The organism is Enterobacter cloacae complex sp. SHL012, from assembly GCF_049237505.1.
Lineage (GTDB): Bacteria > Pseudomonadota > Gammaproteobacteria > Enterobacterales > Enterobacteriaceae > Enterobacter > Enterobacter kobei.
Map to the genome: position 1 here is coordinate 654,894 of NZ_JBMKIZ010000003.1, position 56,054 is coordinate 710,947.

Sequence of the window (56,054 nt, forward strand, 5' to 3'; positions counted from 1 at the left end):
GGGTGGCATTTATGGCATATGCTCCCGCTTCAGGTATTCCTCGCTCTGCATCTCCTGCAGGCGCGACAGGCAGCGCTGGAACTCAAACTTAAGCCGCTCGCCCTGGTAGATCTCATATAAAGGTACCTCGGCGCTGACCACCAGCTTAACGTGGCGCTCATAAAACTCGTCCACCAGGGCAATGAAGCGTCGCGCTTCACTTTCCATCAGTTTCGTCATCACCGGCACATCCAGTACCATCACGGTGTGGAAGAGACGCGAAAGCGCAATGTAGTCGTGCTGACTACGGGCATCCACGCAGAGCGTCGTAAAGGAGACCGCCAGCGTTTGGTTTTCGACGCCGAGCGTTGGCAGCGGGCGATGGTTTATCTCCAGCGTCGGTGCATGTTCACGTTTTGTGCCCGCCAGCGCCAGCCACAGTTTATCCATCTCGCGGGTAGTCTGCGCATTGAGCGGTGAAAGCCACAAATGGGCCTGGGTCAGCGTGCGTAACCGGTAATCTACCCCGGCATCCACGTTCATGATGTCGCAGTGTTGCTTAATAGCATCAATAGCGGGCAAGAAGCGCGCCCGTTGCAGGCCGTTGCGATAGAGCTCGTCCGGCGGAATATTCGAAGTCGCCACCAGCGTGATCCCTCGGGCGAACAGGGCTTTCATCAGGCCACCTAGCAGCATGGCGTCGGTGATGTCAGACACAAAAAACTCATCGAAGCAGAGCACGTCTGTTTCCGCCTTGAATCTGTCGGCCACAATCTCCAGCGGATCGCTTTTGCCCTGCAGCGCGGTCAGTTCCTCATGCACCCGCAGCATAAAACGGTGAAAGTGCAGACGCTGCTTACGTGCGCCAGGCAGGCTGAGATAGAACAGGTCCATCAGCCAGGTTTTTCCGCGCCCGACCCCGCCCCACATATATAAACCACGCACCGGAGCCTGAGTCTGTGGCGTTTTTTTACCGAGCAATCGTCCAAATGCCGCTTTTAGCCCACTGCTCTGATCAACGTCAGCGGGTTTTGCCGTGAGTTCCTGATAAATCATCTCCAGGCGGTTTACCGCCTCACGTTGAACATCATCTGGTTGGTGCGTGCCCTCGTTAAGGGCCTGTTGATATCGCGACGCAGGGGACAGGTTTTGCATAATCTTATTGTTATTCCTTCAATTAACGCTCACCAGCAGGCGTGACTGATGAAAAAAAGGCCGTTCTACACTACGCGATGATACGTCAGGATTCCACTTCTGCGGAAATAGCGGTTATAGTGGCATTATCAGGCACAGGCAGGAGCCGAGCCAACACCCTACGGAACAACAAGACAACGGGAGAAGTTCATGACCTGGGAATATGCGCTAATCGGTTTAGTCGTCGGCATCGTGATCGGTGCTGTGGCCATGCGTTTCGGTAACCGCAAATTGCGTCAGCAGCAGTCACTGCAGTACGAACTGGAAAAGAACAAAGCAGAGCTGGAAGAGTATCGCGAAGAGCTGGTTAGCCACTTTGCCCGTAGCGCTGAGCTGCTGGACAATATGGCAACCGACTACCGTCAGCTGTATCAGCATATGGCGAAGAGCTCCAGCAGCCTGCTGCCGGAAATGACCGCGGAAACGAACCCGTTCCGCAACCGTCTGGCAGACTCGGAGGCCGGTAACGATCAGGCTCCAGTTCAGATGCCTCGTGACTATTCTGACGGCGCATCCGGTCTGCTACGCGGTGGCGCAAAACGCGATTAATCGCACAACCTGAATATATTTTACGGGCGCATCCCTTGCGCCCGTCCTTTCTTCCCGTCCCCAGCTATTATTTAGTCAAACGCCTCATTGTTCAGCGGTATAAAATTCAATAACATCATTATGATTTTGGGCCGTTCTTCTTTCATTCCAGGATACGAGAGTCAGCATCAATGAAGAAAAAAAACCAGCTGTTGAGCGCTTTAGCGTTAAGTGTCGGGTTATCCCTCTCGGCGTCCTTCCCTGCCAGTGCGGCGTTGCCCTCACAGGTGCCGGGACAAGCAGCCATTCCAAGCCTCGCGCCGATGCTGGAAAAAGTGTTGCCTGCGGTTGTCAGCGTGCAGGTTGAAGGCACGGCAGTACAAAGCCAGCGCGTACCGGAAGAACTGAAAAAATATTTTGGCGATGAGGGCCCTGACCAGCAGGCACAACCCTTTGAAGGTCTGGGTTCCGGCGTCATTATTGATGCGGCCAAAGGCTATATCCTGACCAACAATCATGTCATCAGCCAGGCCGATAAAATCAGCGTACAGCTGAACGATGGTCGCGAATTTGACGCCAAACTGATTGGCGGCGATGACCAGAGTGACATCGCACTGCTGCAGGTACAAAACCCGAGCAACCTGACCCAGATTGCCATTGCGGATTCCGACAAACTTCGCGTCGGTGATTTTGCCGTTGCCGTGGGCAACCCCTTTGGTTTAGGACAAACCGCCACCTCCGGCATTATCTCTGCGCTGGGGCGTAGCGGCCTGAATCTGGAAGGTCTGGAAAACTTTATCCAGACCGATGCCTCGATCAACCGCGGGAACTCCGGCGGGGCGTTGCTCAACCTTAACGGTGAGCTGATTGGGATTAACACAGCGATACTGGCGCCGGGCGGCGGCAGTATCGGGATCGGCTTTGCTATCCCGAGCAATATGGCCAAAACGCTGGCACAGCAGCTTATCCAGTTTGGCGAAGTCAAACGCGGGCTGTTGGGTATCAAAGGCATGGAGATGAGTGCGGATATTGCGAAAGCGTTCAATATTAACGTGCAGCGTGGTGCTTTTGTCAGTGAAGTGCTGCCAAACTCCGGCTCGGCAAAAGCAGGCATCAAATCAGGCGATGTAATCGTCAGCCTCAACGATAAGCCATTGAGCAGCTTTGCTGAATTGCGCTCGCGTATTGCCACGACTGAGCCCGGTGCGAAGGTGAAACTCGGTCTGATCCGTGACGGTAAGCCGTTGAACGTCGAAGTGACGCTGGATAAGAGTACCTCGTCATCGGCCAGCGCGGAGCTTATCGCCCCTGCGCTGCAAGGGGCAACGTTGAGCGACGGGCAACTGAAAGACGGTACGAAAGGCATTCGCATCGACACCGTTGAGAAGAGCAGCCCTGCCGCGCAGGCCGGATTGCATCAGGAAGACGTCATCATTGGCGTAAACCGTAATCGCGTGCAATCCATCGCTGAACTTCGCAAAGTGCTGGAGAGCAAGCCGGCGGTCATTGCCCTGCAGGTGATGCGCGGCAATGAGTCCATCTACATTCTGTTGCGCTAAGCATTTGCTATCCCGGACATCACCGCTGCGTGTGATGTCCGGATAACTCATGTTATGCTGCAAATCGTTCCTTTTATCACGACACGCGCATCATGCTTTCAAAGCTCTTACGTTCCATTGTTATCGGTTTGATTGTCGCTGGCCTGCTGCTGCTGGCGATGCCGTCTTTGCGTCAGTTCAATAAACTGTCCGCTCCCCAGTTCGACAGCGCGGATGAAACGCCAGCAACCTATAATACGGCCGTTCGCCGTGCCGCCCCTGCCGTGGTTAACGTTTATAACCGCGGCCTCAATAGCTCGGCCCATAACCAGCTTGAGATCCGCACGCTGGGCTCCGGGGTGATTATGGACGAGCGCGGCTACATTATTACCAACAAACATGTGATCAATGATGCCGACCAAATCATCGTTGCCCTGCAGGATGGCCGCGTGTTTGAAGCATTGCTGGTGGGTTCTGACAGCCTGACCGACCTTGCCGTGCTCAAAATCAATGCCACCGGGGGTTTGCCGGTCATTCCGATTAACCGCAAACGCACGCCACACATTGGCGATGTGGTCCTGGCTATCGGTAACCCTTACAACCTCGGCCAGACGATCACGCAGGGGATTATCAGCGCAACCGGTCGAATTGGCCTTAACCCGTCAGGGCGGCAGAATTTCCTGCAAACCGATGCGTCAATCAACCACGGTAACTCGGGTGGCGCGCTGGTTAACTCGCTGGGCGAACTGATGGGCATCAATACCCTCTCGTTCGATAAGAGCAACGACGGCGAGACGCCGGAGGGGATCGGCTTTGCTATTCCCTTCCAGCTGGCGACCAAGATTATGGATAAGCTGATTCGCGACGGGCGCGTCATCCGCGGCTATATCGGCATTGGCGGGCGCGAAATTGCACCGATGCATACCCAGGGCGGCGGTATCGATCAGATTCAGGGCATTGTGGTCAACGAGGTATCGCCTGGCGGTCCGGCGGCTAACGCGGGGATTCAGGTAAATGATGTCATTGTCTCGGTTAACGGCACACCGGCCGTGTCTGCCCTGGAGACGATGGACCAGGTGGCAGAAATTCGTCCGGGTTCGATCATCCCTGTTGAAGTCATGCGTAACGATAAAAAACTGACGCTGCATGTGACGGTTCAGGAATATCCGGCAACAAACTGACAGCCATAAAAAAACCGAAGCCAGTCAGTGCTTCGGTTTGTTTTTGCCGGGTGGCGCTAACGCTTACCCGGCCTACGGCAGTTGGCTCGTTTTACTTATTAACGAACTCTTCGCCCAGCGTGATATCTTTCTTCAGCGTATCCAGCATGCCTTCCATCGCGTTTTGCTCAAACGCGCTCAGCGTACCGATAGACTTACGTTCTTCAATACCATTTTTACCCAGCAGCAGCGGCTGAGAGAAGAAGCGGGCATGTTCGCCATCGCCTTCAACGTAAGCGCATTCAACAACGCCTTTTTCGCCCTGCAGAGCGCGAACCAGTGACAGACCGAAACGTGCCGCCGCCTGGCCCATAGACAGCGTTGCAGAACCGCCACCCGCCTTCGCTTCCACCACTTCGGTGCCCGCGTTCTGGATACGTTTGGTCAGGTCAGCCACTTCCTGCTCGGTAAAGCTCACGCCTGGGATCTGCGACAGCAGAGGCAGAATGGTGACACCAGAGTGACCGCCAATGACAGGCACTTCCACTTCTGTTGGCTGTTTGCCTTTCAGCTCAGCAACAAAGGTGTTGGAACGGATGATATCCAGCGTGGTCACGCCGAACAGTTTGTTTTTATCGTAAACACCTGCTTTCTTCAGCACTTCTGCCGCGATTGCGACGGTGGTGTTCACTGGGTTAGTGATGATGCCGATGCACGCTTTCGGGCAGACTTCAGCGATCTGCTGCACCAGGTTTTTCACGATGCCCGCGTTGACGTTGAACAGGTCTGAACGATCCATGCCTGGCTTACGCGCCACGCCTGCAGAAATCAGCACCACGTCAGCACCCTGCAGTGCAGGACGTGCATCTTCACCGGAGAAGCCTTTGATTTTTACAGCTGTCGGGATGTGGCTTAGGTCAACCGCCACACCTGGGGTTACCGGAGCAATATCGTACAGGGAGAGTTCTGAGCCTGAAGGCAGTTGGGTTTTCAGTAGTAGGGCAAGCGCCTGGCCGATACCACCAGCAGCGCCGAGGACTGCGACTTTCATCCTAAACTCCTTATTATGGTTAACTTAAGTATCTGTAAATCCGTTGCCGCGACCTTAATTCAGCACGTCTTTAATTACAATTTTCGAAGCTAAAGAATTTGAGGTCACGCGTCTTTATCTCTCATCAGAAGGCTATCTGACGACAGAAGGCAACGCATTAAGAGGGGGTTACAATACACCCTGCCCCGCTACCAAAACAACATCATTTTGATAACATTTAATTTACTTTTAAGCTTATTTGCGTGGCGTGACCCAGGCATGTTTTCTGATAACGAAATCTGATAAAATCACTCCCTTTCATAACATTATTTCAGCCTTGCGCTGAGTAGATAATTTGCATAAAAATTCATCCACACGCATAATAATGTTGTTTCTTTCGTCATATTCCGGGTGACTTATGCGAAGCTCGTCTAAGCAAGAAGAATTAGTAAAGGCGTTTAAAGCGCTACTCAAAGAAGAGAAATTCAGTTCTCAGGGAGAAATTGTTCAGGCGCTGCAGGAACAAGGTTTCGATAACATCAATCAGTCGAAAGTCTCCCGCATGTTAACTAAGTTTGGCGCGGTACGTACCCGTAACGCGAAGATGGAGATGGTCTATTGCCTGCCGGCTGAACTTGGCGTGCCGACCACTTCCAGCCCCCTCAAAAATCTGGTTCTGGATATCGACTATAACGACGCCGTGGTGGTGATCCACACAAGCCCTGGTGCCGCACAGCTGATTGCCCGCATGCTGGACTCGTTAGGTAAAACGGAGGGCATCCTGGGTACCATCGCAGGCGACGACACCATTTTTACCACCCCGGCCAGCGGTTTCTCCGTAAAAGATCTCCACGAAGCGATTCTGGTTCTGTTCGAACAGGAACTGTAATCCTCTCTCCCCGTAGCGCTGCTACGGGGAACATCCTGCTCCAGCCTCGTTTTCCCCTGCATTCCACTGCCTCTGGTTTTAACAAATAGTGCTTTTTACCACCTATTAACATTCATCTGGTGAATGATAAATCAAAAAATCGCACAAAAAATCAAAAGCAGATATCCATATGATTTTCTTAGATTTAAACACACTTGATGCTCAAAAATCACTCAATATTATGCGTTTTGGTTATAAAAAACGGTATGTTTAACACGTAATAACACAGGAAACCATTAGTCTGGTATTAATTTTTGCCGTTATTAGTGTATACTTGATTTTGTGATGAGGGTCACGAAACAAGACCCCACTAAAAAATTCGACGAGGTAAGAATCATGAAAATCAAAACCACTGTAGCGGCGCTAAGCGTCCTGTCTGTCCTGTCCTTCGGTGCTTTCGCGGCTGACGCTATTAATGCTGACCAGGCACAATCCCGTGAAGCAATCGGTACGGTTTCGGTCGGTGCAGTCGGCACGTCGCCAATGGACATGCATGAAATGCTGAACAAAAAAGCGGAAGAAAAAGGTGCATCATCTTATCGCATCATCGAAGCGCGTTCCGGTGACCACTGGCACGCAACCGCAGAACTGTACAAATAAGTTTTAGTTATCACTGAAGATGTAATTCTCCACTCAACGGCACCAGGCATAAAAATAGCGGTTCAACCCTTCTCGCCGTTGAGCAAAAAACCTTTTCCAGGAGTAAAGACTATGAAAACCAAATTGATCATCGCAACCCTCGGTCTGGCATCCGTTCTCTCTTTCGGCGCGAGCGCAGCCGTACAGCAAGTGAATGCCGACCAGGCACAAAATCTGCAGCGTATGGGCAGCGTATCCGTCACGTCGGTCACCGGCTCACCGATGGATATCCGTCAGGAACTTGCCGCCAAAGCTGAAAAAGCAGGCGCCAGCAGCTATCGCGTCACCGAACTGAATCAGGGTGACCACTGGCATGCCACGGCAGAACTGTATAAATAAACCCTCGTCGTATCTCATCATACGACTTGCCCCTGGCCTGATGGTCAGGGGCTTTTTTATGGCTTGCTCAGTGGCGAGCATTGAAACGCAGTTGTCCTTCCAGCTCTTCTTCCGCTTCATCGAACAGTAATATCAGCGCCCCGAAACGTCTGCGCAGCTTATCGGGCAGATGGATAAACTCTATTTCCAGCGGTAGCGGCAACAGACTGCCGGTTACCACATCCCACAGCGTATCCAGGTTCGTCACGCTTTGTTGTTCAAGATCAAACACCCGTGTAAATTCCCGGTAGAAGTCTTCCTGACTGTCTATCTCATCAAAATCAAAGGTATAGGTTTTCATTACCAGCCACCAGTCCAGGCGAGCGGCAGATGCCGCTCCATCTATTATAATCCCCCGATATGCAGGGTTTTAACTTCCAGATACTCTTCCAGCCCCAGCACCGATCCCTCACGCCCCAGGCCGGATTCTTTCACGCCGCCAAAGGGCCCCAGTTCTGTGGAGACGGCGCACTCATTAATCCCAATCATTCCGCTTTCAATTGCCTGTGAAACGCGGAAGACCCGCGAGAGATTCTGGGTATAGAAGTACGCCGCCAGACCATAAGGCGTGTTGTTGGCACGCTGGATGACTTCATCTTCTGAGGTGAAACGGAAGCACGCCGCGACCGGGCCAAACGTCTCCTCTTCTGCCAGCTTCATCCCTTCATGACAGTCCCCCAGTACGGTCGGCATCCAGAAATTGCCGCCAAGGGAATGAGGTTTACCGCCCACCAGCACGGTCGCGCCACGCGCAACAGCGTCGTCAACATGTTCACGTACCTTGTGGACCGCTGCGCCTTCAATCAACGGCCCGACGACGACGCCGTCCTCAAGACCATTTCCCACCTTCAGCGCCTTCACCGCATCAGCGAGTTTATTCACAAATTTGTCGTAGACGGTTTCCTGAATATAGAAGCGGTTCACGCTGACGCAGACCTGCCCGGCATTGCGAAACTTATTGGCGATCGCGCCTTTCACAGCCGCGTCGATGTCTGCATCCTCAAAGACGATGTACGGAGCATTTCCCCCCAGCTCCATCGAGACTTTTTTCATGGTTTCTGCGGCGTTACGCACCAGCGTTTTGCCAACCGATGTCGAGCCGGTGAAGGAGATTTTTCGCACGTCCCGGCTGGCCATAATCGCGTCGCTGATTTCGTGCGTATTCCCGGCGACCGCGTTGAGTACCCCATCCGGTACGCCGGCCTGTTTTGCCAGCGTCAGCAGCGCAAAAGCGCTGAGCGGCGTGTTATTGGCCGGTTTGATTACCCCGGTGCATCCGGCTGCCAGCGCCGGGCCTAACTTGCGGGTGAGCATCGCCATCGGGAAGTTCCACGGCGTGATAGCCGCGACAACACCGATCGGTTCACGGGTCGCCAGAATGCGCGAGCCGGGTTTGATCGGCGGAATAATTTCACCGTTCGCACGCTTGGCCTCTTCGGCAAACCACTGGATAAAGCTGGCGGCGTACTCCACTTCACCTTCCGCTTCTTTCAGGGGCTTACCCTGTTCGGTGGTCATTAGCCGTCCGAGCCAGCTTTTATTCTCAATAATCAGTTCGTACCAGCGGTAAAGAATGGCCGAACGCTCTTTCGCGGTTTTGGCGCGCCATGCAGGGAAAGCCTGGGTGGCGGCAGCAATTGCGGCTTCGGTCTCTGCTTTGCCGGCTTTCGCGACGCGGGCGATGACTTCCCCGGTAGCCGGGTTAAGCACATCAAACGTCGTATCCAGCGGTTTCCAGAGGCCGTTAACCAGATAGCCGGTCTGAAAAAGGGTATTGTCCTGAAGCGCCTGGGTCGTCATGTGTCCTCCCTTTCTGAATGTAAGAACGTGCTGGAATAAGTATAGCCACAAAAAAACCGACGCTTTTGGCGTCGGTTTTTTTACTTCAGTCAGTTATCGGTGAGGGCATTTTGATAGCGACGCAGCATCAGCGCCAGCCGCCCTACCGGTTCGGTGACCTGAAGCGGTGCATCCCAGTGCTTAAGTTTTTCCTGATAGATATCGAGCTCTTCAAGCAGCTGCGTAAAGTAACGGCGACGTTTGTCATCACTGCTGGCGGAAAGCACATGGTCCGCGGTACGACGCAGCTGACGGTGCCAGGCGGAGAGATCGTCGTTGATCGGCACCGGTGCACTGCGCAGACGCTGGTGCGCGATAATCATGGTTAACGCCAGGCGGAACTTCGCGATGTCGCCCGGAAACTTGTTCAGCAGTAAAAACAGCTGCTGATAGAGCGCCGGGAGGTGGTTCTCTTTACGACGCGCGGTATTGGTGGTCATCGACGACACGGCGGCAGAAACAAACTGATTCAATAACACACGCCCCGTCCGCGCCTGTGAGTTATCTCGCACCAGCAGAATGACCATCATCGCCAGGAAACAGCCCACCAGCTGGCCCAGCGCGCTGTCGAGGAACTGGCTGAAATGGAAAGTCATCGGGTTATCGAGCACGATGATGTTAATCGTACTCGCCAGCGCCCCCAGCGATCCCAGGCGACGCTTTTGCACTTCAATGCCGATAAAGAACGCCATCACCGCCAGGCTAATACAGAGCAGCAACATGCTTTGTTGCGTCGACGGGATGATGACCAGGAAATAGAGCGCCCCTATCGGCAGGGCGGCAATGGTACCGTAGAGGAAATCAACGGCAACCATACGCGGGTTAGGCAGACGCATCGCCAGTGCGGTCACAACGGCAATCATCACCATCGCGCCGCTGCCAGACGTCCAGCCTGTCCACAACCAGAACAGCGTACCGAGCATACAGGCAAGCGTGGTACGCCAGAAGTTGACCATCGCGTGGTGACGTTCGGCAGATTCGGCCTTGATGACCACTTCACCCTGGAGGACTTCTTCTTCCGCCGCGCTAATTTTGGTGTTGCCGATCACGCCACGTTTCAGCAGCAGATAGCGCGTCGCGGCCCCGACCCAGGTGTAGATGGTCACCGGCGTGTCGCGCTCACCGGTCCAGGCGATCACCCGACGCATACGCTTAAGCTGTTTATGCACGTCCTGCACGGTTTCCACCGGCTCGGCAAACAGCTCACGGAACGTATCGGTGACCGCTTCCGGACGGGTGTTCTGGATGAGATACGTTTCACACGCCTGGGTAATCAGCGTCAGGGAGACAGTATTGAGGGCTTTCAGGCGGCGGTTCGCACGGGCCCAGCGCGAGGACTCCATGTTGAGGTTGCTACGCATCCCCTCCAGCGCCTGCGTCCGGCGAACCAGCCCGCTCCAGGCGTTATCCACCTCTTCACTGTCGCCATGCTTAATGCACAGCTGCATCAGCTGGTACTGGGCAACGATCAGCGCGTCAAGTTCACGGTCGACTTCCTGTTTGATGGAGCGTGGAGAGAAAAGCAGGTCAGCGACAATCGCACTCACAATACCGATCACAATCTCGCTGCAGCGCTCCACGGCAAACTGCGGCGCGAGCAAAGGTTCAGACTGAATGGTGATGATAATAATCAGCGCGGTATAACCCGCCAGCCCCCAGGCGTAGGAGTTTTCCACTTTCACCAGAGACGAAATCCAGGTGCAGAAACCCGCCCAGATACAGCACACCATCAGCATCAGCAATGGCGTGCGGATCATCAGAATAATAATGGTGAGTGCCGCGAAACAGCCGATAAACGTCCCGATGATACGCAGCATCCCACGATAGCGGATCGCGCCAGAATAGGGTTCCCCGCCCGCGGCAAAGGCAGGACCCGCCGCAACTATTGCAGCCGTCAGGACCGCCCAGCGAGGGGTTTCAAGCTGGAAGTGAAAGCCAACAAACAGCGCCAGCACAATGGCACAGGCCAGCTTCACGGCGAAGCGAATGTGCTGGCTGGCGATGGAAAAGATACCCATGGCGATTAACCAAACTCGCGCAGGCGATGGGCAATTTTACGGAAGAAGGAGTCCTGGCTGGCATCCCGATCTTTTTCACCGGTGATCACAACCGTCGCCGTGGTCCCCGCAGGCCACAGGTTGCCCTGCTGTTCATCAAGGTGAATACGTACCGGCACACGCTGCGCCAGACGCACCCATTCCAGGTTGGAATCCACCGTCGCCATTCCTTTGGTATCGTTAGAGCTGCTGGAGTTGGTCACCCCTGCAGCGACACTGTCGACGGTACCTTTGAAGACGCGGTTACTGCCCAGCGGCGTGATTTCCGCACGATAACCCGGACGCACGCCTTCCAGCTTGGTCTCTTCCATATAGGCGAGCACGTAGAAGGAGTTCTGTTTAACCAGCGCCACGGCAGTGGAGCCACGGGTAATAAACTCCCCGGCATAGACATTGAGGTTAGTGACCCAGCCGTCGGATGGCGCGCGGATCACGGTGCGCTCCAGATCGAGCTTAGCGAGATCGCGCGTGGCTTGCGCTTTCGCCAGCTGGTGCAGCACGGTTTGCAGCACGTTGTTAGACTGGTCTATCTCTTCACGGGACATGGCCTGAACGCCCAACTGGTTACGGCGGCCCGCCTCACGGCGTTTTTCCGATGCCAGCGCCTGGTAATAGGCGACATCTGCTTCCGCTTCTTCCAGCGCCTTCTGGTAACGAGGCTGGTCGATGGTGAACAGAACCTGATCTTTTTTCACCAGCTGGTTATCGTGAACATTCACCGCCGTGATTAGACCAGCCACATCGGGGGCGATGGCCACGACATCCGCGCTGAAGCGCGCATCACGCGTCCACGGTGATTCGGTGTAATAGACCCAGGCACGAAAAATAGCGATGAAGGCGAGGATAACCAGCGCCATCGTGATGGCAGTGCGGGAGATTTTTCTTGTTAGCGTTTTCACATCAACCTCAGACAAACATGCGCGATATCAGGTAAAACAGGCAGCAATACAGCGCGGTATTGAACAATGCAGGGTGCCAGACGAAATCGTAAATCCCGGTAGGGACCAGCACCTTGCGCACCAGCCAGAAGATCGCCAGTGATAAAAGTAGCTCGAAAAATATCGGTGGGAACGACAGACCGAACACCACGATAACGGGAAACAGACTCATGTTGACCTTGATAAGAGAGAGTGCAGGCTTCAGAATTTTTTAGCGCACGCCATCGCAGAAGAGCAAGAAACGTCGGGCGAGAATGGCGCAGCCGTTATGTAATTAATAATATATTAACGTAACTGTTATGCTGTTATCTATAATATGTGATCTAAATCACTTTTAAGCCAGAGTGAACAATGGAACGTTTAAAACGCATGTCGGTCTTCGCCAAAGTGGTTGAACTGGGTTCGTTTACCGCCGCGGCACGTCAGCTTCAGATGAGCGTCTCATCCATTAGCCAGACGGTCTCTAAACTGGAAGATGAGCTACAGGTCAAGCTGCTCAACCGCAGTACCCGCAGCATTGGGCTGACGGAGGCGGGTAAAATTTACTATCAGGGCTGCCGACGCATGATGCACGAAGTACAAGACGTCCATGAACAGCTCTACGCCTTTAACAACACCCCGATCGGCACACTCCGTATAGGGTGTTCTTCAACTATGGCACAAAATGTACTCGCTGCCATGACCGCGGATATGCTGAAGGAGTACCCCGGGCTTACCGTCAATCTGGTGACAGGTATCCCGGCGCCGGATCTGATCGCCGATGGTCTGGACGTGGTGATCCGCGTGGGGGCGTTGCAGGATTCCAGCCTCTTCTCGCGTCGACTGGGCAGCATGCCGATGGTTGTCTGCGCCTCGAAAAGCTATCTTGCGCAGTACGGCGTTCCGGAGAAACCCGCGGATCTCACCAACCACTCCTGGCTGGAGTACAGCGTGCGACCCGACAATGAATTCGAGTTGATTGCCCCGGAGGGGATCTCCACCCGGCTGCTGCCGGAAGGGCGATTCGTCACTAACGATCCGATGACTATTTCGCGCTGGCTGGTGGCCGGTGCGGGGATCGCCTACGTCCCGTTGATGTGGGTGATCAATGAGATCAACAGCGGCGTGCTGGAGATCCTTTTCCCTCGCTATCAATCCGATCCGCGCCCGGTCTACGCCCTGTATACCGAAAAGGACAAGCTGCCGCTCAAAGTGCAGGTGTGTATCAACTATCTGACCGACTATTTTGTGGACGTGGCAGAGCTGTTTCAGGGGATGCGGGGAAGAAGGAAAGAATAGGCCTTTCCCCTCTCCCGGTTAGGGAGAGGGTTAGGGTGAGGCGGTGAAAAACTACGCTGTACCGCCCACCGTCAGATTATCCACTTTCAGGGTTGGCTGGCCGACGCCAACCGGCAGGCTCTGGCCCTCTTTACCGCAGACGCCCACGCCGTTGTCCAGCTTCAGATCGTTACCGACCATAGAGATCTGCTGCATGGCTTCGATACCGGAACCAATCAGGGTCGCACCTTTTACCGCTTTGGTCACTTTTCCCTTCTCAATCAGATACGCTTCTGAGGTAGAGAAGACAAATTTACCGGAGGTGATGTCCACCTGGCCGCCGCCAAAGTTTGGCGCAAAGATACCGTAATCTACAGACTCGATAATCTCCTGCGGCGTGGATTTGCCCGGCAACATGTAAGTGTTGGTCATGCGCGGCATTGGCAGGTGCGCGTAGGATTCACGACGGCCGTTACCCGTTGGCGCGACGCCCATCAGGCGCGCGTTGAGTTTGTCCTGCATGTAACCTTTCAGCACGCCGTTTTCAATCAGAACATTGTACTGGCCTGGCGTACCTTCATCATCGATAGCCACCGAACCGCGACGGTCAGGCATAGTGCCATCATCCACCACGGTGCACAGCTCAGAGGAGACGAGCTGTCCAATCTGACCGCTGAACACGGATGTCCCGCGACGGTTAAAGTCGCCTTCCAGACCGTGGCCCACCGCTTCGTGCAGCAGCACGCCCGGCCAGCCTGCGCCCAGCACCACCGGGAATGTCCCGGCGGGAGCCGCAACAGCATTAAGATTCACCAGTGCCATACGCACGGCTTCTTTTGCCCACGCGTCAGCGCGCGCTTCGCCATCTACATCGCCCAGGAACCAGTCATAGCCGAAACGACCGCCGCCGCCGCTGGAGCCACGCTCGCGTTTACCGTTGTCATCAACCTGCACGCTGATGGAAAGACGCACCAGCGGACGCACATCGGCGGCCAGCGTACCGTCCGTTGCCGCCACCAGAATCAGTTCATAAACACCGCTCAGGCTGGCAGAGACTTCCTGAACGCGTTTATCTGCAGCACGCGCCACTTTGTCCACGCGGCGCAAAATATCCAGCTTCTCTTCGCGGCTCATGCTTTGCAGCGGATCGATACTGGTATAGAGCGCAGAGTGCGACACTTCACCGAGGGTTTTCACACGGCCATCGCCAGTATCACGCACAATGGTACGCGCAGCCTGCGCACTTTGCTCCAGCGCAGCCAGGCTAATCTGGTCGGCATAGGCAAAACCGGTTTTCTCACCGCTGACGGCGCGCACGCCGACGCCCTGGTCAATGTTATAAGAACCATCTTTGATGATGCTGTCTTCTAAAACCCAGGATTCGTGATAGCTCGACTGGAAATAGAGATCGCCGTAGTCGAGACGGCGTTCGGTCAGTTGACCAAGAATGGAGAACAGGTCCTGATGGCTCAGGCCGTTCGCTGCGAGCAAATGTTCACTTACCAGGTTCAGACTCATCGTATTGCTACTCGTTCGTTGCCGCCCGTGGCGGTATAAAAATCGTATTTATTGAGAGTGAGGCAATTACCTGCCCACGTCAAATCATTGCTGTGCATCTTTGCGCGGCTGGCGCAGTACCTCGTTAATCTGAGGTTTATCCACCGGACCGGTAATGCGATAGCGCAGAATCGAGACTTTGCTCCACAGCGGGCCCAGCACTTTACTGGCAGCAAATACCGCCGCACCGACTATCGGGTTCACCACAAACGCCGCCGCCACGCCCACGCTCGCGGAAATTTCCGGCGCCACCACGGCTTCCATATCCAGCTCACGGCGTACCAGATTGACTGAGCCTTTCATGGCGATATCCGCTTCCAGGCCGTCTACCAGCGTGTCATCCGTATGCATCACGCCGTCCTTTATCCACGCCGTGCTGCGGATGGAATCGTAGTAGAAACCTTCGCTGAAGGTGTCGCTGAAATCGAAGCGCAGCTTGCGCAGCAGCGCATCAAAACTCAGCAGGCGCAGGATCTGCCCGGCGCGCCCCGTGCTCACATCGGCGATTTCACCCTTGCCAAAGCGGGTTTTTAAAATACCGTTCAGTGACGCTTCGTCTGGCTTCCACGGCGCGTCTCGCCAGTGAAGATCGTAATTCACGTCAAATGACGATCCCCGCAGCGGCGTAGTGATGCCAAAGAAATTGGTTGCCGCATCCAGTTTGTTGCCTTTAATGTCGCCCTTCAGGGAGGTCCGCTGTTCGCCCGGGTTATTGACCCATTCCCCTGCGGCCGTCATGCGGCCAAAACCGGTATCGACCAGGCCGCCGGAGAGCGTAAGCGTATTCCCCTGGATGGCAAAATCGCCGTCGATACGGCCATATTTTTGCCCCCACAGCCAGCATTCCGCGCAGCGCAGCTGGAGATCGGGCCAGCCGCTAAAATCGACGCGGGAGGCTTGACTCAGCGGCGATGTATTCGCCGGTTGATCTTTACTCGCGGTGGACGGGTTGTAGTAGAGATAGCGAATCGCTGCCTGCCACGGCGCGTTATTACGCATGGTAAGCGTGCCGTTGATCTCCCGACCCTGCGCCTCCACTTTGGAGCCATTCGCGGTGGGCTGAGAAACAATGCTAAGGTTGTTCCACTGCTGTCCGCCCAACATCAGCGACGGCGTGCGTACCGTAACGGTTTGCGGGAACTGGGCGGCTTCATCCACGTTTTGTCCAACGCCTTTCTGGAACAGCGCCAGCCACTCCGCGCCATCCATCGGCGGAAGATTGAGCTCAACGCCCTCATGGTCGGGCAGTGGCGGCGTGGTTTTGCTGTCCGTCGTCCAGATAGCCCTGTCGAGGGTGAGTTTGCGATTAAGCAGCCAGCGGCTGTTGAAATGGTTTGTGCTGCCCGCATTTCCGGTCAACGCAAAGCTGTTCAGGTTGCCATCGACGTTGACCTTCACCGGCAGCGATTGTCCGGCCTGTTTATCCAGCGGCGCGGGCAACTGGCTGTGGATGTTTTTCAGGTCACCCGTGATATCGACCTTATACTGCACGCCTGCGTGATAAGGCAGCTCAATAGCCACTTTGCCATTCCAGGCTACCGCGCCATCCACTGATGACGCGATCGGCTTCGGCAGGACGTCCATACGCGCAGGCTGCCAGTTACCGTCCAGATTGACGGCCACCTGGTAAGCTTTTTCACCCTCAGTGGTTGTGAAGTCAATATTCACCGGCTGATTAAACCAGCTGGCGGTCAGCGGCTCGCTCTTGAGGTTACCATTCACAAAACTGAACTGCCCGCTGAGGTTTTTCAGGGTGCTCTCAAGCGGTTTAATGTACAGACTGTTGTTCTTCAGACGGACATCACCTTTGGCGGTGGTCATCTCACCGTCCAGCGGGATATCAAGATGTAAGCGAGCATTCACATCGCCATCAAGCTGGAGCTGCTGCAGCGTCGCCGCCAGAGACTCTTTCAGCGGCGTCTCCTCAAAGTACGGCCCCACCGCTTTACCTGGACCGTTAATGTCGGCATCAATAAGCAGCTTCTCTTTTGAGTAGTCCGGGATGTTAGCCGTCAGGTTGCTGGCCGTCACGCCGCCCAGCGCAACGCTGTCTGACTTCATCCATAAGCCGTCATTGAGGAAGTTAAGTTCGATATCCAGGTTTTTCAGCGCAGGCCAGCCAGGCTGGAACGCGAAGGTGGCGTTGTGCAGCGGCACCAGCACCTGGAACTGACCTTCATTATGTTTGTACGGGAAAAGATGCGGATTACCACCGTAGACCAGTGTGGCATTATCCGCCTGACCGCCCTGAATCGCGCCGCTCAGATAGTCGACCAGCGCTTTCCCCATCAGGTTTTCCGGGAAATAGCGCCAGGCCTGAGAACCATCATCGGTACTGATGCCGGCCAGAATACCCAGCCAGGGCTCATCGCCATCTGGCTGCAGGTAGCGGAAATCGCCGCGTGCATGCACCGCTTTGGCTTTGACGTCGATATGCCTGCCATCAAGCTGGAAGCCCTTATCATTACGGAGCCAGTTCAGCACCGCATTGCCCTGTTCAATTTCCAGCGGCGCACGGAAGACCGTCTCGTAAGGCATTTTGGCGTTGTGCATATCCACCGTCAGCCTGCCGTTTTCCACACTGCCTTCCAGCTTGCCGCTGAAGTGTTCGGCTCCCGGAAGCAGCTTCCACTGCTTCCAGGCAAGATCGTTCCACAAGGCCTGGAAACGGGTTTTATCTGTGGCCTGAAGCGGGATATCCAGCGCCAGCGCATCAATCTTGCCGCTCGGCTGCGTTGCCAGCCAAATCTCGCCCAAATCCGGGGAGAGTTTCGCCGCCATCGAGCGCAGGCCTTCGATGGCTGTCAGATCCAGGTTACTGGCGCGGATACGCAGCTCATCGCTGCGTTTACTGGCCGCGCCGCCCACGTCCTGCTCCGGCATCCAGGCCAGCGTCAGCGCACCGCGCGGCCACGGCTTGCCGTCCATCGTGATGCGCGTATCCGGAATAGCAAACTGCCAGCCCTCTTTCTCCTGCGTCACATGCGCGGTGAGGTTATCGACGGAAAGCTGATGCTGCTGATTTTCGCCCTTCCAGCTTGCGCCCCCTTGCTTGAGCCAGATATCGCCGCTGGCGAATTTTCCCTTCGTCAGGGTTAGCCAGCCCTCAAGGCTAAAGCGGGCGGTTTCCAGCTGCATGTTTTGCTGTAACCAGTCGCCGAGCCAGGGCTTCACGTCCACATCGTCGGCCTGCAGCCAGACTTTACCGTTGTTTAACAGACCGTCATCGTCGCGCAGATCCATACGTACCTGCATCACGCCGTGCTGGCCGTTCAGGCTGGACAGGCTCACCAGTCCTTCCGCGCGGTGTCGGTTCTTGCCGTTAAGCCAGGTTAGCTGTGGGATCGCCAGTTCGGCGCGCTGGCCGGAAAGGGTAATAAAGCTCACTTCGCTGTCGCGCAGATCGAAATGATCGAACTGACGGAGGAAGAGATCGCTGAAGCGGTTGGCTTCCAGGCCCTGATTATCCTCACCGCCCGTTAGCGGCGTATTGGTCAGAAACTGAAGCTGGTAAAAGGTGAGATCGCGAAACTGCCAGCGCAGATGCAGCAGGCTTTGCCAGACGTCCAGCGCCAGGGTCACGCGTTTGATTTTCAGATGGCCGCCATCTTTCAGGCTGGCATTGATATCCCGGACGTCGAGCGTCGGGCCAAAATTTTGCCAGCTGGCGCTTAGCTGGCTTACGTCGACCGGCACACCGGTGGTGGATTCGATTTTTGCCAGCAGCTGCGGACGCCAGCTGTCGAGATGCGGCAAAACGAGGCGTAGCCCGCTCACGAGCAACGCGACAATCACGACCAGCGTTGCCCCTGTAAGCAATAAAATCCCCGGCAATCGCCTCACGCATCTCTCCTTGTCAGCTTTCGTCACGCAGCGTACTGCGTTTTACATCATCACAACGTCAAACTGCTCCTGGTTATAGAGCGGTTCAATTTGTACTTTTACCTGTTTGCCGACAAAGATTTCCACTTCCGCCAGCGCGTGCGACTCTTCGCCTTTCAACGCTTCCGCCACCGCAGGGGAAGCATAGACCAGAAAACGGTCGGAGTCGTAGGCGTGATGAACACGGACGATTTCACGCATAATTTCGTAGCAGACGGTCTCAACCGTCTTTACCGTTCCGCGTCCATGGCAGGTTGGGCATTCATTACACAGCACATGCTCAACGCTTTCTCGGGTGCGCTTACGCGTCATTTCCACCAGCCCCAGCTGCGAGAAACCGTTAATGCTGGTTTTCACGCGATCCTTACTCAGCGCCTGCTCCAGTGAATGCAGCACGCGGCGGCGGTGATCTTCATTACTCATATCGATGAAGTCGATGATGATAATGCCGCCGAGATTGCGCAGACGCAGCTGGCGGGCAATCGCCTGCGTGGCTTCAATGTTGGTGTTGAAGATGGTGTCATCGAGGTTGCGATGGCCAACAAACGCGCCGGTGTTGATATCGACGGTGGTCATCGCTTCGGTCTGATCGATAATCAGATACCCGCCGGACTTGAGCTCAACCTTACGCTCCAGGGCACGCTGGATCTCGTTTTCGACATCATAGAGATCGAAGATAGGCTGACGCCCGGTGTAGTGCTCCAGCAGGCCCGGCATTTCCGGGATGTATTCAGCGGTAAATTCCAGCAGCGCTTCATATGTCAGGCGAGAGTCCACGCGAATGCGGTCGAGCTGCGCATCGGCAAAGTCACGCAGAACGCGCTGAGCCAGCGCCAGCTCACCGTAAAGCTGGTAGCGGGTCTGGTTGCGTTTTTTACGCTCCATCACTTTGGTCCAGACGCGCTTAAGGTATGCGGCATCGGATGCCAGATCGTCTTCGCTGATCCCTTCCGCGGCGGTGCGGATAATAAACCCGCCCTGTTCATCGCAGTAGGCGCTGACCACTTTCTTCAGACGCTCGCGCTCGCTTTCGCTCTCAATGCGCTGCGAAACGCCGACGTGTGACGCGCCGGGCATAAAGACCAGATAACGGGAGGGTAAGGTAATGTCGGTAGTCAGACGGGCGCCTTTGGTGCCCAGGGGATCTTTCACCACCTGCACCATTAAGTCCTGTCCCTGACGCACCAGTTCGGAAATATCGCGCACGGCAAACTGCTTTTGCTCTTCGCCCGCAACGCACTCGGTGTGCGGCATGATATCGGAGGCATGTAAAAATGCCGCCTTATCCAGACCAATATCTACAAAAGCCGCCTGCATACCCGGCAGTACACGACTGACACGACCTTTGTAGATATTGCCTACTATTCCGCGCCGCGCTTCACGCTCAATATGAATTTCCTGAAGAATGCCACCGTCAATATAGGCCACACGGGTTTCCGATGGCGTTACGTTTACCAACAATTCAGCCGTCATAATTATCCCTTCCCTCACGCAGTGAGTTAAAATTGCTCAGCAACTCATACGTTTCCACCAGCGGTAAGCCGACTACGGCGTGATAGCTGCCATGAATCTTCCTGACAAAACAGCCACCCAGCCCCTGAATACCGTATGCACCTGCTTTATCCATCGGTTCACCGCTGGCAATATAAGCGGCGATCTCGTCGTCGGTAAGTACTCTGAACGTGACATCGGTTACCACCAGACAATCCAGCACGTGCTGGCTATCTGCCAGCGCGACCGCCGTCATTACCTGATGCGTTTGCCCGGACATTTTGCGCAGCATACGCGCCGCATGTTCGGTATCGTGCGGTTTCTCAAGCACTTCACCATTAAGGATAACGATGGTATCTGCTCCCAGCACCGGCAGATCGCGGGGCACTAACGCCACGCCCGCCTGCGCTTTCTCGCGCGCCAGGCGAGAGACGTATTGCTGCGCACTTTCGCCCTCAGCACGTTTTTCTTCAATGCCGGTCACGATGCGTTCAAAAGATACCCCTAACTGGGTCAGGAGTTCCTGACGGCGCGGGGAACCGGAAGCGAGATACAAAGACGTCATAGAAACCTTTTTATTGCACGGCAAACTGCTGGCGAACCTTACGCATCAGCAGGAACAGCCACGGCCAGAGCACACCGTTTACTACACTACTCCAGAACACTTCCGGTCGGAAAGAGACGTTGATCACTAAAAACTCTGCCCAGAAAACAACGATATCCGCAGCAAGCGACAACAACATCACGACCAGGGCCTGTTGCCAGAGCGCGAGGTTACGAAAGAGCTGGAATTTTAGTGCGACGAGGTACGCAATAATGCTCATGGACAGGGCGCGAACGCCCAGCGTAGAGCCACTAATGAGATCCAGTATGGCACCCATAACAAAACCCGTGCCGACATTTACGCGGTGCGGCAGGGCAAGGATCCAGTAAAGTAAAATGAGCAAGACCCAGTTTGGCCGGAAAACGAGAATGTTATCCGGCCAGGGCATAATCTGCAGCAACAGTGCAATGAGGAACGAGAGCCAGATGACCCAGCGTCCCTGGCTACGATAACTTGCCACTACTGCCCTCCCGAAGAGAGTTTAGGCGGTGGCGGCGCATCAGGCAGCGGCTGCGTTAACCCGGTTGCCGGCGCGGGCACTGGCGCAGGTGGCCCCATGGAGTCCGCAGGCGGAAGAACCTGCGGCATCATCTGCATCAGGCGTTCGTTTGCGACACGGTGCACCTCTTCAGGCGTCATCGGATTCGTGCCATTACGATCGGCACCCCAGAGCAGCAGCAGGTAGCGCAGACGCTGTAAACCCGCAGTCGGACGAGCCTGAATGACGGTGTACGCACGCTGAGTATCGAGCTTCACGGAAGAGACCACCGCAACCGGGTAGCCCTCAGGGAAGCGTCCACCCAAACCGGAAGTCACCAGGACATCACCGACACGGATGTCCGTGTTCGCAGGCAGGTGTTCCAGCTGCAGATCGTCCGTACAGCCGTTACCGGCCGCAATCACGCGGATATCGTTACGCAGGACCTGGATAGGCAGCGCATGCGTGGCATCGCAAATCAGCAGCACGCGGCTGGTCAGCTTGGCGACGGCAACAACCTGCCCCACTACGCCTTTATCACTGATTACAGGCTGGCCTTCATACACACCGTTCACACTCCCTTTGTCGATCACAACCTGATCGCTGTAAGGATCGTTCACGGTGGAGATCACCTGGGTGACCATCTTCTGCTCATCCTGACGCAGCGGCGAGCCGAGCAGTTCACGCAGACGCGCGTTTTCCTGCTTATATTGCCCCAGCATCAGCAGTTCGCTGTTTTTCAGCAGCAGTTCCTGGCGTAATGCCCGGTTTTCAAGTTCGAGCTGGTCTCGTGAAGACAGCGTTTGAGAAACGGAGTCGAGCAGTTCACGGGGACCATTTGATATAAAGTAGAAAGGACTGACGGCGGTATCCATGTACGTTCTGATCTGGCTGAACGTACCGAGGCGGCTATCGGCAATAATGACGCCAAGCGCAACCAGAACCGCCAGAATAAGGCGAAACTGTAGCGATGGGCCACGGCTAAAAATTGGCTTCATAGGCTATGCGTATTCTCGTGTCAGAGAGAAAGGGTAGCGATTCGCTACCCTTTCACAATGACTACTCTTCGCTGAACAAGTCGCCGCCGTGCATGTCGATCATTTCCAGCGCCTTGCCACCACCACGGGCGACGCAAGTCAGTGGATCTTCTGCAACTACGACAGGAATACCTGTCTCTTCCATTAACAGGCGGTCGAGGTTACGCAGCAGCGCACCACCACCGGTCAGAACCATACCGCGCTCGGAGATATCGGACGCCAGTTCTGGTGGGCACTGTTCCAGCGCAACCATTACCGCGCTCACGATGCCAGTCAGCGGTTCCTGCAGCGCTTCAAGAATTTCGTTGGAGTTCAGGGTAAAGCCGCGTGGCACACCTTCCGCCAGGTTACGACCACGCACTTCGATCTCGCGCACTTCATCGCCCGGGTAAGCAGAGCCGATTTCGTGTTTGATACGCTCTGCGGTCGCTTCACCGATCAGAGAGCCGTAGTTACGGCGCACGTAATTAATGATGGCTTCATCGAAGCGGTCACCACCGATACGTACGGAGGAGGAGTACACCACACCGTTCAGAGAGATAACGGCCACTTCTGTGGTACCACCACCGATATCCACTACCATTGAGCCAGTTGCTTCAGACACAGGCAGACCTGCACCGATTGCCGCCGCCATTGGCTCTTCAATCAGGAACACTTCACGAGCACCCGCCCCCTGAGCAGATTCACGGATTGCGCGACGTTCTACCTGGGTTGCGCCAACCGGCACACACACCAGAACACGCGGGCTTGGACGCATGAAGCTGTTGCTGTGAACCTGCTTGATGAAGTGCTGAAGCATTTTTTCAGTCACGAAGAAGTCAGCGATAACGCCGTCTTTCATTGGGCGAATTGCGGCGATGTTGCCAGGGGTACGACCCAGCATCTGCTTCGCGTCATGACCCACTGCGGCGACGCTTTTCGGCGAGCCTGCACGATCCTGACGAATGGCCACAACAGAAGGCTCATTCAAAACGATGCCTTGTCCTTTTACGTAAATAAGGGTATTCGCGGTACCCAGGTCAATGGACAGGTCATTGGAAAACATGCCACGAAATTTTTTCAACATACTAAGGGATAATCCTGAAAGCTGGGGCGGAAAACAAAATCCGCTTACTTTACCAACCACACGCAGCAGCGACAAGGCGCAAAAATCATCTGCAACGGTGAAAATTTGTGCAGTACGTTTCCTGATGTTACAAAATTGATCCCTGACTCCCTCAGGGCTGAGTCAACAGCAGCATTCCTTACTGACCTTTGTAACCCGTTAAAGGTCGTTCACTGGCTTTTTGCTCGACATACTCAAAGCTACAGGCGCGATATTCTACGTGAAAACAACGTAAACGGCAGGTCAAACAGAGTATCTTTGCAAATATTTTTTCACGTTGGTGTCAAGCGGTTGAGAGGCGGCAAAAAAATCGCCCTGACCGCCCATGACACCGCGCTCTGTTAACATCTGCCATTCGCCCCTGGAGCGCACGCCCGCGGCAAAGACTTGTGTTCGGGTTCCTTTACACGCTTCAACCAGACTCTGAACCAGCAGCTGATTTTCCGTGCGCTTTTCAATATTTCTTACCAGCCCCGGATGCAGCTTTAATAGCTCCACATCCAGTTCCTTGATCCAGTCGGTACTGACCAGCGTTAAACCAGCTTGTGTCACCGCCACACGCGCACCGAGCGCGTTGATCAAACGAACCACTGGACGTAACCGGCTGATGTGTTGACCCACATCCGCCTCAGCAAGTTCAAAAATAATGCGTTTGCGTTGCGATTTTTCGCATTGCATTAATGTATCACGCAGCCAGCGCTGAAAACGCGGGCGTATTAACGACTCAACGGTGACCTGTAACGCCAGACTTTCTTCCGGCCAGAAAGATAAAAACGGAATCAGGCGGGTAATTTGCTGGCGGTCATACTCTTCAGACAGCCCAAATTGCAGCACCATTGGCAGATATTCCGCAGAAATAACCTCTTCCGTACCGTCAAAAATACGGCACATCAGTTCGCGATGATGGACATAGCCGTTTTTCATGACCGCCGGTTTTTGATAAATGCGTGGCCCACCGCGGCTCAGCATTTGCTCAATCAACGTACGCCACCGCACGTTTCCACGCCCTTTTTCCGGTAACGAGTCATCGTAAACGGCCCATCCGTTCGCCCCCTGCAACACGGCGTTGCGGGTAGCCGATTCCGCATGCTCCATCACCTGCTCCGTCGACTGACCGCCACGCCAGGCGCAGATCCCCATATGCACCATGTCGTCGCGGTCGAGCATTTTACTCTGGGGCAGCGCGTCTACCGCCTTCAGCAGCTGGCTGGCAATGCTTTCCGACTCTTTTAGCGTGCGATGCGGCAATAACACGGCAAAGTCGCTACGGTGATAGCGGGCCAACAGTGCCCCCGGGTAGCGCATGATAAAGGTGGAGAGCAGGTTGATCAGCGTAAAGAGATTTTCTTCCGCGGCCCGCTGCCCCCATGTGTCGCGCAGCAGATCGAAATCGGGCAGGCGAATCATCATCACCACGCCGTGAGTGCCCACTTTTTCCGAATCGTCGAGCAGCGTGGCCAGTTGATTATCAAAGAAAAGGCGGTTGTTAAGGCCGGTTTTATTATCCTGCGCGGCATAAGAGCGGATCAGCGTATCCATACGGCTGCGCTGGTCGCTGGCAAACTGAATTTCTGAGAGCAACGTATCCAGCGCACTGCTGGTGCGTGACGGCCATTCATGAACAGAGCCGCGCACCTGCGGGCCGCGCTCACCGTTCAGGATGCGGACGGAGCGGATTTCCAGCAGTTCCTGCCCTGAGAGCTGGCGGCGCAACCAGCGAACCGCGAGAAAAATGAGCAGAATAATGAATGCAACCGCGATCGTGAGCGGCGCGGTGGTCATCATGGAACGGAAATAGCTGGCCATCGGATCGAGATAGACCATGTGAATGGTCATACCCGGGTTTTTAAGGGAGTGCACCGTTACTTCCCGGTACTGACTCACTACGCCCGCAGGGCGATAACTTCCCTGCCGTTCATGGCTTAAAACCTGATGCTTTCCCTGCTGAATATCGATCCGAATAATATCAACCGGCACCATCAACTCATCCAGTTCCCGGGAGAGCGACGGGAGTGGCGTGGTCAGCAGACGCGTATCAATGACCGACGCAACAGACTGCACCCGGTTGACCAGTTTGTCCTGAATGGCGTTATAAAAGCTCAAAGAGCAACCCAGAAGCGTGACAAAGATGGTCAGCCCCGTTAGCAAGGTGATAAAAGCCGAGAACTTCGTCGTTAATCGCATCCTTGAGATTACTCCGTGGGTTGAGGGGGTAGCGAGTAAGCGCTAACTTGCATTTCAAATGCGGCATACTACCAAATCGGGCGTATCTGGCAATTTATTGCGTTAAATCGGCATTGAATTACCCTGAGCGAGTATAGTCTTCAGAAATTATTTTCCAATCATCTGAGTCGTGAGGACCCCGTATGCAGGCTTTGATCTTAGAACAGCAGGACGGCAAAACGCTTGCCTCAGTACAGGCCGTAGAAGAGAGCCGTCTGCCGGAAGGCGACGTCACCGTCGACATCGACTGGTCCAGTTTAAATTACAAAGATGCGCTGGCGATCACCGGTAAGGGTAAAATCATCCGAAATTTCCCTATGGTGCCGGGTATTGATTTTGCTGGCCGGGTCCACAGCAGCGAAGACCCTCGCTTCCATGCGGGCCAGCACGTGCTGCTCACCGGCTGGGGTGTGGGTGAAAATCACTGGGGCGGGCTGGCAACACAGGCGCGCGTAAAAGGCGACTGGCTGGTGCCGATGCCGAAAGGCATGGATGGTCGCAAAGCGATGATCATCGGCACCGCAGGCTTTACCGCCATGCTGTGCGTGATGGCGCTGGAAGAGGCGGGGGTTCACCCTGAGTCGGGTGACATTGTCGTGACCGGCGCCAGCGGTGGCGTGGGGAGCACGGCGGTAACGTTGCTGCACAAACTGGGTTACCAGGTCACGGCGGTTTCCGGCCGGGAAAGTACGCATGATTATCTTCGCCAGCTCGGTGCCAGCCGCATTCTTGGCCGCGATGAATTCGCCGAAACCCGTCCACTGGAAAAACAGGTCTGGGCGGGCGCGGTAGATACCGTCGGCGATAAAGTGCTGGCGAAGGTCCTGGCGCAGATGAACTACGGCGGCTGCGTGGCAGCCTGCGGTCTGGCGGGCGGCTTTGCCCTGCCAACTACCGTCATGCCGTTTATTTTGCGTAACGTTCGCCTGCAGGGCGTGGACTCCGTGATGACGCCAGCGGCTCGCCGCACGGAGGCCTGGGAACGTCTGGTACGCGATCTGCCGGAATCGTTCTTTACCCAGAGCGCAACGGAGATAAGCCTCAGCCAGGCGCCAGACTATGCCAGTAAAATCATGGATAACCAGTTCCACGGTCGCGCGCTGGTGAAAATCGCCTAATCTTCAAATTTTCGTGACATATTCGCGTGAAGCGCTCTCCTCCGTCATGCTTAGAAAAACGCATGACGGAGGATGCCATGAAAAACCGAAAACTGACGGATGCCGACGTAACGTCCGAGTCTGTCTTTATGTTACAGCGCCGCCAGATCCTGAAAATGCTTGGCATCAGCGCCACTGCACTGACGCTCTCCCCTGCGGCACATGCCGACCTGCTCGACTGGTTTAAAGGTAACGATCGCCCTAAGGCGCCTTCCGGTGCCCCGCTTACGTTTACGAAACCCGCCGAGTGGCAAAACAAACTGACGCTCACCCCTGAAGACAAAGTCACCGGCTATAACAACTTTTACGAATTTGGTCTGGATAAAGCCGATCCTGCCGCCAATGCAGGCAGCATGAAAACCGATCCGTGGACGTTGAAAATTGATGGCGAGGTGGCTAAACCCCTGACGCTCGACCACCACGATCTGACCACCCGCTTCCCGCTCGAAGAGCGCATCTATCGCATGCGCTGCGTGGAAGCCTGGTCGATGGTGGTACCCTGGGTCGGCTTCCCGCTGCATAAGCTGCTGGCGTTGGTTGAGCCCACCAGCAATGCAAAATATGTCGCCTTCCAGACGCGCTACGCTCCGGACGAGATGCCGGGCCAGAAAGATCGGTTTATCGGCGGTGGACTGGACTATCCGTACGTTGAAGGGCTACGCCTCGACGAAGCCATGCATCCCCTTACCCTGCTGACCGTTGGCGTATACGGCAAGGCGCTTCCTCCTCAAAACGGCGCCCCCATTCGGTTAACCGTACCGTGGAAATACGGCTTCAAAGGAATTAAGTCTATCGTCAGCATTAAGCTGACCCGCGAGCGTCCGCCAACGACCTGGAACCTGGCAGCACCGGGTGAATACGGTTTCTTCGCGAATGTGAATCCGCATGTGGATCATCCCCGCTGGTCGCAGGCGACTGAGCGCTTTATTGGCGCGGGTGGTGCGCTGGACGTTAAGCGTCAGCCCACGCTGTTGTTTAACGGGTATGCGGATGAAGTGGCTTCGCTTTACCGTGGCCTTAATTTACGGGAGAACTTCTGAGTGCGTTTAACGGCAAAGCAGATTACCTGGCTGAAAGTGCTGCTGCATTTAGCCGGGATACTTCCTTTTATCTGGTTGTTCTGGGCCGCCAGTCAGGGCCTCTTTAGCGCCGATCCAGCAAAAGATATCCAGCATTTTACGGGTCGGATGGCTCTGAAATTTTTACTGGCAACCTTGCTCGTCTCGCCGCTGGCGCGCTACGCTAAACAGCCATTATTGATACGTACCCGTCGGCTTTTGGGGCTATGGTGTTTTGCCTGGGCGACGCTGCACCTTACCAGCTACGCCCTGCTGGAACTGGGAATTAACAATCTGACACTGCTTGGCCGAGAGCTGGTGACACGCCCTTATCTGACGCTGGGTATCGTAAGCTGGCTGGTTTTACTGGCGTTAGCGCTGACGTCCACGCAATATGCGCAGCGAAAGCTGGGCAGACGCTGGCAGTTACTGCACAACTTCGTCTATCTTGTCGCGATCCTCGCCCCCATTCATTATCTGTGGTCGGTGAAGATCCTCTCCCCGCAGCCAGTCCTGTATGCGCTGGCGGCAGTGGCGCTTTTAGCATGGCGTTACAAGAAGTTCCGCCAGTGGTTGCGATAGTTCGCGAAACTGTGCGTTTTCCCGCAGATTGCCCCTCAACCGCAAATCTTTTTTGGATTGCGGTTGATAATCTTCCCTGATAAGACCAGTATTTAGCTGCCAAATGCTACGAAATCGTTATAATGTGCGACCTTGGTTCGCCTGACAGTGGTTTTTGGCCTCTGAAAAGGTGACATTTGCGCTTCGACGGTATATTTTGTTTTTTACCCGAAAATCGCAGGAGATAGCGGCATAATGACTGACAAGTTCCATATCTTAGTATTGAACGGACCGAACCTGAACATGCTCGGCACCCGTGAGCCAGAGAAGTACGGCACGCTAACATTGAGCGAAATTGTTAACCGTCTGAGCACGGAAGCAGCGTCGCTGAATGTGGATTTGGATCATTTTCAGTCAAACGCGGAGTACGCAATCATCGACCGTATTCATCAGGCTAAAGACAATGTGGACTATATCCTGATCAATCCGGCCGCGTTTACGCACACCAGTGTTGCTATCCGCGACGCACTGCTCGCGGTGAGTATCCCGTTCATCGAGATCCACCTGAGTAACGTGCACGCCCGAGAGCCGTTCCGCCACCATTCGTATCTGTCGGATATCGCTACTGGCGTTATCTGCGGACTGGGCGCTGACGGTTATTCATACGCTTTACAGACAGCGGTAAAACGCTTGTCACAATCACACTAAACAAGAGTACGGAACCCACTCATGGATATTCGTAAGATTAAAAAACTGATCGAGCTGGTTGAAGAATCAGGCATCTCCGAACTGGAAATTTCTGAAGGCGAAGAGTCTGTACGCATCAGCCGTGCAGCCCCAGCCGCTAGCTTCCCGGTAATGCAGCAGGCTTACGCTGCGCCAGTGCAGCAGCCTGCGCTCTCCGCAGCCGTTGCACCAGCAGCTGAAGCCGCACCTGCCGCTGCAGCAGAAATCAGTGGTCACATCGTACGTTCCCCAATGGTTGGTACTTTCTACCGCACCCCGAGCCCGGACGCGAAGGCGTTCATCGAAGTGGGTCAGAAAGTCAACGTAGGCGATACCCTGTGCATCGTTGAAGCGATGAAAATGATGAACCAGATCGAAGCAGACAAATCAGGTACTGTGAAAGCGATTCTGGTCGAAAGTGGTCAGCCGGTTGAATTTGACGAGCCGCTGGTCGTCATCGAGTAACGAGGCGAACATGCTGGATAAAATTGTTATCGCCAACCGCGGCGAGATTGCACTGCGTATTCTTCGTGCCTGTAAAGAACTGGGCATCAAGACCGTCGCGGTGCACTCAAGTGCGGATCGCGATTTAAAACACGTATTGCTGGCGGATGAGACGGTCTGTATTGGCCCGGCTCCGTCCGTAAAAAGCTATCTGAACATCCCGGCTATCATCAGCGCCGCTGAAATCACCGGCGCGGTGGCAATTCATCCGGGTTATGGCTTCCTCTCTGAGAACGCCAACTTTGCTGAGCAGGTTGAACGCTCTGGCTTTATCTTCATCGGCCCGAAAGCCGACACTATCCGCCTGATGGGCGACAAAGTGTCTGCGATCACCGCGATGAAAAAAGCCGGTGTGCCAACCGTACCAGGCTCTGACGGTCCTCTGACCGACGACATGGATGCTAACCGTGCTCATGCTAAACGCATTGGCTACCCGGTTATCATCAAGGCGTCCGGCGGTGGCGGCGGTCGCGGTATGCGCGTAGTACGCAGCGATGCTGAACTGGCGCAGTCCATCTCCATGACCAAAGCGGAAGCGAAAGCGGCTTTCAGCAATGACATGGTGTACATGGAAAAATACCTTGAAAACCCACGCCACATCGAAATTCAGGTGTTGGCTGACGGTCAGGGTAACGCGATCTATCTGGCAGAACGTGACTGCTCCATGCAGCGTCGTCACCAGAAAGTCGTCGAAGAAGCACCTGCGCCGGGCATTACCCCGGAACTGCGTCGCTACATCGGTGAGCGTTGCGCCAAGGCGTGTGTCGATATCGGCTATCGCGGGGCGGGTACTTTTGAGTTCCTGTTCGAAAACGGCGAGTTCTACTTCATCGAGATGAACACCCGTATTCAGGTTGAACACCCGGTTACCGAAATGATCACCGGCGTTGACCTGATCAAAGAACAGCTGCGTATCGCTGCGGGTCAGCCGTTGTCCATCAAGCAGGAAGAAGTCGTGGTGAAAGGCCATGCGGTTGAATGCCGTATCAACGCCGAAGACCCGAACACCTTCCTGCCAAGCCCGGGTAAAATCACGCGTTTCCACGCGCCGGGTGGCTTTGGTGTGCGTTGGGAGTCTCATATCTACGCCGGTTACACCGTACCGCCGTACTATGACTCAATGATCGGCAAGCTCATCTGCTACGGAGAAAACCGTGACGTGGCGATTGCCCGCATGAAGAATGCCCTGCAGGAGTTGATCATCGACGGTATTAAAACCAACGTTGATCTCCAGATGCGCATCATGAGCGACGAGCACTTCCAGAATGGTGGAACTAACATCCACTATCTTGAGAAGAAACTCGGCCTCAACGAGAAGTAATCTAAAAACACGCCTGTTTATCAGGCGTGTTTATTTTTGCGTCCTTGTTTCTCCCCCCAAACTATTTACCGTCACTATATCTCCAACCCAACCTAGAAATATTCAATATCATCATTTTTTCTACATTTACTTTTCATTATTCCTTGGTTCTTAACGATATTACAGCGTGATGTAATGAGTCCGTTTTTCTTAATATTTTTTCGATAACGGACATATCTTTTATGAATATACTGAAGAGTGGCATACAGAAAAAATGCGTTGCTGCTGCGCTGTTATGTGCATCGGTAACGTCTTTGCCTTTATACGCTGAAACCACGGCCAACTGGTGGGAAAGATGGCAGGATAACCAGGCCTTCAATGAAGCTCTGGATGAACTCGGTATGAGTTATCAACTGTTATCTGAAGATCCACAAAAAACCCTCACCCGTTCAGCCGACCCGACTGATGTTCTCTACTGGCAAAAGCGCACCATGCAAATTTATGGTGATGCTGACAAAGACATTTATTATATTCCAGCCATTGAAGATCATGATGAAGCTCGTGCCAGAACAGGCTTCACAGGTCGCAATCCCTATTTTAATACCTATTATTATGGTGAACAGGGTGATACGTTCACATTGACCACCTCTTCCCAACCCGATGATGTGGTCTGCTACGCAGGACTGGAAAATCAATACAGCGGTACAATCACCACTAAATATCAGGTGCAGTTAAATGCCAATCACTCAACGCAATATACCCTGAGTGAAAATGGATTAATGCTGCTGGCCTGCTGGGATAAAAGTGGTACCTATAGCCATATGAACACACTCGTTCGTGTGGATGTCACATCGACGACCGCGAAAAAACACCCGTTATTTGTCTTTGGTCTTAACACAAAAGAAGAGTGGAAGGCCCTTAGCCAGCAGAGTACACCGACTGGGCAAACGCTGCTCTTTGACGGGCGCTCTCGATATGTTGTGAATAATTCCACCGCCAAAGCATCGCAGAATACCAACGTGCTGCAAATGCTGCGCGAACAATTAAGCTACGTCATGGACTATGATAGGGTTAACGGGCTTGATGGGTCATCGTATTTACATCAGCCTCTGCGCGGTTTGAATTTCGGTATTTTTAACAGCTGCTGCTGGTCTCAGGGCGGTGCCGGACGTATTGGGATCGGCTTTGGCAACAGCTTACCAACGGAAACCAGCTGGGGTCATTGGCATGAATATGGTCATCAAAATCAGATGACCTGGGCATGGAACGGGTTAACTGAAGTGACAAATAATATTATGTCCCTTTCAGCCTGCCGCCTATTACGCGGAGAAGTCACGGATAAATCCTGTCACGAAAACTTGTATTACAACAATTTCTCCTGGGATCAGCAGGCCGTAGGTTCTTTCCTGAACTCTGGCGAAACACACCAGTTTGATACTGACACTGACGTCTTCCGTAAATTAATGATGTTTGCGCAGCTGAAAACATCGTGGCCCGATCTCTTCGCTTATATTGGCAAAGCCTACCGCGAAACCTATAACGAGGGTAAAGGTAAATCTCTGGTTGCAACCAATCAACAAAAAATTGATTTCTTTGTGATCAATGCCAGCAAAGCAGCAGGGCATGATTTACGTGAATTCTTTACACGTTGGGGGTTAGGCTATTCCGCTGATGCTGACTCACAAATTGCTGCCCTGAAATTACCTCAGCCGAACAAAGTGACAAAAACCTTTACCAGTAGCCTGAACGGCTCTTCCCCGATTACGATTGAAGTTCCGGCTGAAGATAACACTGTGAATATTGCTTTTGTGACCAACACACCTAAGGCTGGCCCTACCTCTCTGGTCTGGGTTGAGGATGGTGAAACGCCACTGTATGCGCAGGTTGTCGATAGTCGTAACAGAAGCTTCATCGTGAAACTGCGTGGCCAGAACAGCCATGGCGGCTGCAATATTCATTCCGTTAACACCGCGGTTAACTGCAACTCAGGAACAAGCGCATATTTAAGAGTCGCTTATAAAGCAGAAGATAACCCGCATCTGCCTCAGGGCGGCTATACGGGTGTTCTTCATCTGATTGCGCGTGACTGGCACAACACGGGCTGGACGGCAAACGTGAATGTCGATCTCTCCATTGTGAAGTAAATGCCTTATTGCTGCGCCAGTTTCTGGCGCAGCAATAAAATGATTCGGCCTGACTTGCATATTTATCAGATTCACTACAATGAGTATTAATTAGTTCTACATTTAATAATCCGTTACGAAATGTTGCAATTAAAAAAGCTTCACCTCATATTTAATTACGGATATTTTAACTATGAATATATTTCAACATGGAATAAAGAAAACTTTTTCCATCGCAGCACTACTCTATGTGTCTGTTTCTTCCGCTTGTTATGCGGCGGAGACGATCTCTACTAACCAAACGATGTGGGACGAGTGGAAAAATAATCCTGGATTTACTGAAGCACTCGATGAATTAGGTATTGACTACAATAATTTAATCAATCCAGCTTATGCATCAACCTATGATGTACAAAATGTCAATAACCCCCTGTTCTGGCTCAACCGTACACTGAAAATATACGGTGAAAGCGAACAAGGACGCTATCAAATTCCTGTCAGCGAAGTTCATGCTGATGGTCGAGCCAGAACCACCAGCCATGGACGTAATAGTTTCTTCTTAACGCATACGTGGGGCGTCAAGAACGAAAGCGTCACCCTCCGTCTTGGTAATGTTCCGCAAAATGTTTCCTGCTATGCCGCCATTGATCCAAACTACGAGGGTATAGGTAGCCCTATTAAAGATCTTGTTCTTAATGCAAATGGTGAGACAACCTACACGTTTTCTCAGGATGCGCTGCTTGTCGTCGGCTGCCAGGATCAAACCCAAAAAATGGAGAATGTGGATAAATTTGTCTCCGTTGATATTGTTAACGGCGGCACATATCACCCCCTCTTTATCTTTGGTATAAATGACAGGGCCGAGTGGCACCAGCAGGCACAGGCCACAACATCATCAAGCTACCACTTTATGTTTGATGGCAGGACACGCTTTGTTGCGAGTCAGACAGTCTCGAAAAACTCAGCGGATAAAAATATACTGCAGACTCTCCGCCAGTCGCTACTGCGTACTATCACTTATGACAAACTCGATGGTCTGGATGGTTCCAGCTGGCTGCACCAGCCTAGCCGTGGTTTACTCTTCGCTACTTATCAGGCCTGCTGTTGGGCAAATGGCGGACAGGGGCTGACAGGCATAGGCGGTGACAGCTCAATCCCTGAGACGCCGAGCTGGCTCGACTGGCACGAGTACGGTCACCATTTCCAGATGGCCTGGTCCTGGGATTCACTGACTGAAATAACCGTTAATCTGTATTCCCTCGCGGCGTGTTATACCACGCTCGGTGATGTAGATATCAAAAAATGCCATAGTAATTCTGGCCTTAGCGGCTTCAGCTGGGATCAACAAGCTGTCGGAACACTGCTGAAATCAGGCCACACATGGGATTTCAATACAGAAAACCAATTCCGCCGGGCGACTTTCTTTGGTGAACTGATGACAAGCTGGCCGCAGCTTTACCCGGCCCTGGGGAAAGCGTACCGTGAAGTTAACCAGAATGACCCAATCCGGGTTAATAGCAACCAGAAAAAAATCGACTGGTTCACGCTTAATGCCAGTAAAATCGCCGGCGTTAATCTGAACCAGTATTTCCAGCAGTGGAATATTCCCCTTTCCCCAGAGGCGGTTGCAGCGATTAATGCGCTGAACTTACCTCAGCCTAAAAAAGTGGAGAAAACCTTTACCGGTAGCCTCAACGGCTCTTCCCCGATAACGATTGGAAGTTCCGGCTGAAGATAACACCGTGAATGTTGCTTTTGTGACCAACACACCTGAAGCAGGTCCTACCTCTCTGGTCTGGGTAGAGAATAATGAAACACCACTGTATGCACAGGTTGTCGATAGCCGTAACAGAAGTTTCATCGTGAAACTGCGTGGGCAAACCAGCCATGGTGGTTGCAGCCTCCATTCCGTTAACAGCGTGGTTAACTGCAACTCAGGAACAAGTGCATATTTAAGAGTCGCTTATAAAGCAGAAGATAACCCGCTTCTGCCTCAGGGCAGCTATACCGGTGTCCTTCACCTGATCGCGAATGACTGGCACAACACGGACTGGACGGCAAACGTGAATGTCGATCTCTCCATTGTGAAGTAAGTGCTTTATTGCTGCGCCAGTTTCTGGCGCAGCAGAAAATGATTCGGCCTGACTTGCTTATTTATCAGATTCACTACAATGAATATTAATTAGTTCTACATTTAATAATTCGTTACGAAATGTTGTAATTAAACAAGCTTCACCTCATGTTTAATTACGGACATTTTAACTATGAATATATTTCAACATGGAATAAAGAAAACTTTTTCCATCGCAGCACTACTCTGTGTGTCTGTTTCTTCCGCTTGTTATGCGGCGGAGACGGTCCCTACTAACCAAACGATGTGGGACGAGTGGAAAAATAATCCGGGATTTACTGAAGCACTCGATGAATTAGGTATTGACTACAATAATTTAATCAATCCAGCTTATGCATCAACCTATGATGTACAAAACGTCAATAACCCCCTGTTCTGGCTCAACCGTACTTTAAAAGTTTATGGTGAGGCTGAACAAGGTCGCTATCAAATTCCTGTTACCGAAGTTCATGGCAATGGCACAAACAGAACTACCAACGGTGGACGTAATAATTACTTCTTAACGCATACATGGGGCGTCAAGGGTGAAAACGTCACCCTCCGTCTCGGTGATGTTCCGCAAAATGTTTCCTGTTATGCTGCCGTTGATCCTAACTACGAAGGTATTGTCGGTCCTGCTAATGAGCTTCTTCTGAATGCAAACGGTGACACAACCTACACCTTCTCTCAGAACGCGCTGCTTATCGTTGGGTGTCAGGATAAAACCAAAAAAATGGAGAATATTGATACATTCGTCTCCGTTGATATTGTTAACGGCGGTACGTATCACCCCCTCTTTATCTTTGGTATGAATGACAGAGCCGAGTGGCGCCAGCAGGCACAGGCCACAACGCCATCAGGCTACCACTTTATGTTTGATGGCAGGACACGCTTCGTTGCAAATCAGGCAATTGCGCAAAACTCAGCAACTAAAAATATAGAACAGACTCTCCGCCAGTCCCTGCTGCGAACCATTACTTATGACAAAGTCGATGGGCTGGATGGCTCGAGCTGGTTGCACCAGCCTAGCCGTGGTTTGCTCTTCGTCTCTTATCAGAGCTGCTGCTGGGCAAATAGCGGGCAAGGGCTGATTGGCGTGGGTGGTGACAGCTCAATCCCTGAGACGCCGAGCTGGCTCGACTGGCACGAATACGGTCATCAGTTCCAGATGGGATGGTCCTGGAGTGACCAGGGAGAAGTTACCGTCAACCTTTATTCTATCGCTGCATGTTACACCACCCTCGGCGATACCGATTTCAAAAACTGTCATAGTAATGAAGGCTTTTACGGTTTCGGTTGGGATCAACAAGCTATCGGCACTCTGCTGAAATCCGGGCACACCTGGAATTTTGCTAAAGAAGATCTGTTCCGTCGGGCGTCTTTCTTTGGTGAAATAATGACGAGCTGGCCACAGCTTTACCCGGCACTGTCGAAAGCTTACCGTGAAGTTAACCAGAATGACCCAACCCTGGTTAATAGCAGCCAGAAAAAAATCGACTGGTTTACGCTTAATGCCAGTAAAATCGCCGGCTTAAATCTGAATCAGTATTTCCAGCAGTGGAATATTCCCCTTTCCGCAGAGGCGGTTGCAGCGATTAATGCGCTGAATTTACCTCAGCCGAATAAAGTGGAGAAAACCTTTACCGGTAGCCTGAATGGCTCTTCCCCAGCCAATATTGAAGTACCGGCTGAAGATAAAAATTTCAATATTGCTTTTGTAACCAACACACCTGAAGCAGGTCCTACCTCTCTGGTCTGGGTTGAGGATGTTGAAACACCACTGTATGCGCAGGTTGTCGATAATCGTAACAGAACCTTCATCGTGAAACTGCGTGGCCAGAACAGCCATGGCGATTGCAATATTCATTCCGTTAATACCGCGGTTAACTGCTCCGTAGGAACAAGTGCACATTTAAGAGTCACTTATAAAGCAGAAGATAACCCGCTTCTGCCTCAGGGCAGCTACACCGGTGTCCTTCATCTGATTGCGCGTGACTGGCACAAAACGGACTGGACGGCAAACGTGAATGTCGATCTCTCCATTGTGAAGTAAGTACTTTATTGCTGCGCCAGTTTCTGGCGCAGCAGAAAATGATTTGGTATCCCCCCTGCAATGCGTACAATCCGCCTCTCACTATGAATTATCCAGGAGAGTGGATGGACGCTCGTTTTGTTCAGGCCCATAAAGAAGCGCGCTGGGCGCTGTGGCTGACCCTTCTCTATCTTGCCGCATGGTTGGTAACCGCTTACTTACCTAATTCAGACATCGGTATTACCGGCCTGCCACACTGGTTTGAAATGGCGTGCCTGCTGGTACCGCTGGTATTTATCCTGCTGTGCTGGGCGATGGTTAAATTTATCTACCGGGATATTCCGCTGGAGGACGATGATGCAGCTTGAAGTCATTCTGCCGCTTGTCGCATACCTGCTGGTCGTATTTGGCTTGTCCATTTATGCCATGCGTAAAAGGGCGACCGGCGCCTTTCTGAATGAGTATTTCCTCGGTAGCCGTTCGATGGGTGGCGTCGTGCTGGCCATGACGCTGACGGCCACCTACATCAGCGCCAGTTCATTTATCGGCGGTCCCGGTGCCGCGTATAAGTACGGGTTAGGCTGGGTACTGCTGGCCATGATCCAGCTACCTGCCGTCTGGCTCTCTCTGGGTATTCTGGGTAAAAAGTTTGCCATTCTGGCACGGCGCTATAATGCCGTGACGCTCAACGATATGCTGTTTGCACGCTACCAAAGTCGCTTGCTGGTGTGGCTGGCAAGCCTGAGCCTGCTGGTCGCCTTTATTGGTGCGATGACGGTGCAGTTTATCGGTGGAGCACGTCTGCTGGAAACGGCAGCCGGGATCCCCTACGAGACAGGGTTGATTATCTTCGGGGTAAGCATTGCGCTGTATACTGCGTTTGGCGGATTCCGCGCCAGCGTGCTGAACGATACGCTGCAGGGAATGGTCATGCTGATTGGCACGATCGTTCTGCTGGTGGGCATCGTTCATGCTGCGGGTGGACTTACGCATGCGGTGGAAACCCTGGAAGCCATAGATCCGAAACTGGTCTCGCCGCAAGGCGCGGATGATATTCTTTCTCCGGCATTTATGACGTCGTTCTGGGTGTTAGTCTGCTTTGGGGTGATTGGTCTGCCCCATACCGCCGTGCGCTGTATCTCCTATAAAGACAGCAAAGCCGTTCACAAAGGCATTATTATCGGGACGATTGTCGTCGCGATCCTGATGTTCGGTATGCATCTGGCGGGTGCATTAGGACGTGCAGTCATCCCTGACCTTACCGTGCCGGATCTGGTGATCCCGACACTGATGGTTAAAGTGCTGCCGCCATTTGCCGCCGGGATTTTCCTTGCTGCGCCAATGGCCGCTATTATGTCCACTATCAACGCCCAGCTACTGCAAAGCTCCGCGACGATCATTAAAGATCTCTATCTCAACCTGCGTCCTGAGCAGGTAGAAAATGAACGTCGCCTGAAGCGTATGTCAGCCATTATTACGCTGGTGTTAGGGGCATTGCTGCTGTTAGCCGCATGGCGCCCGCCGGAGATGATCATCTGGCTGAACCTGCTGGCGTTCGGCGGCCTTGAAGCCGTTTTCCTCTGGCCGCTGGTGTTGGGTCTCTACTGGGAACGAGCCAATGCTGCAGGCGCGCTGGGCGCGATGATTGTTGGCGGTGTGCTGTATGCCGTACTCGCAACGTTTAAGATTCAGTACCTGGGCTTCCATCCTATTGTGCCTTCGTTACTGCTAAGTTTACTGGCGTTTGTGGTGGGGAACCGTTTCGGTCAGCCCGTCCCACAGTCCGCTATGATTTCTACTGATAAATAAAGAGTTTTGCCATGCCGTGGATCCAATTAAAACTGAACACAACCGGCGCGAACGCCGAGGAACTGAGCGATGCGCTGATGGAGGCCGGCTCGGTCTCCATCACCTTCCAGGACACGCATGACACGCCGGTCTTCGAGCCGCTGCCGGGCGAAACGCGCCTGTGGGGTGATACCGACGTCATTGGACTTTTCGATGCCGAGACCGACATGAAAGAGGTCGTCGCGATTCTGGAAAACCATCCACTGTTAGGTGCAGGTTTCGTGCACAAAATCGAACAGCTGGAAGATAAAGACTGGGAACGGGAGTGGATGGATAACTTCCACCCGATGCAATTTGGCAAGCGTCTGTGGATCTGCCCAAGCTGGCGCGAAGTGCCAGATCAAAACGCCGTCAACGTGATGCTCGACCCGGGCCTGGCATTTGGTACCGGCACCCACCCGACCACTTCCCTGTGCCTGCAGTGGCTGGACGGTCTGGATCTGGCAGGAAAAACCGTGATCGACTTCGGCTGCGGCTCCGGGATCCTCGCTATCGCGGCGCTGAAACTGGGTGCGGCAAAAGCGATTGGGATCGACATCGATCCGCAGGCAATTCAGGCCAGCCGCGATAACGCCGAGCGTAACGGCGTCTCCGATCGTCTGGAGCTGTATTTGCCGGATGCGCAGCCAGCGGCCATGAAAGCCGACGTGGTGGTCGCCAACATCCTGGCAGGCCCGTTACGTGAACTGGCACCGTTAATCAGCGTACTGCCCGTTGAGGGCGGTCTGCTGGGGCTTTCAGGTATCCTGGCAAGCCAGGCCGACAGCGTGTGTGAAGCCTACGCGGATCTCTTCGCCCTTGACCCGGTGGTAGAGAAAGAAGAGTGGTGCAGAATCACCGGTCGTAAAAAATAAGCATTTGGCGTGGTCATCTGACCACGCCTCTCCTCCACTGATAGTCCTCTCTCCCCGCGCATTTCTCCGGTAAAATAACCACACAAATCATAATGATTTGAATTACAACAATTCACCGGAAGAATATTATGAAACACATTACTGGCAAGGCAGCGCTGATTGCGCTGAGTATGATCTCGGCATCAGCTTTCGCTTCACACTGGAGCTACGAAGGGGAAGGTTCACCGGAACACTGGGGTGAACTGGACGAGGCCTACAAGACCTGTCAAAACGGGATGTATCAGTCTCCGATTAACATTGAATCGACTGCAAACGCCCATTTCTCTCCGCTTAAAACGCACTACATTGATGGCCCCATGACGTTGACGAACAATGGCCATACCATTCAGGCCAGTGAGAAAGCGGATACCCGCGACACGATAACCCTGGATAATCAAGCCTGGACTCTGCAGCAGTTCCATTTCCACGCGCCGAGCGAGAACACCGTGCATGGCAAAAAATACGCAATGGAAATGCATCTGGTGCATAAAAATAGCGCAGGTGAGCTGACCGTAGTGGCCGTCATGTTTGATAAAGGCGCCGCGAACCCGGAGCTTGATAAACTGTGGAGCGTGATGCCCCAACAGGCCGAACAGAACATCTCCATTAAGCAGGATCTCAACCTGAACAAGCTGCTCCCGGTCAACAAAACTTACTGGCGCTTCAGCGGTTCACTGACCACCCCACCTTGTTCTGAAGGCGTCACCTGGATTGTGCTTAAGCACCCTCTCACGCTCTCAGCAGAGCAGCTGGAGAAATTCACCCATACAATGCATCACGATAACAACCGCCCGGTACAGGCCCTGCATGGCCGTCTTGTGGTCGAATAATCTGCATTTTTTGCCCTGAGATCATGTTCTAAAATGCGACAGAGATCGCAAAGAAGTGAGGAAATCTGCTGCGAAAAACAGCAGATTATCCCGCTCAACTGTCGCGTTTAATGAGAAATGATGAGAAGTTACGGGAAATTGTAAGCGCTCATAAAACAATCATTTAATTATAACCCAATGATTTAAATGATGAATAATTTTTATCGGAATGATTGAGCGGCGATTCCTTGATCTACAACAGTGGATTGTTCAAAGTTTGGCCTTTCATCTCGTGCAAAAAATGCGTAATATACGCCGCCTTGCAGTCACAGTATGGTCATTTCTTAACTCATGCGCATCGGACACCACCAGCTTAGAAATCGCCTGATCGCAGCCCCAATGGCAGGTATTACCGACCGGCCGTTCAGGACGCTGTGCTATGAGATGGGAGCCGGTTTAACCGTATCCGAGATGATGTCGTCTAACCCGCAGGTCTGGGAAAGCGATAAATCCCGCCTTCGGATGGTGCACATTGATGAGCCAGGTATCCGCACCGTGCAAATCGCCGGAAGCGTGCCTGAAGAGATGGCAGATGCCGCGCGTATTAACGTGGAAAGTGGCGCCCAGATTATTGATATCAATATGGGTTGCCCGGCCAAGAAAGTGAATCGCAAGCTTGCAGGTTCAGCCCTTCTGCAATACCCCGATCAGGTGAAGTCTATCCTGACGGCGGTTGTCAGCGCGGTGGACGTTCCTGTTACGTTGAAGATTCGCACGGGTTGGTCGCCGGAACACCGTAACTGTGTAGAGATTGCCCAACTGGCCGAAGACTGTGGCATTCAGGCCCTGACCATTCATGGACGCACTCGCGCCTGTTTGTTCAATGGTGAAGCTGAATACGACAGCATTCGGGCAGTTAAGCAGAAGGTTTCCATTCCGATTATCGCGAATGGCGACATAACTGACCCGCTTAAAGCCAGGGCTGTGCTCGACTATACGGGAGCTGATGCTCTGATGATAGGACGTGCAGCTCAGGGAAGACCCTGGATCTTCCGGGAAATCCAGCATTATCTGGACACTGGGGAGCTGCTTGCCCCACTGCCTCTGGCAGAGGTTAAGCGCTTGCTTTGTTCGCATGTTCGGGAACTGCATGACCATTACGGTCAGGCAAAAGGGTACCGAATTGCGCGTAAACACGTCTCCTGGTATCTCCAGGAGCACGCTCCAGATGACCAGTTTCGGCGCACATTCAACGCCATAGAGGATGCCAGCGAACAGCTGGAGGCGTTGGAGGCATACTTCGAAAATCTTGCGTAATGAAATAAAGAGCTGACAGAACTATGTTCGAACAACGCGTAAATTCTGACGTACTGACCGTTTCTACCGTTAACTCTCAGGACCAGGTAACTCAAAAGCCCCTGCGTGACTCGGTTAAACAGGCACTGAAGAACTATTTTGCTCAACTGAATGGTCAGGATGTTAATGACCTGTATGAGCTGGTACTGGCTGAAGTTGAACAGCCACTGTTGGACATGGTGATGCAATACACCCGCGGTAACCAGACCCGCGCTGCGCTGATGATGGGTATCAACCGTGGTACTCTGCGTAAGAAACTGAAAAAATACGGCATGAACTAATTTCGATTAGCGAAATGCTTGTTTAAAAAGGCGCTACTCGGCATGGGGATGCGCCTTTTTTATTGCCTGTTAATGCTATCGTCAACGCTTTGTAAACCCTCGCGTATCCCGCTTTTAAACCGCAACTTTTCGTGTATATTTCCACCACTTCAGTGGTTCTCTTCTCGCGGAATGACACAATGATTCGTAAATACTGGTGGCTGGTTGTCTTTGCAATCTCCATTTTCCTCTTCGATGCCCTTTTGATGCAGTGGATTGAACTGATGAGCACTGAAACCGACAAGTGCCGCAATATGAACTCCGTGAACCCGCTCAAATTAGTGAACTGCTCAGAACTCGATTAACGCCCTGACGTCACTGCCCCCGAATTACCCACTAAAAACGGGGATTTAAAACCCTTTGAGCCATTACCTTACGGTGATAATGTCTCGCCCTTCTCAACCTCTCCTGCTTAACGTCAGACACGAGTAGAACCGACCATGCTGGTTAGCCAATACAACCTTATCCTTGTAGTTCTCTCCTTCGTTGTGGCCATCCTCGCGTCGTATACCGCACTGAATATGGCGGCACGCGTCGCCGGAAGTCAGGGCGTCGCCGCCCGCGTCTGGTTGGCTGGCGGCGGTATTGCGATGGGCATTGGCGTGTGGGCTATGCACTTTATCGGCATGCTGGCGATGGACCTCTCCATGAGCATGAGTTACAACGTAAGCCTGACCATTTTATCCATGGTCATTGCCGTGGGTTCTTCACTGTTTGCACTCTGGCTCGTCAGCTGTGAACAACTGCGCTTGCGCCGTCTGCTACCCGGCGCGCTGATGATGGGAAGCGGTATTATCGCCATGCATTACACCGGTATGGCCGCGCTGGAAGTGAGACCCGGTATCGTCTGGGACACGTTGTGGGTGGCCATTTCAGTCGTCATTGCCCTTGCCGCTTCGCTTGCTGCATTGTGGCTGACCTTCCGCCTGCGTCACGAAGCGGCTCAGGTCGTGCTGATGCGTCTGGGTGCCGCCATCACAATGGGCATTGCCATTGCCGGTATGCACTACGCCGGGATGAGAGCCGCGCAGTTTCCAATGTCGACGATGACGCACCATGTTGGTATTAACAGCAGCTGGCTCGCCATGTTGGTCAGCGTCGTCGCGCTCTCTATTCTTGGGATCACCCTGCTGGTGTCGATGCTGGATGCCCGTCTTCAGGCACGTACTGCCCTTCTGGCCTCATCGCTTGCAGAAGCGAACCGGGAACTTGCTCAACTGGCGCTGCAGGATACGCTAACGCGTCTGCCCAACCGCATCCTGCTGGAAGACCGACTCGATCAGGCGATCAGTAAAGCCGATCGTGAAGGAACCCATTTTGCGCTGATGTTTATGGATCTCGACGGCTTTAAAGCCATCAATGACGCCTATGGTCATGATGTCGGTGACAAACTGCTGGTCGCCGTTACGCAGCGTCTGCTGCTGCTTCTGAAGGGCCAGTTCACTCTTGCACGTATCGGCGGTGATGAGTTTGTTCTGCTGGCTGAGGGCGAAGGCCCGGACGATGCGGCCTCGCTGGCAAATTCGCTGGTACGCGCGATCGATAGCCCGTTCAACCTCGACCCGTATGAACTGATGGTGACCCTCAGCATTGGTATCGCTTTTTATCCTCACGACGGCAAAACCGAACGCGAGTTGATGTTTAACGCCGACGCGGCGATGTACCACACCAAGCATATGGGCCGAAACGGTTATCACTTTTTCCAGCCTTCCATGAACACCCTGGCGCAGACCCATCTTCAGTTAATGAACGATCTGTGGATGGCCATCGAACGCAATGAGCTGCGCCTGTTGTATCAGCCAAAATTTCACGCGCCCGCAGGACCTCTCCTCGGGTTTGAGGCACTGTTGCGCTGGCAACATCCTAAGCAGGGACTACTGACGCCGGATCTTTTCCTGCCACTGGCGGAAAAGACGGGGCTTATCATCCCTATTGGTAACTGGGTGATCAATGAAGCCTGCCGCCAGCTGAGAGAATGGCATCTGCAGGGACATCAAGACTGGTCAATGGCTGTAAACCTGTCGACATTGCAGTTTGAACAACCATCACTGGTTAAAACAGTTCTCGACTGCCTGGAGTGCCATCAGGTACCGCCGGAAATGCTGATCCTGGAAGTTACGGAAACGACGGCAATGAGCAACCCGGATGAGAGCGTACGGGTGCTGACAGAATTGACGAATGCAGGCGTGAAAGCGTCCATTGATGACTTTGGAACCGGGTATTCAAGCCTGCTGTATCTCAAGCGCTTACCGGCCTGTGAACTGAAGATCGACAGAGCATTTGTAAAAGAGTTAAGCGGGGAAAGCGAGGATGCCACCATTGTCTCGGCGATTGTGGCTCTCGCAAAAACACTTAACCTGAAAGTCGTGGCTGAAGGTGTGGAAACCGAAGCCCAGCAAACCTTTTTAACAGAGCTGGGTTGTAACACCCTTCAGGGTTATCTGTTAGGCAAACCAGCCAGCGCGCAGACCATAGAGGCGCTTTGTGCGCGAGGTGAAATGTTGCCTGGCGCTGAGCTGTAGTCATCCTGCGGCGACACGCGCAAGACAGGGAGTGTCGCCAGAATACTGTCGACCAGCGCGGGTGCCTGTTGATAGAGATTAAAACTGTCGGTATTCATTAACCAGTTTTTAATGATTCCGCTAAAAAAGCCATGCAATACAATCATGGTCAGTTCAACATTCATCTGCGCCGCAACGATTCCCTGAGAAATACATTTCTCCAGCGTAATGCGTAAAGAATCATAATTAAAGCCAATGCGTTTACGGATTTCATCTTCTGAAATCATCTCGCTATGAAACTCACATTTATGATACAGAATTTGTAAAAGCGCGCATTGCCGGGGTTCATGCGCGATATACTGCAACGCAGTAATAAATTGCTCACGGAGCATTAACAACGGGTCATCATTTTCGGAAAGAGAAAGCCTGTCGCGAATAATGTCACGCAGCGGTAATTGCTGTTCCCAGATCGCATTAAATATCTCTGCTTTACTGGTAAAGTGCCAGTAGATGGCACCGCGCGTAACCTTTGCGGCATCCGCGATATCCGTCAGCGTCGTGCTGGCCACGCCACGCGTCGCAAACTGCTCGATAGCCGCCTCAATCAACTGCTGCCGGGTCTGTTGAGCCTCTTCTTTCTTTTTACGCGCCATAGGCAGCTACTCGTTATTCACTGGGTTTATACGTAACCTCGGGTTCGGATGGCTGAAATTATTCCCTAAAACCCGTTTTCATTTTGCACAAAAAAAGTCAATTCCCTTAATTCATAATTAATACAAATGCATAATCAATATTTAATTCATGGCATGAATACTTTAAGGCATTAAACCCTCTTTCTCTGGTTAGCCAGGCGGGGAGTATATTCATAGCTTCTCCGGGCCCCATTCTGATTTTCCCTTCAAGCCTCGTCATTCGCACTTATAAATTAAAAAACATTAAATATCCTCATTATTATACGCAGCTACATTTTATTTTTTATCCCTCTGCCCCAACGACCGTTCTACGGCAAATCTCGGTTAATGGGTATTTAAAGGAACAGTAATGACGAATCATTTCAGACGTTTGCCCTTATCCGGTTTCATTGTCTGCGCTGTACTGCTCTCTGGATGCGATGGCCAGGAAAACCAACAACAACATCCCCAGGCACCTCAGGTCAGTGTGCATATCGTGAAAAGCGCGCCGCTGGCGGTCACCACTGAACTCCCGGGCAGAACGGATGCATTCCGCGTGGCGGAGGTTCGTCCGCAGGTTAGCGGTATCATCCTGCGTCGTAACTTCACGGAAGGTAGCGATGTAAAAGCAGGAGATTCGCTTTACCAGATTGATCCTGCGACCTATCAGGCGGCTTACGACAGCGCGAAAGGTGAGCTGGCGAAGGCCCAGGCGGCGGCCAATATTGCGCATCTGACAGTGAAACGTTATCTCCCGCTGGTAGGCACCCAGTATGTCAGCAAGCAGGAGTATGACCAGGCCGTGGCAACAGCCCAACAGGCCGATGCCAGTGTTATCGCCGCCAAAGCCGGCGTCGAAAGTGCACGTATTAACCTTGCCTATACCAAAGTGACGTCTCCCGTCGATGGGCGCATCGGCAAATCCAGCGTGACAGAAGGTGCTCTCGTCACGAACGGGCAGGCCTCTGCACTGGCAACAGTCCAGCAGCTTGATCCGATTTACGTCGACGTCACCCAGTCCAGCAATGAATTTATGCGCCTGAAACAGACAAGCCTGCAAAAAGGCGACACGGCCAGCAGCGTTGAACTGCTGATGGAAAATGGTCAGCCTTATCCGCTGAAAGGAACGTTGCAGTTCTCAGACGTCACGGTGGATGAAAGCACCGGTTCGATTACCTTGCGCGCTATTTTCCCTAACCCTCAACACCTTCTGTTACCCGGGATGTTCGTTCGCGCCCGCATTGATGAAGGCACACAGCCGAATGCAATTCTGATTCCCCAGCAGGGTCTGACCCGTACGCCGCGAGGTGATGCAACCGTCATGGTGGTTAACGATAAAAACCAGGTTGAGCCACGCACCGTCGTTGCGCCTCAGGCCATTGGCGATCGCTGGCTGGTGACGGAAGGGCTGAAAAACGGTGACCGCGTGATTGTCAGCGGATTACAAAAAGCCAGGCCAGGTGCCACCGTCGTCGCCACCCCAGATACCACCACAGCGCCCGCCAGTTAAGGAACGACGACATGGCTAATTTCTTTATTCAGCGGCCGGTTTTCGCCTGGGTACTTGCCATCATTTTGATGATTGCAGGCGGGCTGGCTATTCTCAAACTGCCCGTTGCCCAGTATCCAACGATTGCCCCGCCAGCCGTTGCGATTTCCGCAACCTACCCCGGCGCAGATGCCCAGACGGTACAGGATACCGTGACCCAGGTTATCGAACAGAACATGAACGGTATCGATAACCTGATGTATATGTCCTCCACCAGCGATTCAGCGGGTAATGTCACCATCACCCTGACCTTCGAGTCGGGAACAGACCCGGACATCGCCCAGGTGCAGGTGCAGAACAAGTTGCAGCTGGCCATGCCGCTGCTGCCGCAAGAAGTTCAGCAGCAAGGGATTGGCGTTGAGAAGTCCAGCAGCAGCTTCCTGTTGGTCGCCGGTTTTGTTTCGGACAATAAAAGCCTTACTCAGGATGATATCTCCGACTACGTCGCTTCGAACGTCAAGGATGCCATCAGCCGAACATCGGGTGTCGGCGACGTTCAGCTGTTTGGTGCCCAGTATGCGATGCGCATCTGGCTCGACAGTAACGCGATGAACAAATACCAACTGACGCCGCTGGATATTATCAATCAGTTAAAAACGCAGAACGACCAGATAGCGGCAGGCCAGTTGGGTGGAACACCATCAGTCCCTGGACAGCAGCTGAATGCCTCCATCATCGCGCAAACTCGCCTGAAATCACCGGAAGAGTTTGGTCGCGTCACGCTCAAAGTGAACCAGGACGGCTCAATGGTTCATCTGAAGGATGTGGCTCGCATTGAGTTGGGTGGCGAAAACTACAATATGGTGACCAAAATCAACGGGCAGGCGGCAACCGGTCTGGGGATTAAGCTCGCTACTGGTGCAAACGCGCTGGATACGGCGGCAGCCATCAAGAGCAAGCTGGCACAACTGCAACAGTTCTTCCCGCAGGGACTGAAGGTCGTCTACCCCTACGACACCACGCCTTTTGTGAAAATCTCGATTCATGAAGTGGTGAAGACCCTGTTTGAGGCGATCATTCTGGTCTTCCTGGTCATGTATCTGTTCCTGCAAAACCTGCGGGCAACGCTGATCCCAACGATCGCCGTGCCGGTTGTTCTGCTGGGGACCTTCGCCGTGCTGGCTGCGTTCGGTTTCTCCATCAATACCCTGACGATGTTTGGGATGGTGCTGGCAATAGGGCTACTGGTTGATGACGCCATCGTGGTCGTCGAGAACGTTGAGCGCGTGATGGTGGAAGATAAACTGCCGCCGAAAGAGGCCACGCAGAAGTCGATGGAGCAGATTCAGGGCGCGCTGGTGGGGATCGCCATGGTCCTCTCGGCGGTCTTTGTTCCGATGGCCTTTTTTGGTGGCTCGACTGGGGCCATCTATCGCCAGTTCTCGTTAACTATCGTTTCTGCGATGGCGCTATCCGTGCTGGTCGCGCTGATCCTGACCCCAGCACTCTGCGCAACGTTGCTTAAGCCCGTCTCCAGCGACCACCATGAGAAGAAAGGGGGATTCTTTGGCTGGTTCAATGCGCTCTTTGATAAGAGTGTGGAACACTACAGCAACAGCGTGAGCGGTATTTTGCGTAATACCGGTCGCTATCTGGTGGTGTATGTCATTATTGTTGGTGGCATGGCGGTGTTGTTCCTGCGCTTACCGACCTCCTTCCTGCCCGAAGAGGACCAGGGGGTCTTTATGACAATGGTTCAACTCCCGGCGGGGGCGACCCAGACGCGTACTCAGGCGGTCCTCGACCAGGTTCAGGACTACTATCTGGGCAAAGAGAAGGCGAACGTTGAATCCGTCTTCACCGTAAACGGCTTTAGCTTTAGCGGCCAGGGTCAGAACTCCGGTATTGCCTTTGTCAGCCTGAAGCCCTGGGAGGAGCGCCCGGGCGAGAAAAATAGCGTTGAAGCCATCGTGGGCCGCGCGACAAAAGCGTTCAGTCAGATTAAAGACGGCCTGGTGTTCCCGTTTAACCTGCCTGCGATTATTGAGCTTGGAACCGCAACGGGATTCGACTTTGAACTTATCGATCAGGCTAACCTGGGACATACCCAGCTGACGCAGGCACGTAATCAACTGCTCGGGATGGTAAAAGAGCACCCAGACCTGCTGGTGCGCGTGCGTCCAAACGGACTGGAAGATACGCCTCAGTTCAAGCTGGATGTCGATCAGGAAAAGGCGCAGGCATTGGGCGTCAGCCTTTCCGACGTCAACCAGACCATCTCGACGGCGTTGGGTGGCACCTATGTGAACGACTTTATCGACCACGGGCGCGTGAAAAAAGTTTACGTGCAGGCAGATGCCCGTTTCCGCATGCTGCCGGGGGACATTAACAACCTTTACGTGCGCAGCGCGAACGGAGAGATGGTTCCCTTCTCCGCCTTTAGCTACTCTCACTGGGTTTATGGCTCACCTCGCCTGGAACGCTTCAATGGGATGCCTTCAATGGAGATCCTCGGGGAATCCGCACCGGGTAAAAGTACCGGCGAAGCGATGGTGTTGATGGAAAGCCTTGCCGCAAAACTGCCTGCAGGAATTGGCTATGACTGGACGGGCATGTCTTATCAGGAACGCCTTTCCGGTAACCAGGCGCCCGCACTGTATGCCATTTCACTGATCGTGGTGTTCCTGTGTCTGGCGGCCCTGTATGAGAGCTGGTCCATCCCATTCTCCGTGATGCTGGTTGTGCCGCTGGGTGTTATCGGTGCTCTGCTCGCCGCGTCGCTGCGCGGATTGAACAATGACGTCTATTTCCAGGTCGGCCTGCTGACGACAATTGGCCTGTCGGCGAAAAACGCCATCCTGATTGTCGAATTTGCTAAGGACCTGATGGATAAAGAAGGTAAAGGGATTATTGAAGCCACCCTGGAAGCATCAAGGATGCGCCTTCGACCGATCCTGATGACCTCCCTGGCCTTTATCCTTGGCGTCATGCCGCTGGTAATCAGTACCGGAGCCGGGAGCGGTGCGCAAAATGCTGTCGGTACGGGCGTTATGGGAGGCATGCTTTCCGCGACGCTGCTGGCGATTTTCTTCGTTCCCGTTTTCTTTGTGGTTGTCCGGCGACGGTTTACCCGCCATAAAGAGTAACGCCCCCATGAAAGGCACCCTGCGGTGCCTTTTTTATTTTTAATATAAACAATAAATTAGACATTATTGAATTGCAGTGTTAAAAATGCGGTGATTTACATTAAGTAGAAACGCCCTGTTGTGTCTCCATAATTTCTCCATTAATTCATCCTGAAACCGACTTTTCTCCACGATTTTTACAAACGACATACTTTGAGATTATTCCCCGTGCAACGAGGTGTTACCCCGGTGGTAAAATAGCCTCCAGTTCGTTAATAGCCCTCCTGGCTTTATAGCGAATGAGAAATAATACTGAGGTAACATCATGAAAAGATTCATTTCCGTTGCACTTCTCGCTGCGCTACTTGCTGGATGCGCGCACGATTCTCCATGTGTACCGGTTTACGATGACCAGGGTCGACTGGTTCATACCAATACCTGTATGAAAGGCACCACCCAGGATAACTGGGAAACCGCGGGTGCTATCGCCGGCGGAGCGGCTGCCGTGGCGGGTTTGACGCTGGGTATCGTTGCCCTGACGAAGTAACATCAATTAAGAAAGCGCGGCTCGGGCCGCGCTTTTGCGTTTAAAAAGTGCATTGTTTTCTAATAAGTAAAAAAATAGCCCCGTTTTTATTCAAGAAATTAATTCCCATCGACTGGCTATCACATCTTTTTAGTATATAAAAGTTTATTTCATATTTTATCGTGATGATTTTCACACATTAATCTTATTGAATACCCTGCCAATATTCACTTCAGAAACTATCTCTTGATTTATCTCATCCTCATCGAAACTTTTGCTCCGATTTGTGGCACAGGTTGTAATTTCGCACCGTTTCGGGGCGTTCGTTTTATTTAAGCGTGTCTACACTCAGCATTAAGCGTTCTGTTATCACTTATTTTGTGGAACGCAAAACTGGCATTACGTTTGCTTTATAAACGTTGGCCAAAGCCACAGACAGGTTTAGCGCTTAAAAAGCGCTTCTATAACGATAAATTTCGCCACACAGGATGCATTATGAAAAAGACGATGATAGCCAGCCTGACCGCTGCAGGCATGTTGTTTGCCGTAGCGGGCCAGGCCCATGCGGGTACGACACTGGATGCCGTTAAAAAGAAAGGTTTTGTTCAATGTGGTATCAGTGATGGTCTGCCTGGCTTCTCATATGCCGATGCGAACGGCAAATTTACCGGTATTGATGTGGATGTCTGCCGCGGCGTCGCAGCTGCCGTTTTTGGGGATGACAGCAAAGTAAAATACACCCCGCTGACGGCGAAAGAACGCTTTACGGCGCTGCAATCTGGTGAAGTTGACATGCTCTCGCGTAATACCACCTGGACCTCCTCTCGTGATGCAGGTATGGGGATGTCATTTACCGGCGTGACCTATTATGACGGCATCGGATTCCTGACCCACAATAAAGCGGGCCTGAAAAGTGCCAAAGAACTGGATGGCGCCACCGTGTGTATCCAGGCGGGTACGGATACGGAGCTGAACGTCGCGGATTATTTCAAAGCCAATAAGATGAAATACACCCCTGTGACGTTTGATCGCTCGGATGAATCAGCCAAAGCACTGGAATCCGGCCGTTGCGACACGCTGGCCTCTGATCAGTCACAGCTGTATGCCTTACGTATTAAGCTGAGCAACCCGGCAGAATGGATTGTGCTGCCAGAAGTGATCTCCAAAGAACCTCTCGGACCTGTTGTTCGTCGTGGTGATGAAGACTGGTTCTCCATTGTTCGCTGGACCCTGTTTGCCATGCTGAACGCGGAAGAGATGGGCATCAACTCGAAAAACGTTGATGAGAAAGCCGCTAATCCATCCAACCCGGATATGGCTCACCTGCTCGGTAAAGAGGGTGATTTCGGCAAGGATCTGAAGCTGGATAACAAGTGGGCTTACAACATCATCAAGCAGGTGGGTAACTATTCTGAGATCTTTGAGCGCAACGTGGGATCGGAAAGCCCGCTGAAGATCAAACGCGGCCAGAACAATCTCTGGAATAACGGCGGCATTCAGTACGCGCCACCAGTACGTTAAGTCAAAGCTGTAACGGGCACTGCTCAGGCGGTGCCCAGTCCAGAGTCATGGTTACTGAGGTTTCTTTATGTCCCATCGCCGCTCAGCCGTAAAAGGAACGCTATCCTTTTCTCATCCCGCGGTCCGCGCCTGGCTATTCCAGATCATTGCTATTGTTGCGGTTGTTCTCATCGCCGTGTATCTCATCCATAACACCATCACCAACCTGAATAACCGCGGTATTACCTCCGGTTTTGCGTTCCTGGATCGCAGTGCAGGGTTTGGTATTGTTCAGCATCTTATTGATTATGAGGAAGGTGACACGTACGGACGCGTGTTTGTGGTCGGTTTACTGAATACGCTGCTGGTATCGGCGCTTTGTATTGTCTTCGCCTCGATATTGGGTTTCTTTATTGGCCTGGCTCGTCTTTCTGAAAACTGGCTCCTGCGGAAGCTTTCAACCTTTTATATTGAGACTTTCCGCAACATCCCACCGCTGCTGCAGATCTTTTTCTGGTATTTCGCGGTCCTGCGTAACCTTCCTGGCCCACGCCAGGCCGTCGATGCGTTTGAGCTGTTTTTCCTGAGTAATCGTGGGCTATACATTCCCTCTCCGCAGTTCGCCGAAGGGCTTTACGCCTTCATCGTCGCAGTTATTATTGCGATCGCCATTTCTGTCGGGCTGTTCCGTTATAACCGCAAGCACCAGATTAAAACAGGGCAGCTTCGTAAAACATGGCCCGTTGGCGCTGTGCTAATTGTTGGCTTACCGTTAGTCGCACACTGGCTTTTTGGTGCGGCTTTGCACTGGGATATCCCCCATCTGCGCGGGTTCAATTTCCAGGGCGGGATGGTGTTAATTCCTGAACTGGCAGCACTCACGCTGGCGCTCTCGATTTATACCTCCGCATTTATTGCAGAAATCATTCGCTCCGGGATCCAGGCGGTGCCTTACGGACAGCACGAGGCGGCGCGTTCACTTGGTTTACCGAATACCGTGACGCTGCGCCAGGTCATTATTCCCCAGGCCCTGCGGGTAATCATTCCGCCACTGACCAGTCAGTATCTCAACATTGTCAAAAACTCCTCGCTGGCCGCCGCGATTGGTTACCCGGATATGGTGTCTCTCTTCGCCGGCACCGTGCTTAACCAGACCGGACAAGCTATAGAAACCATTGCCATCACCATGTCTGTCTATCTGATCATCAGTCTGGCGATTTCATTGCTGATGAACCTTTATAACCGCCGTATTGCACTGGTCGAGCGCTAAGGATTTATGATGTCGAAAGCGATACTGTCGCACTCCTCGCGTCCAGCCAGCACAACCGGTGGACGTTTCATTATCTGGGCACGTAAGAACCTGTTCTCCAGCTGGAGCAACAGCCTGCTGACAATAGTCTGCCTGTGGTTGATGTGGGAACTGATCCCGCCGCTACTCAACTGGGCATTCCTGCAGGCGAACTGGGTGGGTTCCACGCGTGCCGACTGTACGAAAGCGGGCGCATGCTGGGTGTTTATTCACGAGCGTTTTGGCCAGTTCATGTATGGATTGTATCCTCATGAACAGCGCTGGCGGATTAATCTGGCGCTGGTTATCGGTCTGCTTTCCATCGCCGTAATGTTCTGGAAAAAGCTACCTCATCGCGGACGCTATATTGCCGGCTGGGCTGTGGCGTATCCCATTATTGTTTGGGTGTTGTTGTATGGCGGCTTCCTGGGGCTGGAACGCGTTGAAACACGCCAGTGGGGTGGTCTGACGCTGACGTTGATTATCGCTTCTGTGGGGATAGCTGGCGCTCTGCCGTGGGGCATTTTACTCGCTCTGGGGCGTCGTTCAACAATGCCGGTCGTGCGTGTGCTCTCCGTGATCTTCATTGAGTTCTGGCGTGGCGTACCACTGATCACCGTATTGTTTATGTCTTCGGTCATGCTGCCGCTGTTTATGGCAGAAGGTACAACGATCGACAAACTGATTCGTGCCCTGGTCGGGGTGATTCTGTTTCAGTCTGCCTATGTCGCTGAAGTTGTTCGTGGTGGCCTGCAGGCGTTACCTAAAGGCCAGTACGAAGCAGCGGAATCACTGGCTCTCGGATACTGGAAAACGCAGGGGTTGGTCATCCTTCCACAAGCACTCAAGCTGGTGATCCCGGGCCTGGTCAACACGATCATTGCCCTCTTCAAAGATACCAGCCTGGTCATCATCATCGGATTGTTCGATCTCTTTAGCAGCGTGCAGCAGGCAACCGTTGACCCTGCCTGGCTGGGCATGTCCACCGAGGGATATGTCTTTGCTGCTCTGATCTACTGGATCTTTTGTTTTAGCATGTCGCGCTACAGCCAGCACCTGGAAAAGCGCTTTAACACCGGGCGTACACCGCACTGAGGAAATTATGAGCCAAATTACTATGACACCCGCCGACGCGATGATTACGCTGGAAAACGTGAATAAATGGTATGGACAGTTTCATGTCCTGAAAGACATTAATCTCAAGGTAAAGCAAGGCGAACGAATCGTTCTTTGCGGCCCTTCCGGTTCAGGGAAATCGACAACCATTCGCTGTATCAACCATCTTGAAGAGCATCAGCAGGGACGCATTGTGGTTGATGGTATCGAGCTGAATGAAGATATTCGCAATATCGAACGCGTACGCCAGGAAGTGGGGATGGTATTTCAGCACTTTAATCTATTTCCCCACCTGACCGTTCTGCAGAACTGTACGCTTGCGCCGATTTGGGTACGAAAGATGCCGAAACAGGAAGCGGAGGCGTTGGCAATGCATTACCTCGAACGCGTACGTATTGCAGAGCACGCCAATAAGTTTCCCGGCCAGATCTCAGGCGGACAACAGCAGCGTGTGGCTATCGCCCGTTCGCTATGCATGAAACCCAAAATTATGCTGTTTGACGAACCGACATCTGCGCTGGATCCGGAAATGGTGAAAGAAGTGCTGGATACTATGATTGGGCTGGCGCAATCCGGGATGACGATGTTGTGCGTGACGCATGAGATGGGTTTTGCCAGAACGGTGGCAGACCGGGTGATCTTTATGGACCGCGGTGAGATCGTTGAACAGGCCCCACCGGATGAGTTCTTTGCGCATCCGAAGTCGGAACGTACGCGTGCATTCCTGTCGCAGGTGATTCATTAGTCATTTGCTTTGCCGGGTGGAGGCTTTGCCTTACCCGGCCTACCGTTTTTTCTGCACATAAACGCAAAAAGGCCATCCTTTCGGATGGCCTTTTCACTTATTTGATGTCTGGCAGTTCCCTACTCTAACATGGGGAGACCCCACACTACCATCGGCGCTACGGCGTTTCACTTCTGAGTTCGGCATGGGGTCAGGTGGGACCACCGCGCTAAAGCCGCCAGACAAATTCTTTTACTTCTTGCCGAACTTTAACCTAAGTATAAAGTGGTGCTGATACCCAGAGTCGAACTGGGGACCTCACCCTTACCAAGGGTGCGCTCTACCAACTGAGCCATATCAGCACACTAAATTTGATGCCTGGCAGTTCCCTACTCTCACATGGGGAGACCCCACACTACCATCGGCGCTACGGCGTTTCACTTCTGAGTTCGGCATGGGGTCAGGTGGGACCACC

General features: G+C 53.1%; 48 protein-coding genes, 1 tRNA gene and 2 rRNA genes. 32 read left to right on the top strand and 19 right to left on the bottom strand.

Annotated features, from left to right (window positions below):
• Nucleotides 1-9 precede the first annotated feature (9 nt).
• Nucleotides 10-1,134 carry a cell division protein ZapE gene (gene zapE / locus ACOTY9_RS14295; RefSeq protein ID WP_014885419.1) on the bottom strand — a complete coding sequence of 375 codons (1,125 nt, stop codon included), beginning with the start codon at nucleotides 1,132-1,134 and terminating at the stop codon, nucleotides 10-12.
• Between the two features lie 189 nt (nucleotides 1,135-1,323).
• On the opposite strand from zapE, the gene zapG reads away from it, so the two are divergent.
• The 3 genes from zapG (at nucleotide 1,324) to degS (ending at nucleotide 4,420) form a co-directional block, all read left to right on the top strand.
• A complete protein-coding gene (gene zapG, locus ACOTY9_RS14300) occupies nucleotides 1,324-1,722 on the top strand; it encodes a Z-ring associated protein ZapG (RefSeq protein WP_010436126.1) in 399 nt (132 codons plus the stop codon).
• A gap of 170 nt (nucleotides 1,723-1,892) precedes the next feature.
• Nucleotides 1,893-3,260 carry a serine endoprotease DegQ gene (gene degQ / locus ACOTY9_RS14305; protein WP_023331415.1) on the top strand — a complete coding sequence of 456 codons (1,368 nt, stop codon included), beginning with the start codon at nucleotides 1,893-1,895 and terminating at the stop codon, nucleotides 3,258-3,260.
• Nucleotides 3,261-3,352: 92 nt separating this feature from the next.
• Nucleotides 3,353-4,420, top strand: a complete 1,068-nt coding sequence (degS, locus tag ACOTY9_RS14310; RefSeq protein ID WP_014885421.1) for an outer membrane-stress sensor serine endopeptidase DegS — start codon at nucleotides 3,353-3,355, stop codon at nucleotides 4,418-4,420.
• Nucleotides 4,421-4,511: 91 nt separating this feature from the next.
• Here the strand turns inward: degS and mdh are convergent, their stop codons facing one another.
• A complete protein-coding gene (mdh, locus tag ACOTY9_RS14315; RefSeq protein WP_014885422.1) occupies nucleotides 4,512-5,450 on the bottom strand; it encodes a malate dehydrogenase in 939 nt (312 codons plus the stop codon).
• A 397-nt stretch (nucleotides 5,451-5,847) separates the two neighbouring features.
• Here mdh and argR point away from each other — a divergent pair, with 397 nt between their 5' ends.
• The 3 genes from argR (at nucleotide 5,848) to yhcN (ACOTY9_RS14330) (ending at nucleotide 7,335) form a co-directional block, all read left to right on the top strand.
• Complete coding sequence (gene argR / locus ACOTY9_RS14320) at nucleotides 5,848-6,318, top strand: transcriptional regulator ArgR (RefSeq protein WP_008502836.1); 471 nt, start codon at nucleotides 5,848-5,850, stop codon at nucleotides 6,316-6,318.
• A gap of 375 nt (nucleotides 6,319-6,693) precedes the next feature.
• Complete coding sequence (gene yhcN / locus ACOTY9_RS14325) at nucleotides 6,694-6,957, top strand: peroxide/acid stress response protein YhcN (RefSeq protein WP_014885423.1); 264 nt, start codon at nucleotides 6,694-6,696, stop codon at nucleotides 6,955-6,957.
• Between the two features lie 111 nt (nucleotides 6,958-7,068).
• Nucleotides 7,069-7,335: a peroxide/acid stress response protein YhcN gene (gene yhcN, locus ACOTY9_RS14330; protein WP_014885424.1), complete on the top strand. Its 267-nt coding sequence runs from the start codon at nucleotides 7,069-7,071 to the stop codon at nucleotides 7,333-7,335.
• Between the two features lie 67 nt (nucleotides 7,336-7,402).
• On the opposite strand, the gene ACOTY9_RS14335 is transcribed toward yhcN (ACOTY9_RS14330), so the two are convergent.
• From ACOTY9_RS14335 to aaeX, 5 genes are all read right to left on the bottom strand, one after another.
• The gene (locus tag ACOTY9_RS14335) at nucleotides 7,403-7,675 is read right to left on the bottom strand and encodes a barstar family protein (protein ID WP_045281399.1); all 273 of its coding nucleotides are present in this window, start codon (nucleotides 7,673-7,675) and stop codon (nucleotides 7,403-7,405) included.
• Nucleotides 7,676-7,719: 44 nt separating this feature from the next.
• Nucleotides 7,720-9,174 carry an NAD-dependent succinate-semialdehyde dehydrogenase gene (locus tag ACOTY9_RS14340; RefSeq protein ID WP_348565949.1) on the bottom strand — a complete coding sequence of 485 codons (1,455 nt, stop codon included), beginning with the start codon at nucleotides 9,172-9,174 and terminating at the stop codon, nucleotides 7,720-7,722.
• Between the two features lie 89 nt (nucleotides 9,175-9,263).
• Complete coding sequence (gene aaeB, locus ACOTY9_RS14345) at nucleotides 9,264-11,231, bottom strand: p-hydroxybenzoic acid efflux pump subunit AaeB (protein WP_014885427.1); 1,968 nt, start codon at nucleotides 11,229-11,231, stop codon at nucleotides 9,264-9,266.
• 5 nt (nucleotides 11,232-11,236) lie between these two features.
• Nucleotides 11,237-12,169: a p-hydroxybenzoic acid efflux pump subunit AaeA gene (gene aaeA, locus ACOTY9_RS14350; RefSeq protein WP_014885428.1), complete on the bottom strand. Its 933-nt coding sequence runs from the start codon at nucleotides 12,167-12,169 to the stop codon at nucleotides 11,237-11,239.
• 7 nt (nucleotides 12,170-12,176) lie between these two features.
• Nucleotides 12,177-12,380, bottom strand: a complete 204-nt coding sequence (gene aaeX / locus ACOTY9_RS14355; protein ID WP_003860416.1) for a p-hydroxybenzoic acid efflux pump operon protein AaeX — start codon at nucleotides 12,378-12,380, stop codon at nucleotides 12,177-12,179.
• A gap of 179 nt (nucleotides 12,381-12,559) precedes the next feature.
• Here aaeX and aaeR point away from each other — a divergent pair, with 179 nt between their 5' ends.
• Complete coding sequence (gene aaeR / locus ACOTY9_RS14360) at nucleotides 12,560-13,486, top strand: HTH-type transcriptional activator AaeR (RefSeq protein ID WP_014885429.1); 927 nt, start codon at nucleotides 12,560-12,562, stop codon at nucleotides 13,484-13,486.
• A gap of 51 nt (nucleotides 13,487-13,537) precedes the next feature.
• Here aaeR and tldD read toward each other — a convergent pair whose 3' ends face one another.
• The 8 genes from tldD to csrD all read right to left on the bottom strand — a co-directional run bounded on the left by tldD (nucleotide 13,538) and on the right by csrD (nucleotide 25,803).
• On the bottom strand, nucleotides 13,538-14,983 hold the full coding sequence (gene tldD / locus ACOTY9_RS14365) for a metalloprotease TldD (RefSeq protein WP_023331419.1): 1,446 nt from the start codon (nucleotides 14,981-14,983) through the stop codon (nucleotides 13,538-13,540).
• A gap of 84 nt (nucleotides 14,984-15,067) precedes the next feature.
• Nucleotides 15,068-18,865 carry an AsmA2 domain-containing protein YhdP gene (gene yhdP / locus ACOTY9_RS14370; RefSeq protein WP_348565950.1) on the bottom strand — a complete coding sequence of 1,266 codons (3,798 nt, stop codon included), beginning with the start codon at nucleotides 18,863-18,865 and terminating at the stop codon, nucleotides 15,068-15,070.
• A 42-nt stretch (nucleotides 18,866-18,907) separates the two neighbouring features.
• Nucleotides 18,908-20,377 carry a ribonuclease G gene (gene rng / locus ACOTY9_RS14375; protein ID WP_014885432.1) on the bottom strand — a complete coding sequence of 490 codons (1,470 nt, stop codon included), beginning with the start codon at nucleotides 20,375-20,377 and terminating at the stop codon, nucleotides 18,908-18,910.
• Entirely contained in the window at nucleotides 20,367-20,960 is a 594-nt protein-coding gene (locus ACOTY9_RS14380) for a Maf family protein (protein ID WP_014885433.1), read from the bottom strand. Before ACOTY9_RS14380 ends, rng begins: the two co-directional genes overlap by 11 nt.
• 10 nt (nucleotides 20,961-20,970) lie before the next feature.
• The gene (gene mreD, locus ACOTY9_RS14385) at nucleotides 20,971-21,459 is read right to left on the bottom strand and encodes a rod shape-determining protein MreD (RefSeq protein ID WP_008502849.1); all 489 of its coding nucleotides are present in this window, start codon (nucleotides 21,457-21,459) and stop codon (nucleotides 20,971-20,973) included.
• Nucleotides 21,459-22,475 (bottom strand): rod shape-determining protein MreC, encoded by a 1,017-nt coding sequence (gene mreC / locus ACOTY9_RS14390; protein WP_008502850.1) that lies wholly within the window; start codon nucleotides 22,473-22,475, stop codon nucleotides 21,459-21,461. Before mreC ends, mreD begins: the two co-directional genes overlap by 1 nt.
• Nucleotides 22,476-22,536: 61 nt before the next feature.
• On the bottom strand, nucleotides 22,537-23,580 hold the full coding sequence (gene mreB, locus ACOTY9_RS14395) for a rod shape-determining protein MreB (RefSeq protein ID WP_000913396.1): 1,044 nt from the start codon (nucleotides 23,578-23,580) through the stop codon (nucleotides 22,537-22,539).
• Nucleotides 23,581-23,862: 282 nt separating this feature from the next.
• Nucleotides 23,863-25,803, bottom strand: coding sequence for an RNase E specificity factor CsrD (csrD, locus tag ACOTY9_RS14400; protein WP_047026853.1), 1,941 nt, complete (start codon nucleotides 25,801-25,803; stop codon nucleotides 23,863-23,865).
• Nucleotides 25,804-25,985: 182 nt separating this feature from the next.
• Here csrD and ACOTY9_RS14405 point away from each other — a divergent pair, with 182 nt between their 5' ends.
• From ACOTY9_RS14405 to ACOTY9_RS14490, 18 genes are all read left to right on the top strand, one after another.
• On the top strand, nucleotides 25,986-26,960 hold the full coding sequence (locus ACOTY9_RS14405; RefSeq protein ID WP_045281397.1) for an MDR family oxidoreductase: 975 nt from the start codon (nucleotides 25,986-25,988) through the stop codon (nucleotides 26,958-26,960).
• Between the two features lie 77 nt (nucleotides 26,961-27,037).
• Complete coding sequence (gene msrP / locus ACOTY9_RS14410; protein ID WP_032635408.1) at nucleotides 27,038-28,039, top strand: protein-methionine-sulfoxide reductase catalytic subunit MsrP; 1,002 nt, start codon at nucleotides 27,038-27,040, stop codon at nucleotides 28,037-28,039.
• Nucleotides 28,040-28,639 carry a protein-methionine-sulfoxide reductase heme-binding subunit MsrQ gene (msrQ, locus tag ACOTY9_RS14415; protein WP_014885437.1) on the top strand — a complete coding sequence of 200 codons (600 nt, stop codon included), beginning with the start codon at nucleotides 28,040-28,042 and terminating at the stop codon, nucleotides 28,637-28,639. It begins immediately after the preceding gene.
• Between the two features lie 234 nt (nucleotides 28,640-28,873).
• Nucleotides 28,874-29,326, top strand: a complete 453-nt coding sequence (gene aroQ / locus ACOTY9_RS14420; protein ID WP_023331425.1) for a type II 3-dehydroquinate dehydratase — start codon at nucleotides 28,874-28,876, stop codon at nucleotides 29,324-29,326.
• A gap of 21 nt (nucleotides 29,327-29,347) precedes the next feature.
• Nucleotides 29,348-29,809: an acetyl-CoA carboxylase biotin carboxyl carrier protein gene (accB, locus tag ACOTY9_RS14425; protein WP_010436174.1), complete on the top strand. Its 462-nt coding sequence runs from the start codon at nucleotides 29,348-29,350 to the stop codon at nucleotides 29,807-29,809.
• A gap of 10 nt (nucleotides 29,810-29,819) precedes the next feature.
• Nucleotides 29,820-31,169 carry an acetyl-CoA carboxylase biotin carboxylase subunit gene (gene accC / locus ACOTY9_RS14430; protein WP_003860388.1) on the top strand — a complete coding sequence of 450 codons (1,350 nt, stop codon included), beginning with the start codon at nucleotides 29,820-29,822 and terminating at the stop codon, nucleotides 31,167-31,169.
• A 221-nt stretch (nucleotides 31,170-31,390) separates the two neighbouring features.
• Nucleotides 31,391-33,292 (top strand): M60 family metallopeptidase, encoded by a 1,902-nt coding sequence (locus tag ACOTY9_RS14435; RefSeq protein ID WP_348565951.1) that lies wholly within the window; start codon nucleotides 31,391-31,393, stop codon nucleotides 33,290-33,292.
• Nucleotides 33,293-33,464: 172 nt separating this feature from the next.
• A complete protein-coding gene (locus ACOTY9_RS14440; RefSeq protein WP_421637373.1) occupies nucleotides 33,465-35,003 on the top strand; it encodes a M60 family metallopeptidase in 1,539 nt (512 codons plus the stop codon).
• Nucleotides 34,987-35,364 (top strand): hypothetical protein, encoded by a 378-nt coding sequence (locus ACOTY9_RS14445; RefSeq protein ID WP_348565955.1) that lies wholly within the window; start codon nucleotides 34,987-34,989, stop codon nucleotides 35,362-35,364. Before ACOTY9_RS14440 ends, ACOTY9_RS14445 begins: the two co-directional genes overlap by 17 nt.
• A gap of 171 nt (nucleotides 35,365-35,535) precedes the next feature.
• On the top strand, nucleotides 35,536-37,434 hold the full coding sequence (locus tag ACOTY9_RS14450) for a M60 family metallopeptidase (protein WP_348565956.1): 1,899 nt from the start codon (nucleotides 35,536-35,538) through the stop codon (nucleotides 37,432-37,434).
• A 104-nt stretch (nucleotides 37,435-37,538) separates the two neighbouring features.
• Nucleotides 37,539-37,781: a YhdT family protein gene (locus ACOTY9_RS14455; RefSeq protein WP_014885441.1), complete on the top strand. Its 243-nt coding sequence runs from the start codon at nucleotides 37,539-37,541 to the stop codon at nucleotides 37,779-37,781.
• Complete coding sequence (gene panF, locus ACOTY9_RS14460) at nucleotides 37,771-39,222, top strand: sodium/pantothenate symporter (RefSeq protein ID WP_014885442.1); 1,452 nt, start codon at nucleotides 37,771-37,773, stop codon at nucleotides 39,220-39,222. Before ACOTY9_RS14455 ends, panF begins: the two co-directional genes overlap by 11 nt.
• A gap of 11 nt (nucleotides 39,223-39,233) precedes the next feature.
• Complete coding sequence (prmA, locus tag ACOTY9_RS14465; RefSeq protein ID WP_180253741.1) at nucleotides 39,234-40,115, top strand: 50S ribosomal protein L11 methyltransferase; 882 nt, start codon at nucleotides 39,234-39,236, stop codon at nucleotides 40,113-40,115.
• Between the two features lie 128 nt (nucleotides 40,116-40,243).
• Nucleotides 40,244-40,984, top strand: a complete 741-nt coding sequence (locus ACOTY9_RS14470; RefSeq protein ID WP_014885444.1) for a carbonic anhydrase — start codon at nucleotides 40,244-40,246, stop codon at nucleotides 40,982-40,984.
• 330 nt (nucleotides 40,985-41,314) lie between these two features.
• Entirely contained in the window at nucleotides 41,315-42,280 is a 966-nt protein-coding gene (gene dusB, locus ACOTY9_RS14475; RefSeq protein WP_014885445.1) for a tRNA dihydrouridine synthase DusB, read from the top strand.
• Between the two features lie 23 nt (nucleotides 42,281-42,303).
• Entirely contained in the window at nucleotides 42,304-42,600 is a 297-nt protein-coding gene (gene fis, locus ACOTY9_RS14480) for a DNA-binding transcriptional regulator Fis (protein ID WP_000462905.1), read from the top strand.
• A gap of 179 nt (nucleotides 42,601-42,779) precedes the next feature.
• Nucleotides 42,780-42,944: a DUF2556 family protein gene (locus ACOTY9_RS14485; protein ID WP_063862156.1), complete on the top strand. Its 165-nt coding sequence runs from the start codon at nucleotides 42,780-42,782 to the stop codon at nucleotides 42,942-42,944.
• A gap of 135 nt (nucleotides 42,945-43,079) precedes the next feature.
• Nucleotides 43,080-45,161 (top strand): bifunctional diguanylate cyclase/phosphodiesterase, encoded by a 2,082-nt coding sequence (locus tag ACOTY9_RS14490; protein WP_348565957.1) that lies wholly within the window; start codon nucleotides 43,080-43,082, stop codon nucleotides 45,159-45,161.
• On the opposite strand, the gene envR is transcribed toward ACOTY9_RS14490, so the two are convergent.
• Entirely contained in the window at nucleotides 45,077-45,793 is a 717-nt protein-coding gene (gene envR, locus ACOTY9_RS14495; RefSeq protein ID WP_047344604.1) for an acrEF/envCD operon transcriptional regulator, read from the bottom strand. The two genes, ACOTY9_RS14490 and envR, sit on opposite strands and share 85 nt — an antisense overlap.
• A gap of 388 nt (nucleotides 45,794-46,181) precedes the next feature.
• Between envR and ACOTY9_RS14500 the strand changes: the two genes are divergently transcribed.
• The 7 genes from ACOTY9_RS14500 to ACOTY9_RS14530 all read left to right on the top strand — a co-directional run bounded on the left by ACOTY9_RS14500 (nucleotide 46,182) and on the right by ACOTY9_RS14530 (nucleotide 55,600).
• Complete coding sequence (locus ACOTY9_RS14500; RefSeq protein ID WP_014885449.1) at nucleotides 46,182-47,321, top strand: efflux RND transporter periplasmic adaptor subunit; 1,140 nt, start codon at nucleotides 46,182-46,184, stop codon at nucleotides 47,319-47,321.
• Nucleotides 47,322-47,332: 11 nt separating this feature from the next.
• The gene (locus ACOTY9_RS14505; RefSeq protein ID WP_348565958.1) at nucleotides 47,333-50,446 is read left to right on the top strand and encodes an efflux RND transporter permease subunit; all 3,114 of its coding nucleotides are present in this window, start codon (nucleotides 47,333-47,335) and stop codon (nucleotides 50,444-50,446) included.
• A 304-nt stretch (nucleotides 50,447-50,750) separates the two neighbouring features.
• Nucleotides 50,751-50,972 carry a lipoprotein gene (locus tag ACOTY9_RS14510; protein ID WP_008502867.1) on the top strand — a complete coding sequence of 74 codons (222 nt, stop codon included), beginning with the start codon at nucleotides 50,751-50,753 and terminating at the stop codon, nucleotides 50,970-50,972.
• A gap of 474 nt (nucleotides 50,973-51,446) precedes the next feature.
• The gene (locus ACOTY9_RS14515) at nucleotides 51,447-52,472 is read left to right on the top strand and encodes an amino acid ABC transporter substrate-binding protein (RefSeq protein ID WP_014885451.1); all 1,026 of its coding nucleotides are present in this window, start codon (nucleotides 51,447-51,449) and stop codon (nucleotides 52,470-52,472) included.
• A 67-nt stretch (nucleotides 52,473-52,539) separates the two neighbouring features.
• Nucleotides 52,540-53,721 carry an amino acid ABC transporter permease gene (locus ACOTY9_RS14520; protein WP_047344605.1) on the top strand — a complete coding sequence of 394 codons (1,182 nt, stop codon included), beginning with the start codon at nucleotides 52,540-52,542 and terminating at the stop codon, nucleotides 53,719-53,721.
• Nucleotides 53,722-53,730: 9 nt separating this feature from the next.
• The gene (locus tag ACOTY9_RS14525; RefSeq protein ID WP_014885453.1) at nucleotides 53,731-54,834 is read left to right on the top strand and encodes an amino acid ABC transporter permease; all 1,104 of its coding nucleotides are present in this window, start codon (nucleotides 53,731-53,733) and stop codon (nucleotides 54,832-54,834) included.
• A 7-nt stretch (nucleotides 54,835-54,841) separates the two neighbouring features.
• A complete protein-coding gene (locus tag ACOTY9_RS14530) occupies nucleotides 54,842-55,600 on the top strand; it encodes an amino acid ABC transporter ATP-binding protein (protein WP_014885454.1) in 759 nt (252 codons plus the stop codon).
• Nucleotides 55,601-55,706: 106 nt separating this feature from the next.
• Here the strand turns inward: ACOTY9_RS14530 and rrf (ACOTY9_RS14535) are convergent.
• The 3 genes from rrf (ACOTY9_RS14535) to rrf (ACOTY9_RS14545) form a co-directional block, all read right to left on the bottom strand.
• Nucleotides 55,707-55,822: ribosomal RNA gene (rrf, locus tag ACOTY9_RS14535) — 5S ribosomal RNA — on the bottom strand.
• A 43-nt stretch (nucleotides 55,823-55,865) separates the two neighbouring features.
• Nucleotides 55,866-55,941, bottom strand: a tRNA-Thr gene (locus ACOTY9_RS14540).
• A 14-nt stretch (nucleotides 55,942-55,955) separates the two neighbouring features.
• Nucleotides 55,956-56,054 (bottom strand): 5S ribosomal RNA (gene rrf / locus ACOTY9_RS14545); the annotation flags it as partial.

Bases quoted from the DNA above. Each gene is read 5' to 3' on its own strand.
- zapE (WP_014885419.1), bottom strand. From the start codon at position 1,134: ATGCAAAACCTGTCCCCTGCGTCGCGATATCAACAGGCCCTTAACGAG.
- zapG (WP_010436126.1), top strand. From the start codon at position 1,324: ATGACCTGGGAATATGCGCTAATCGGTTTAGTCGTCGGCATCGTGATC.
- degQ (WP_023331415.1), top strand. From the start codon at position 1,893: ATGAAGAAAAAAAACCAGCTGTTGAGCGCTTTAGCGTTAAGTGTCGGG.
- degS (WP_014885421.1), top strand. From the start codon at position 3,353: ATGCTTTCAAAGCTCTTACGTTCCATTGTTATCGGTTTGATTGTCGCT.
- mdh (WP_014885422.1), bottom strand. From the start codon at position 5,450: ATGAAAGTCGCAGTCCTCGGCGCTGCTGGTGGTATCGGCCAGGCGCTT.
- argR (WP_008502836.1), top strand. From the start codon at position 5,848: ATGCGAAGCTCGTCTAAGCAAGAAGAATTAGTAAAGGCGTTTAAAGCG.
- yhcN (WP_014885423.1), top strand. From the start codon at position 6,694: ATGAAAATCAAAACCACTGTAGCGGCGCTAAGCGTCCTGTCTGTCCTG.
- yhcN (WP_014885424.1), top strand. From the start codon at position 7,069: ATGAAAACCAAATTGATCATCGCAACCCTCGGTCTGGCATCCGTTCTC.
- ACOTY9_RS14335 (WP_045281399.1), bottom strand. From the start codon at position 7,675: ATGAAAACCTATACCTTTGATTTTGATGAGATAGACAGTCAGGAAGAC.
- ACOTY9_RS14340 (WP_348565949.1), bottom strand. From the start codon at position 9,174: ATGACGACCCAGGCGCTTCAGGACAATACCCTTTTTCAGACCGGCTAT.
- aaeB (WP_014885427.1), bottom strand. From the start codon at position 11,231: ATGGGTATCTTTTCCATCGCCAGCCAGCACATTCGCTTCGCCGTGAAG.
- aaeX (WP_003860416.1), bottom strand. From the start codon at position 12,380: ATGAGTCTGTTTCCCGTTATCGTGGTGTTCGGTCTGTCGTTCCCACCG.
- aaeR (WP_014885429.1), top strand. From the start codon at position 12,560: ATGGAACGTTTAAAACGCATGTCGGTCTTCGCCAAAGTGGTTGAACTG.
- tldD (WP_023331419.1), bottom strand. From the start codon at position 14,983: ATGAGTCTGAACCTGGTAAGTGAACATTTGCTCGCAGCGAACGGCCTG.
- rng (WP_014885432.1), bottom strand. From the start codon at position 20,377: ATGACGGCTGAATTGTTGGTAAACGTAACGCCATCGGAAACCCGTGTG.
- ACOTY9_RS14380 (WP_014885433.1), bottom strand. From the start codon at position 20,960: ATGACGTCTTTGTATCTCGCTTCCGGTTCCCCGCGCCGTCAGGAACTC.
- mreC (WP_008502850.1), bottom strand. From the start codon at position 22,475: ATGAAGCCAATTTTTAGCCGTGGCCCATCGCTACAGTTTCGCCTTATT.
- mreB (WP_000913396.1), bottom strand. From the start codon at position 23,580: ATGTTGAAAAAATTTCGTGGCATGTTTTCCAATGACCTGTCCATTGAC.
- csrD (WP_047026853.1), bottom strand. From the start codon at position 25,803: ATGCGATTAACGACGAAGTTCTCGGCTTTTATCACCTTGCTAACGGGG.
- ACOTY9_RS14405 (WP_045281397.1), top strand. From the start codon at position 25,986: ATGCAGGCTTTGATCTTAGAACAGCAGGACGGCAAAACGCTTGCCTCA.
- msrP (WP_032635408.1), top strand. From the start codon at position 27,038: ATGAAAAACCGAAAACTGACGGATGCCGACGTAACGTCCGAGTCTGTC.
- aroQ (WP_023331425.1), top strand. From the start codon at position 28,874: ATGACTGACAAGTTCCATATCTTAGTATTGAACGGACCGAACCTGAAC.
- accB (WP_010436174.1), top strand. From the start codon at position 29,348: ATGGATATTCGTAAGATTAAAAAACTGATCGAGCTGGTTGAAGAATCA.
- accC (WP_003860388.1), top strand. From the start codon at position 29,820: ATGCTGGATAAAATTGTTATCGCCAACCGCGGCGAGATTGCACTGCGT.
- ACOTY9_RS14435 (WP_348565951.1), top strand. From the start codon at position 31,391: ATGAATATACTGAAGAGTGGCATACAGAAAAAATGCGTTGCTGCTGCG.
- ACOTY9_RS14440 (WP_421637373.1), top strand. From the start codon at position 33,465: ATGAATATATTTCAACATGGAATAAAGAAAACTTTTTCCATCGCAGCA.
- ACOTY9_RS14450 (WP_348565956.1), top strand. From the start codon at position 35,536: ATGAATATATTTCAACATGGAATAAAGAAAACTTTTTCCATCGCAGCA.
- ACOTY9_RS14455 (WP_014885441.1), top strand. From the start codon at position 37,539: ATGGACGCTCGTTTTGTTCAGGCCCATAAAGAAGCGCGCTGGGCGCTG.
- panF (WP_014885442.1), top strand. From the start codon at position 37,771: ATGCAGCTTGAAGTCATTCTGCCGCTTGTCGCATACCTGCTGGTCGTA.
- prmA (WP_180253741.1), top strand. From the start codon at position 39,234: ATGCCGTGGATCCAATTAAAACTGAACACAACCGGCGCGAACGCCGAG.
- ACOTY9_RS14470 (WP_014885444.1), top strand. From the start codon at position 40,244: ATGAAACACATTACTGGCAAGGCAGCGCTGATTGCGCTGAGTATGATC.
- dusB (WP_014885445.1), top strand. From the start codon at position 41,315: ATGCGCATCGGACACCACCAGCTTAGAAATCGCCTGATCGCAGCCCCA.
- fis (WP_000462905.1), top strand. From the start codon at position 42,304: ATGTTCGAACAACGCGTAAATTCTGACGTACTGACCGTTTCTACCGTT.
- ACOTY9_RS14485 (WP_063862156.1), top strand. From the start codon at position 42,780: ATGATTCGTAAATACTGGTGGCTGGTTGTCTTTGCAATCTCCATTTTC.
- ACOTY9_RS14490 (WP_348565957.1), top strand. From the start codon at position 43,080: ATGCTGGTTAGCCAATACAACCTTATCCTTGTAGTTCTCTCCTTCGTT.
- envR (WP_047344604.1), bottom strand. From the start codon at position 45,793: ATGGCGCGTAAAAAGAAAGAAGAGGCTCAACAGACCCGGCAGCAGTTG.
- ACOTY9_RS14500 (WP_014885449.1), top strand. From the start codon at position 46,182: ATGACGAATCATTTCAGACGTTTGCCCTTATCCGGTTTCATTGTCTGC.
- ACOTY9_RS14505 (WP_348565958.1), top strand. From the start codon at position 47,333: ATGGCTAATTTCTTTATTCAGCGGCCGGTTTTCGCCTGGGTACTTGCC.
- ACOTY9_RS14510 (WP_008502867.1), top strand. From the start codon at position 50,751: ATGAAAAGATTCATTTCCGTTGCACTTCTCGCTGCGCTACTTGCTGGA.
- ACOTY9_RS14515 (WP_014885451.1), top strand. From the start codon at position 51,447: ATGAAAAAGACGATGATAGCCAGCCTGACCGCTGCAGGCATGTTGTTT.
- ACOTY9_RS14520 (WP_047344605.1), top strand. From the start codon at position 52,540: ATGTCCCATCGCCGCTCAGCCGTAAAAGGAACGCTATCCTTTTCTCAT.
- ACOTY9_RS14525 (WP_014885453.1), top strand. From the start codon at position 53,731: ATGTCGAAAGCGATACTGTCGCACTCCTCGCGTCCAGCCAGCACAACC.
- ACOTY9_RS14530 (WP_014885454.1), top strand. From the start codon at position 54,842: ATGAGCCAAATTACTATGACACCCGCCGACGCGATGATTACGCTGGAA.